The 55,913-nt window shown below is 70.2% G+C and carries 55 protein-coding genes, 3 tRNA genes and 3 pseudogenes (1 of these 61 only partly in view); 36 read left to right on the top strand and 25 right to left on the bottom strand.

Features of this window, described 5'->3' with window-relative positions; all coding sequences use genetic code 11:
• Nucleotides 1–8: 8 nt before the first annotated feature.
• From ABD743_RS09205 to ABD743_RS09190, 4 genes are all read right to left on the bottom strand, one after another.
• Nucleotides 9–81 (bottom strand) — tRNA-Arg (locus ABD743_RS09205).
• 56 nt (nt 82–137) lie between these two features.
• A tRNA-Ser gene (locus ABD743_RS09200) sits at nt 138–227 on the bottom strand.
• Between the two features lie 57 nt (nt 228–284).
• Nucleotides 285–2,252 (bottom strand): acetoacetate--CoA ligase, encoded by a 1,968-nt coding sequence (locus ABD743_RS09195; RefSeq protein WP_344720683.1) that lies wholly within the window; start codon nt 2,250–2,252, stop codon nt 285–287.
• A gap of 168 nt (nt 2,253–2,420) precedes the next feature.
• Nucleotides 2,421–3,122 carry a dienelactone hydrolase family protein gene (locus ABD743_RS09190; protein ID WP_344720681.1) on the bottom strand — a complete coding sequence of 234 codons (702 nt, stop codon included), beginning with the start codon at nt 3,120–3,122 and terminating at the stop codon, nt 2,421–2,423.
• A 79-nt stretch (nt 3,123–3,201) separates the two neighbouring features.
• Between ABD743_RS09190 and hisC the strand changes: the two genes are divergently transcribed.
• Nucleotides 3,202–4,254: a histidinol-phosphate transaminase gene (gene hisC, locus ABD743_RS09185; protein ID WP_344720680.1), complete on the top strand. Its 1,053-nt coding sequence runs from the start codon at nt 3,202–3,204 to the stop codon at nt 4,252–4,254.
• Nucleotides 4,255–4,342: 88 nt separating this feature from the next.
• Here hisC and ABD743_RS09180 read toward each other — a convergent pair whose 3' ends face one another.
• Both ABD743_RS09180 and ABD743_RS09175 read right to left on the bottom strand, forming a co-directional pair.
• A complete protein-coding gene (locus ABD743_RS09180; RefSeq protein ID WP_241042384.1) occupies nt 4,343–4,618 on the bottom strand; it encodes a GlsB/YeaQ/YmgE family stress response membrane protein in 276 nt (91 codons plus the stop codon).
• Nucleotides 4,619–4,761: 143 nt separating this feature from the next.
• Nucleotides 4,762–5,430: a response regulator transcription factor gene (locus tag ABD743_RS09175; protein WP_344720678.1), complete on the bottom strand. Its 669-nt coding sequence runs from the start codon at nt 5,428–5,430 to the stop codon at nt 4,762–4,764.
• A 306-nt stretch (nt 5,431–5,736) separates the two neighbouring features.
• Here ABD743_RS09175 and ABD743_RS09170 point away from each other — a divergent pair, with 306 nt between their 5' ends.
• Entirely contained in the window at nt 5,737–6,855 is a 1,119-nt protein-coding gene (locus ABD743_RS09170) for a family 16 glycosylhydrolase (protein ID WP_344720677.1), read from the top strand.
• 70 nt (nt 6,856–6,925) lie between these two features.
• On the opposite strand, the gene ABD743_RS09165 is transcribed toward ABD743_RS09170, so the two are convergent.
• The 3 genes from ABD743_RS09165 to ABD743_RS09155 form a co-directional block, all read right to left on the bottom strand.
• A complete protein-coding gene (locus ABD743_RS09165; protein ID WP_344720675.1) occupies nt 6,926–7,942 on the bottom strand; it encodes an MsnO8 family LLM class oxidoreductase in 1,017 nt (338 codons plus the stop codon).
• Nucleotides 7,943–7,978: 36 nt separating this feature from the next.
• Nucleotides 7,979–8,206, bottom strand: a complete 228-nt coding sequence (locus tag ABD743_RS09160; RefSeq protein WP_344720673.1) for a hypothetical protein — start codon at nt 8,204–8,206, stop codon at nt 7,979–7,981.
• Between the two features lie 152 nt (nt 8,207–8,358).
• Entirely contained in the window at nt 8,359–10,392 is a 2,034-nt protein-coding gene (locus ABD743_RS09155) for a M3 family metallopeptidase (RefSeq protein WP_344720671.1), read from the bottom strand.
• Between the two features lie 6 nt (nt 10,393–10,398).
• Between ABD743_RS09155 and ABD743_RS09150 the strand changes: the two genes are divergently transcribed.
• Both ABD743_RS09150 and ABD743_RS09145 read left to right on the top strand, forming a co-directional pair.
• Entirely contained in the window at nt 10,399–10,818 is a 420-nt protein-coding gene (locus ABD743_RS09150) for a nucleotide triphosphate diphosphatase NUDT15 (protein WP_344720669.1), read from the top strand.
• A gap of 18 nt (nt 10,819–10,836) precedes the next feature.
• Complete coding sequence (locus tag ABD743_RS09145; protein WP_344720667.1) at nt 10,837–11,619, top strand: arylamine N-acetyltransferase family protein; 783 nt, start codon at nt 10,837–10,839, stop codon at nt 11,617–11,619.
• Between the two features lie 10 nt (nt 11,620–11,629).
• Here ABD743_RS09145 and ABD743_RS09140 read toward each other — a convergent pair whose 3' ends face one another.
• Nucleotides 11,630–13,075, bottom strand: coding sequence for a GMC family oxidoreductase (locus ABD743_RS09140; protein ID WP_344720665.1), 1,446 nt, complete (start codon nt 13,073–13,075; stop codon nt 11,630–11,632).
• A 19-nt stretch (nt 13,076–13,094) separates the two neighbouring features.
• On the opposite strand from ABD743_RS09140, the gene ABD743_RS09135 reads away from it, so the two are divergent.
• Entirely contained in the window at nt 13,095–14,369 is a 1,275-nt protein-coding gene (locus tag ABD743_RS09135; RefSeq protein ID WP_344720663.1) for a M18 family aminopeptidase, read from the top strand.
• On the opposite strand, the gene ABD743_RS09130 is transcribed toward ABD743_RS09135, so the two are convergent.
• Nucleotides 14,353–15,210 (bottom strand): alpha/beta fold hydrolase, encoded by an 858-nt coding sequence (locus ABD743_RS09130; RefSeq protein WP_344720661.1) that lies wholly within the window; start codon nt 15,208–15,210, stop codon nt 14,353–14,355. The two genes, ABD743_RS09135 and ABD743_RS09130, sit on opposite strands and share 17 nt — an antisense overlap.
• 85 nt (nt 15,211–15,295) lie before the next feature.
• Between ABD743_RS09130 and ABD743_RS09125 the strand changes: the two genes are divergently transcribed.
• From ABD743_RS09125 to ABD743_RS09115, 3 genes are all read left to right on the top strand, one after another.
• Nucleotides 15,296–15,718: an ankyrin repeat domain-containing protein gene (locus tag ABD743_RS09125; RefSeq protein WP_379659023.1), complete on the top strand. Its 423-nt coding sequence runs from the start codon at nt 15,296–15,298 to the stop codon at nt 15,716–15,718.
• Complete coding sequence (locus tag ABD743_RS09120) at nt 15,715–16,014, top strand: hypothetical protein (protein WP_344720659.1); 300 nt, start codon at nt 15,715–15,717, stop codon at nt 16,012–16,014. The genes ABD743_RS09125 and ABD743_RS09120 overlap by 4 nt, the downstream gene beginning before the upstream one ends.
• Before the next feature lie 102 nt (nt 16,015–16,116).
• Nucleotides 16,117–16,977 (top strand): oxygenase MpaB family protein, encoded by an 861-nt coding sequence (locus ABD743_RS09115; protein ID WP_344720657.1) that lies wholly within the window; start codon nt 16,117–16,119, stop codon nt 16,975–16,977.
• A gap of 57 nt (nt 16,978–17,034) precedes the next feature.
• Here ABD743_RS09115 and ABD743_RS09110 read toward each other — a convergent pair whose 3' ends face one another.
• Nucleotides 17,035–18,828, bottom strand: coding sequence for an NAD(P)-binding domain-containing protein (locus tag ABD743_RS09110; RefSeq protein ID WP_344720655.1), 1,794 nt, complete (start codon nt 18,826–18,828; stop codon nt 17,035–17,037).
• A gap of 154 nt (nt 18,829–18,982) precedes the next feature.
• Here ABD743_RS09110 and ABD743_RS09105 point away from each other — a divergent pair, with 154 nt between their 5' ends.
• Nucleotides 18,983–20,200, top strand: coding sequence for a helix-turn-helix domain-containing protein (locus tag ABD743_RS09105; protein ID WP_344720653.1), 1,218 nt, complete (start codon nt 18,983–18,985; stop codon nt 20,198–20,200).
• A gap of 18 nt (nt 20,201–20,218) precedes the next feature.
• Here ABD743_RS09105 and ABD743_RS09100 read toward each other — a convergent pair whose 3' ends face one another.
• Together ABD743_RS09100 and ABD743_RS09095 are read right to left on the bottom strand one after the other, a co-directional pair.
• Entirely contained in the window at nt 20,219–21,364 is a 1,146-nt protein-coding gene (locus ABD743_RS09100) for an MFS transporter (RefSeq protein ID WP_344720651.1), read from the bottom strand.
• Between the two features lie 153 nt (nt 21,365–21,517).
• Nucleotides 21,518–22,021, bottom strand: coding sequence for a hypothetical protein (locus ABD743_RS09095; protein WP_344720649.1), 504 nt, complete (start codon nt 22,019–22,021; stop codon nt 21,518–21,520).
• A gap of 163 nt (nt 22,022–22,184) precedes the next feature.
• Between ABD743_RS09095 and ABD743_RS09090 the strand changes: the two genes are divergently transcribed.
• The 7 genes and pseudogenes from ABD743_RS09090 to ABD743_RS44425 all read left to right on the top strand — a co-directional run.
• Entirely contained in the window at nt 22,185–22,739 is a 555-nt protein-coding gene (locus ABD743_RS09090; protein WP_344720647.1) for a dihydrofolate reductase family protein, read from the top strand.
• Nucleotides 22,740–22,877: 138 nt separating this feature from the next.
• Nucleotides 22,878–23,072 carry a hypothetical protein gene (locus ABD743_RS09085; protein WP_344720645.1) on the top strand — a complete coding sequence of 65 codons (195 nt, stop codon included), beginning with the start codon at nt 22,878–22,880 and terminating at the stop codon, nt 23,070–23,072.
• Between the two features lie 12 nt (nt 23,073–23,084).
• Nucleotides 23,085–23,681 (top strand): hypothetical protein, encoded by a 597-nt coding sequence (locus ABD743_RS09080; RefSeq protein ID WP_344720643.1) that lies wholly within the window; start codon nt 23,085–23,087, stop codon nt 23,679–23,681.
• Between the two features lie 158 nt (nt 23,682–23,839).
• Entirely contained in the window at nt 23,840–24,442 is a 603-nt protein-coding gene (locus ABD743_RS09075) for a TetR/AcrR family transcriptional regulator (protein ID WP_344720641.1), read from the top strand.
• The gene (locus ABD743_RS09070) at nt 24,439–25,101 is read left to right on the top strand and encodes a VC0807 family protein (protein ID WP_344720639.1); all 663 of its coding nucleotides are present in this window, start codon (nt 24,439–24,441) and stop codon (nt 25,099–25,101) included. Before ABD743_RS09075 ends, ABD743_RS09070 begins: the two co-directional genes overlap by 4 nt.
• Nucleotides 25,094–25,525, top strand: a pseudogene (locus ABD743_RS44430) (FAD-dependent oxidoreductase); the annotation flags it as partial. The gene ABD743_RS09070 and the pseudogene ABD743_RS44430, both read left to right, overlap by 8 nt.
• A pseudogene (locus tag ABD743_RS44425) lies at nt 25,491–26,009 on the top strand (FAD-dependent monooxygenase); the annotation flags it as partial. The pseudogenes ABD743_RS44430 and ABD743_RS44425, both read left to right, overlap by 35 nt.
• 35 nt (nt 26,010–26,044) lie before the next feature.
• Here ABD743_RS44425 and ABD743_RS44420 read toward each other — a convergent pair.
• Entirely contained in the window at nt 26,045–26,197 is a 153-nt protein-coding gene (locus tag ABD743_RS44420; RefSeq protein WP_379659032.1) for a hypothetical protein, read from the bottom strand.
• A 67-nt stretch (nt 26,198–26,264) separates the two neighbouring features.
• Here ABD743_RS44420 and ABD743_RS44415 point away from each other — a divergent pair.
• Nucleotides 26,265–26,360: pseudogene (locus ABD743_RS44415) on the top strand (hypothetical protein); the annotation flags it as partial.
• An 84-nt stretch (nt 26,361–26,444) separates the two neighbouring features.
• On the opposite strand, the gene ABD743_RS09060 reads toward ABD743_RS44415, so the two are convergent.
• From ABD743_RS09060 to ABD743_RS09050, 3 genes are all read right to left on the bottom strand, one after another.
• The gene (locus ABD743_RS09060; protein WP_344720637.1) at nt 26,445–28,010 is read right to left on the bottom strand and encodes a GMC family oxidoreductase; all 1,566 of its coding nucleotides are present in this window, start codon (nt 28,008–28,010) and stop codon (nt 26,445–26,447) included.
• A 113-nt stretch (nt 28,011–28,123) separates the two neighbouring features.
• A complete protein-coding gene (locus ABD743_RS09055; RefSeq protein WP_344720635.1) occupies nt 28,124–29,764 on the bottom strand; it encodes an alpha/beta hydrolase fold domain-containing protein in 1,641 nt (546 codons plus the stop codon).
• Between the two features lie 57 nt (nt 29,765–29,821).
• Nucleotides 29,822–30,643: a methyltransferase domain-containing protein gene (locus tag ABD743_RS09050; protein ID WP_344720633.1), complete on the bottom strand. Its 822-nt coding sequence runs from the start codon at nt 30,641–30,643 to the stop codon at nt 29,822–29,824.
• 268 nt (nt 30,644–30,911) lie between these two features.
• Between ABD743_RS09050 and ABD743_RS09045 the strand changes: the two genes are divergently transcribed.
• On the top strand, nt 30,912–31,736 hold the full coding sequence (locus ABD743_RS09045; protein ID WP_344720631.1) for an aldo/keto reductase: 825 nt from the start codon (nt 30,912–30,914) through the stop codon (nt 31,734–31,736).
• Nucleotides 31,737–31,769: 33 nt separating this feature from the next.
• On the opposite strand, the gene ABD743_RS09040 is transcribed toward ABD743_RS09045, so the two are convergent.
• The 3 genes from ABD743_RS09040 to ABD743_RS09030 all read right to left on the bottom strand — a co-directional run bounded on the left by ABD743_RS09040 (nt 31,770) and on the right by ABD743_RS09030 (nt 33,265).
• Nucleotides 31,770–32,417 carry a cysteine hydrolase family protein gene (locus ABD743_RS09040; RefSeq protein WP_344720630.1) on the bottom strand — a complete coding sequence of 216 codons (648 nt, stop codon included), beginning with the start codon at nt 32,415–32,417 and terminating at the stop codon, nt 31,770–31,772.
• Between the two features lie 305 nt (nt 32,418–32,722).
• Nucleotides 32,723–33,103, bottom strand: a complete 381-nt coding sequence (locus tag ABD743_RS09035) for a VOC family protein (RefSeq protein ID WP_344720629.1) — start codon at nt 33,101–33,103, stop codon at nt 32,723–32,725.
• A 74-nt stretch (nt 33,104–33,177) separates the two neighbouring features.
• A tRNA-Ser gene (locus ABD743_RS09030) sits at nt 33,178–33,265 on the bottom strand.
• Nucleotides 33,266–33,419: 154 nt separating this feature from the next.
• Between ABD743_RS09030 and ypfJ the strand changes: the two genes are divergently transcribed.
• Together ypfJ and ABD743_RS09020 are read left to right on the top strand one after the other, a co-directional pair.
• A complete protein-coding gene (gene ypfJ / locus ABD743_RS09025) occupies nt 33,420–34,358 on the top strand; it encodes a KPN_02809 family neutral zinc metallopeptidase (protein ID WP_344720627.1) in 939 nt (312 codons plus the stop codon).
• Between the two features lie 180 nt (nt 34,359–34,538).
• Entirely contained in the window at nt 34,539–35,087 is a 549-nt protein-coding gene (locus tag ABD743_RS09020; RefSeq protein ID WP_344720625.1) for a cupin domain-containing protein, read from the top strand.
• On the opposite strand, the gene ABD743_RS09015 is transcribed toward ABD743_RS09020, so the two are convergent.
• Complete coding sequence (locus tag ABD743_RS09015; RefSeq protein ID WP_344720623.1) at nt 35,081–35,716, bottom strand: GNAT family N-acetyltransferase; 636 nt, start codon at nt 35,714–35,716, stop codon at nt 35,081–35,083. The two genes, ABD743_RS09020 and ABD743_RS09015, sit on opposite strands and share 7 nt — an antisense overlap.
• Nucleotides 35,717–35,770: 54 nt before the next feature.
• On the opposite strand from ABD743_RS09015, the gene ABD743_RS09010 reads away from it, so the two are divergent.
• The 9 genes from ABD743_RS09010 to ABD743_RS08970 all read left to right on the top strand — a co-directional run bounded on the left by ABD743_RS09010 (nt 35,771) and on the right by ABD743_RS08970 (nt 45,983).
• On the top strand, nt 35,771–36,766 hold the full coding sequence (locus ABD743_RS09010) for an NAD(P)H-quinone oxidoreductase (RefSeq protein ID WP_241042414.1): 996 nt from the start codon (nt 35,771–35,773) through the stop codon (nt 36,764–36,766).
• Nucleotides 36,767–36,875: 109 nt separating this feature from the next.
• Nucleotides 36,876–37,439 (top strand): bacterial proteasome activator family protein, encoded by a 564-nt coding sequence (locus ABD743_RS09005; RefSeq protein WP_379659021.1) that lies wholly within the window; start codon nt 36,876–36,878, stop codon nt 37,437–37,439.
• A gap of 187 nt (nt 37,440–37,626) precedes the next feature.
• The gene (gene wzm, locus ABD743_RS09000) at nt 37,627–38,451 is read left to right on the top strand and encodes a galactan export ABC transporter permease subunit Wzm/RfbD (protein ID WP_241042440.1); all 825 of its coding nucleotides are present in this window, start codon (nt 37,627–37,629) and stop codon (nt 38,449–38,451) included.
• A gap of 7 nt (nt 38,452–38,458) precedes the next feature.
• A complete protein-coding gene (wzt, locus tag ABD743_RS08995) occupies nt 38,459–39,226 on the top strand; it encodes a galactan export ABC transporter ATP-binding subunit Wzt/RfbE (RefSeq protein WP_344720621.1) in 768 nt (255 codons plus the stop codon).
• Entirely contained in the window at nt 39,223–40,149 is a 927-nt protein-coding gene (glfT1, locus tag ABD743_RS08990) for a galactofuranosyltransferase GlfT1 (RefSeq protein ID WP_344720619.1), read from the top strand. Before wzt ends, glfT1 begins: the two co-directional genes overlap by 4 nt.
• 289 nt (nt 40,150–40,438) lie before the next feature.
• The gene (locus ABD743_RS08985) at nt 40,439–41,677 is read left to right on the top strand and encodes a glycosyltransferase (RefSeq protein ID WP_344720617.1); all 1,239 of its coding nucleotides are present in this window, start codon (nt 40,439–40,441) and stop codon (nt 41,675–41,677) included.
• Nucleotides 41,664–43,586 carry a right-handed parallel beta-helix repeat-containing protein gene (locus ABD743_RS08980; RefSeq protein WP_344720615.1) on the top strand — a complete coding sequence of 641 codons (1,923 nt, stop codon included), beginning with the start codon at nt 41,664–41,666 and terminating at the stop codon, nt 43,584–43,586. Before ABD743_RS08985 ends, ABD743_RS08980 begins: the two co-directional genes overlap by 14 nt.
• Nucleotides 43,583–44,629, top strand: a complete 1,047-nt coding sequence (locus ABD743_RS08975; RefSeq protein WP_344720613.1) for a right-handed parallel beta-helix repeat-containing protein — start codon at nt 43,583–43,585, stop codon at nt 44,627–44,629. The genes ABD743_RS08980 and ABD743_RS08975 overlap by 4 nt, the downstream gene beginning before the upstream one ends.
• Before the next feature lie 49 nt (nt 44,630–44,678).
• The gene (locus ABD743_RS08970; RefSeq protein WP_344720611.1) at nt 44,679–45,983 is read left to right on the top strand and encodes a UDP-glucose dehydrogenase family protein; all 1,305 of its coding nucleotides are present in this window, start codon (nt 44,679–44,681) and stop codon (nt 45,981–45,983) included.
• Nucleotides 45,984–46,031: 48 nt separating this feature from the next.
• Here the strand turns inward: ABD743_RS08970 and ABD743_RS08965 are convergent, their stop codons facing one another.
• Complete coding sequence (locus tag ABD743_RS08965) at nt 46,032–46,445, bottom strand: GtrA family protein (protein WP_344720610.1); 414 nt, start codon at nt 46,443–46,445, stop codon at nt 46,032–46,034.
• A gap of 92 nt (nt 46,446–46,537) precedes the next feature.
• Between ABD743_RS08965 and ABD743_RS08960 the strand changes: the two genes are divergently transcribed.
• Together ABD743_RS08960 and ABD743_RS08955 are read left to right on the top strand one after the other, a co-directional pair.
• Nucleotides 46,538–48,229, top strand: coding sequence for a DUF885 domain-containing protein (locus ABD743_RS08960; protein WP_344720608.1), 1,692 nt, complete (start codon nt 46,538–46,540; stop codon nt 48,227–48,229).
• A 64-nt stretch (nt 48,230–48,293) separates the two neighbouring features.
• Nucleotides 48,294–49,988: a DUF885 domain-containing protein gene (locus ABD743_RS08955; RefSeq protein WP_344720606.1), complete on the top strand. Its 1,695-nt coding sequence runs from the start codon at nt 48,294–48,296 to the stop codon at nt 49,986–49,988.
• A gap of 12 nt (nt 49,989–50,000) precedes the next feature.
• Here ABD743_RS08955 and ABD743_RS08950 read toward each other — a convergent pair whose 3' ends face one another.
• Nucleotides 50,001–50,600 carry a DUF1707 SHOCT-like domain-containing protein gene (locus ABD743_RS08950; protein ID WP_344720604.1) on the bottom strand — a complete coding sequence of 200 codons (600 nt, stop codon included), beginning with the start codon at nt 50,598–50,600 and terminating at the stop codon, nt 50,001–50,003.
• 140 nt (nt 50,601–50,740) lie between these two features.
• Between ABD743_RS08950 and dprE1 the strand changes: the two genes are divergently transcribed.
• The 4 genes from dprE1 to ABD743_RS08930 all read left to right on the top strand — a co-directional run bounded on the left by dprE1 (nt 50,741) and on the right by ABD743_RS08930 (nt 54,573).
• Nucleotides 50,741–52,102 carry a decaprenylphosphoryl-beta-D-ribose oxidase gene (dprE1, locus tag ABD743_RS08945; RefSeq protein ID WP_344720602.1) on the top strand — a complete coding sequence of 454 codons (1,362 nt, stop codon included), beginning with the start codon at nt 50,741–50,743 and terminating at the stop codon, nt 52,100–52,102.
• On the top strand, nt 52,102–52,857 hold the full coding sequence (dprE2, locus tag ABD743_RS08940; protein WP_344720600.1) for a decaprenylphospho-beta-D-erythro-pentofuranosid-2-ulose 2-reductase: 756 nt from the start codon (nt 52,102–52,104) through the stop codon (nt 52,855–52,857). Before dprE1 ends, dprE2 begins: the two co-directional genes overlap by 1 nt.
• Nucleotides 52,858–52,924: 67 nt before the next feature.
• The gene (locus tag ABD743_RS08935; protein ID WP_344720598.1) at nt 52,925–54,025 is read left to right on the top strand and encodes a helix-turn-helix domain-containing protein; all 1,101 of its coding nucleotides are present in this window, start codon (nt 52,925–52,927) and stop codon (nt 54,023–54,025) included.
• 14 nt (nt 54,026–54,039) lie between these two features.
• Nucleotides 54,040–54,573 (top strand): PIN domain-containing protein, encoded by a 534-nt coding sequence (locus tag ABD743_RS08930; RefSeq protein WP_344720596.1) that lies wholly within the window; start codon nt 54,040–54,042, stop codon nt 54,571–54,573.
• Nucleotides 54,574–54,604: 31 nt separating this feature from the next.
• On the opposite strand, the gene ABD743_RS08925 is transcribed toward ABD743_RS08930, so the two are convergent.
• Nucleotides 54,605–55,531 (bottom strand): hypothetical protein, encoded by a 927-nt coding sequence (locus tag ABD743_RS08925; RefSeq protein ID WP_344720594.1) that lies wholly within the window; start codon nt 55,529–55,531, stop codon nt 54,605–54,607.
• A gap of 300 nt (nt 55,532–55,831) precedes the next feature.
• Between ABD743_RS08925 and ABD743_RS08920 the strand changes: the two genes are divergently transcribed.
• Nucleotides 55,832–55,913, top strand: partial view of a YciI family protein gene (locus ABD743_RS08920; RefSeq protein ID WP_344720593.1) — the start only. 284 nt of this gene lie beyond the right edge of the window; 82 of the gene's 366 nt are visible here — the first part of the coding sequence; the start codon lies at nt 55,832–55,834; its stop codon lies beyond the right edge, outside the window.

The following is a 55,913-nucleotide window of genomic DNA, read 5'->3' as shown; positions in this document are numbered from 1 at the left end:
TTTCTGAGTGCGCCCGAAGGGATTCGAACCCCTAACCTTCTGATCCGTAGTCAGATGCTCTATCCGTTGAGCTACGGGCGCGTGCTCTTCAGTTGTCGTACTCCGTCGCGGTCGATCTTACCCGACCGCTCCGGGCGCGGAGGCTCCGGGATTTGAACCCGGGATGGGGGGTGACCCCAAACCGCATTAGCAGTGCGGCGCCATAGACCAGACTAGGCGAAGCCTCCCGGGGCCTCTCGGCCTCCAGCGGGTCCCAGCGTACACAGGCCGATCCGCCCGGATCACTACCCCCCGCTCCCGAGCGCGAGGAACGGGGCGAGGGCGTCGGGGTTCTGGAGGGCACCCCGGCTCACCGCCTTCTCCGGGGCCACTCCGGCGAGGATCTTCTTCACCGGTACCTCGCATTTCTTGCCGTTGAGGGTGCGGGGCACGGCGTCGACGACGATGAAGCGGTCGGGCACGTGTCGAGGCGACAGCTCGGTCCGCAGGGCACGCCGCAGCGCCGGCTCGACGTCCTCCAGCGAGGCTCCCGGCGCCAGCACGACGAAGCAGAGCAGGGCACCTTCGTCGCGGGCGCCGAGTTGAGTGGTGTCGATCACCAATGAATCGACGATCTCGTCGAAACCCTCCACCACCGCATAGAAGTCCGCCGTGCCCATCCGGACGCCGCCGCGGTTGAGCGTGGAGTCGCTGCGGCCGTAGATCACGTACGAGCCGCGCGGCGTGACGCGCAACCAGTCGCCGTGGCGCCAGACACCGGGGAAGTCCTCGAAGTAGGCCTCGCGCAGCCGGGTGCCGTCCGGGTCGTTCCAGAACGACACCGGCATCGACGGCATCGGCCGGGTGATCACCAGCTCGCCCACCTCGTCGATCAGCTCCTTGCCGGACTCGTCGTAGGCGACGACGGCAGCACCGAGGGACGCGCAGGAGATCTCCCCGAGCCACACGGGGACGATCGGTGCCGAGCCGACGAACGCCGCGCACACGTCCGTGCCGCCCGACACCGAGCAGATCTGGATGTGCTCGCCGACGGCGTCGGCGATCCACCGGAAGCCCTCCACCGACAACGGCGCACCGGTGGACCCGATCGCCGTGAGCGAGCCGAGCTCGTACCGGTCCCGGGGCCGGAGCCCGGCCTTGAGACACGACTGGACGAACGGCGCCGACACGCCGAAGTACGTGACGTCGTGCCGCTCCGCCAGCGCCCACAACGCACCGAGGTCGGGGTGGCCCGGACTGCCGTCGAACAAGACGATGGTGGTGCCCACCAGCAGCCCGCCGATGAGCAGGTTCCACATCATCCAGCCGGTGGTGGTGAACCAGAAGAAGCGTCGACCCGGGCCGAGCTCCATCTGCAGCCCGAGCGCCTTCACGTGCTCCAGGACGATCCCGCCGTGGCCGTGCACGATGCCCTTGGGCAGGCCGGTGGTGCCGGAGGAGTACAGCACCCAGAGCGGGTGGTCGAACGGGACGGGCTCGAACTCGAGCGGATCGTGTGTCGCCGTGAATTCGCTCCACGGCACGGTGCCGTCGAGCGTCGCCTCCTCGTCCAGGTACGGGACGAGGACGGTCGCCTTCAGCGTGGGCAGCTGCGCGCGGAGGGCCTCGATCGTCGGACGGATGTCGAACCGCTTCCCGCCGTAGACGTAGCCGTCGACCGCCAGCAGGACCACCGGCTCGATCTGGGCGAACCGATCGTGGACGGCACGCGCTCCGAAGTCCGGCGAGCACGACGACCACACCGCGCCGAGGCTGGCGGCGGCGAGGAACGTCACCAGCGTCTCGACACTGTTGGGGGCGAGAGCCACGACCCGGTCGCCGCGGCCGACTCCGGAGCGCACCAGACCGGCGCGGGCCCGGCCGACGAGCTCCCGCAGCTCGGCGTGGGTGACGATGCGCTCCAGCCCGTCCTCCCGCGCGAAGACGACCGCGACGTCGGCGTCCTGGCGGCCTGGGCCAGGGGTGAGCGCGTGCTCCGCGTAGTTGAGCGTCGCCCCCGGGAACCACTCGGTGCCCGGCATCTCCCGTGAGCCCAGCACGGCGGTCGGCTGCGAGCGGAAGCGAACGCCCGTGAACTCGGCGACGGCGGACCAGAAGCCCTCGAGATCATCGACTGACCAGGCGTGGAGCGCGGCGTAGCCGGACACGTCGACCCCGCGGTGCTCACGCACCCACTCGCAGAACTCGACCATCGGGCCGGTGTGCTCCGGGTCGGGAGTCCACAGCACGGTGGGGATCTCGGACGCAACCATGTCGGCCAGCATGCAAGCCCGCCGCCCGGTCGCGCCAGCGCCGACCCGGGTGATCAGGGACAGGCGCTGCGCGACCGGCTCGGGTATGGGCGCATACCCCATCGGATGGCGCTGCGGGGAGCGGAAGGTGTGGGTGCGCAAACCATGCCGGCGGAGGCCTGACGCGGCTCAGCGAAGGTGGGAGTCGAACCAGTTCAGGGTGCGCTGCCAGGCGTCGGCCGCGACCTCGGGGTCGTCGTCGAAGCGATAGCCCTTGCGCGGATAGACGACGACGTCCGTGGCCACCTCGGACGAGCTCGCCGCGTCGCGGAGCCTGCTGACGTCGGGGTCCGGCTTCCCGTCGGCCGTCTCCCCGTAGATCCCGAGCCAGGGGCAGGTGAGGTCGGGCGCAGCTTCGACGAGAGACGGGAGGCTCGCGGAGGGCGCGACCGCAATGCCCTCGCCCGCCACCGTGACCGCGGCACCGAGCCGCCGCTGTGCCGCCACCACCAGAGCGACCGAGCCGCCGAGGTCGAAGCCGATGACGCCCATCCGGTCGGCGCTGATGTCGTGGTCGGCGAGCCAGCCGAACGCGGTGTCGGTGTCGGCCATGATCTGCTCACCCTCGAGCCGGTCGACCTGTTGCTGAACCTCGTCGTCGGCCGCGCCGTCGAGTTCGTCGGCGTCGTCGCGGTGGTAGAGGTGCGGTGCGACGCTGAGCCACCCGTCTCCCGCCAGTCCCTGTACGAGACCACGCACGGCGTCGGTCACGCCCCGCGCCTCGTGGAGGACCACGATCCCTCCACGGACCGGGCCGTCCGGCTCTGCCACGGTGAGCCGTAGAGCGCTGCCGTCGACCAGCGGGACGGTCTCCGTCCTGATCTCGGTCATGACGACAAGGGTGTCACGGCGCGCGCTGTGGGAGGGTGGCGGCACCACGTTGAGGACGTCACAGACATAGGGTGTCGACATGCCGCTGATTCGCCCCGACCTCGACACGCTCCCGGCCTACGTGCCCGGCCGCGCGATCGCCGGAGCGATCAAGCTCGCAAGCAACGAAGTGTCACTGCCGCCGACGGCACCCGTGCTCGCCGCGATCGCCGAGGCCGCCATGGCAGGCAACCGGTACCCGGATCTCGCCGTCACCGGGCTCACCGCGCGCCTGTCGGAGCATCTCGGTGTGGACACCGAGCGGATCGCCGTCGGGTGCGGGTCGGTCAGCCTCTGCCAGCAACTGGTGCAGGCCACCTGCCTCGAACCGTCGGACGAGGTGGTGTTCGCGTGGCGCTCGTTCGAGTCCTACCCGATCGTCGCGCACATCGGGGGCGCCACGATGCGGAAGGTGCCGCTCGACGCCGACTTCCGCCATGACATCGACGGCATGATCGCGGCGGTCACCCCGAAGACGCGTCTGGTGCTCGTCTGCAGCCCGAACAACCCGACGGGCACGGTCGTCACCCGCGCCGAGATGGAGCGGTTGCTCACCGCTGTCGGGCCGGACGTCCTCGTCGCACTGGACGAGGCCTACTTCGAGTACGTCAACGACCCGGCCGCTGTCGACGGGATGGCCCTGCTCGACGCCTACCCCAACCTCGTCGTGCTGCGGACGTTCTCCAAGGCCTACCGGCTCGCCGCGCTGCGGGTCGGCTACTCGGTCAGCACGCCCCAGGTTGCCGCGGCCCTGCGAAAGGTCTGCTCGCCGTTCAGCGTGAGCTCCGTGGCACAGGCCGGTGCGATCGCGGCACTGGACAACGCCGACGAGCTCCTCGCCGCATGCACGGAGGTGCAGAGCGAGCGGCTCAGGGTGCGCGATGTGCTGCTGCAGGCCGGCTACACCGTGCCACCGACGCAGGCCAACTTCGTGTGGCTCCCGCTGGGCGAGCGCACCCCACCGTTCGACGCGCATTGCCTGGACAACAAGGTCATCGTCCGTCCGTTCGCCTCGGACGGCGTGCGAGTGACGGTCGCCGCGCCGGAGGAGAACGACGCCTTCCTGGCCGCGGCACAATCGTTCGTCGACTGAGGTAGCCCTGGCCGGCGTTTCCGGCAGACACCGCGGCCCGGTTCCGACGGGCTGTCGGGACCGGGCCGCGGTGGTGGTGCGGGTGGAGTCAGCGCGTGACGCCGCGCCTGCTGTAGGCCCCCGCCGCGATGGTGACGCCGATGGCGGCGACGATCACTTGCAGGATGAGTTCGATCCAGTCGATTCCACCGGTGCTGGCCACACCGAACAGCTTGGCGATGGCCGTGCCGATGAAAGCGGCCACGATCCCGACGAGAATGGTCAGCCAGATCGGGATGTTCTGCTTTCCAGGGGCCACGAGCCGGCCGACGAACCCGATGATGGCGCCGATGACGATCGCTGTGATGATCCCGGTGATGGTCACTGCAAACTCCCGAGGTCTAGGCAGGACCGACCCCGCGCGGCCCTGTGCTGCACTGGGTAGCACGGGGTGAGCGAACCTGCACGTCAGGAGACCGGATGACACCCGAAGTGTTATCGGGTCGCCGCTCACCCTTCGCCTGACTCTCAGGGCTCCAGTACGTATCCCTCACCGCGGACCGTGCGGATCCGCTCCGCGCCGATCTTGCGACGCAGGTAGGAGATGTACACCTGTACGAGATTTGCCGAAGCCGTCTCGGACCACACGGCACTTGCGAGGCGATCGGGTGACACGACCTCACCCCGGGTAGCGAGCAGTGCCATAAGCATTGCGAATTCAGTGGGCGACAACGACACCGCCTGACCGTCGACCGTGACCTCGCCGAGCTCGGTGTCGACGGTCAGCTCGCCGTGGCGGATCACCGTGTTCTCGACGGCCGTGCCGAGCCGCAGCCGGAGCCTGATCCGGGCAGCCAGCTCGTCGACGGCGAAGGGCCGGAGCAGGTAGTCGTCGCGGTCACCACGCAGCTGCCCGAGCAGGGCCGCCCGGCGTTCACGTGGGGTGACCGCGATGACCGGCACGTTCGGCGCCTCGCTCTGGACGGCCGCCAGCACGGCCGCCTGGTCCGGCCCGGGCAGTTCGACGTCGAGCACCAGGAGCCCCGGTTCACGGGAACGGACGGCGTCGAGCACCGCGATGCCGTCGCTGACGGGGCTGATCGACACTCCGTCGGACCGCAGGCTGCGCAGCACGGCAGACGACGCGGCCGTCGGTGGTAGCGCCAAGAGGACGTGGTCGTTCGGGGGTACGGACACACGTGGCGGCATCGCTGTCGACACGTACGAGGACGCACCCCCCGGGGGAGCAGCGGGGAGCATCCCCCCAAGCTTGTCGTAGCCGGACGCCGATAACAATCGTCTAACGGAGCGACTGTTGCTCAAGTTGAGTGGAACCTCTCAGACAGCTGAGAGGTCAGGTACTCCGAACGGAGTACGGAAGCGCTCCCATACGTCCGTCTGAGGGCATTCTGGCGCGTCTGACCTACCTGTTGGCGCGCACGCGCAACCGTGGCTCTCAGGATTGCTGATCATCCGGCTCCTCCTTCTTTAAGGTTCCGCCTCATGCGACGGACTACCTTCGCTGCGGAAGATCGCCCGGAGTCCCCGACCGAGCTGATCGCACGGATCACCGCAGAGCACGGCTCCCCCACCGTGACCAACACCGGTCGGCACCGCCGGCCGGGCGGTAGCGTCGACGCCGTCGTCACGACCGACCCGCTCCCCCAGCGCTCACTGACTCGCAGGTTGGCTCCCCTCGCCATCGGCGCCACGGTGATGCTCATCGCGACCACCGTCGCAACCACTCTCCGGCCCGCGGACGAAGCCGCAACTGCCGCCCCTGAGTTGAGCAACGCGATCGTGCGGAACGACCCCGCGACGACGGTCGACCTCCCGACTGTTCCGAACCTCCCCACCCTCGACCCGGTCACGGGCGCGCCGCTCCCGGCCCCGCTGGGCGCTCGTGAGTCCTCGGAGGGCCCCACCTCCACCACCCAGCACTCACAGAAGAAGCAGGCTCCGCCGCCTGCCCCGCTCGTGAAACCGGCGGGCGACGGCAAGCAGGCCGGCCTTCTCAAGGGCTGGACCCAGGTCGGCGGCGACGAATTCAACGGGAACATGAGCTCCAAGTGGACCCTCTACGAAGGCGAGGGCCACGGCGGCAACGGCACCCGCAGCGAGAAGGCGGTCACCGTCGAGAACGGCTCGCTGGTCATCCGCGGCGACTCCGACGGCAACACCGGCGGCATGGCGTGGGGCGACAGCCAGCGCTTCGGCAAGTGGGAGATGCGCGCGAAGTTCCCCGCGGGTGACTCCCAGTACCACCCGGTTCTGATCCTCTGGCCCAGCGACGTCGACTGGCCGCAGGGCGGCGAGATCGACTTCGCCGAGACCAACAGCGCCTCCAAGGACGTGTCGTTCTTCCTGCACTACAGCTCGAGCAACCAGCAGAAGTACGCCAAGAAGAACATCGACATCACCCAGTGGCACAACTACGCCGTTGAGTGGGTCGACGGCCGGGTCACCGGCTACATCGACGGCGAGAAGTGGTTCGAGAGCACCGACGAGAAGACACTGCCGCCCGGCAAGATGCACCCGACGATCCAGCTCGACTACTTCCCCGACGGCGGCTCCCCCAAGGCCAGCGAGATGTACGTCGACTACATGCGGATCTACAAGTAGTCGCTGACGCATCGACGTCCACTCGTCCCGCCCGGCGCTCCCCACCGGGCGGGACGAGTCGTTTCCGGGCTCATGTGCGGACGGCGGTGAACATCCGGGCGAGCCTCGCGTCGGAGTCGCGCAGGGCCGAGCGGTCGAACGTCGAGCTCGACACGAGCAGCTCGTCGGCGCCCGTTCGCGCGAGCAGGCCGGTCAAGGCCTTCGCGACCGTCGCCTCGTCCCCGTGCACGGTGCGGTCGACCGTCTGCTCGACGACACTGCGTTGCCGGGCCGAGAGCGGGCGGGCGGCGTCGGCCGGTTCCAAGGCAGGGAACTGCCCGGTGGTGCGAGCGGCCGCCAGCGCCCAGGCCTCCGGCAGGGCGAGCTCCCGGGCCTCCGCCACCGAGTCCGCCACGAGCACGTCCCGCGACACCACGACGTAGGGCTCGGCTCCGGCGGCACGGACGCGGGCCCGGTAGTCGGCCAGCTTCTCGCCGATCCCCTCGTCGTCGAGCGCGGGCCCTCCCAGCACAACCGGCAGGCCGGCGTCTCCGGCGATCGCCAGACCCCGGCTGGTGGCCAGCACGAACATCGGCACGGGCAGCGCGAGCCGCGGACGCACGGTGACGGGCGCCGAGCCGTCGAGATAGGCCCGTAGCTCCGCGAGGTCGGCGGCGAACGTGTCGGGGGCGTCCGAGTCGCGCCGCAGCGCTCTGCGCACCGGCGGGGTGAAGCCGAGGGAGCGCCCCACCCCCAGGTCGATCCGGCCGGGGTACAAGGCCTCCAGCATCGCGAACTGCTCGGCCACCACGAGTGGCTGGTGGTTGGGGAGCATCACCCCACCCGAGCCGACGCGGATCCGCTCGGTGCGGGCGGCGACGGCCGCGATGAGGACCGGCGGGCTCCCGCTCGCGATCCCGGGGACGGCATGGTGCTCGGCCACCCAGAACCGGTGGTATCGCAGCTCCTCGGCGCGCTGCGCGCGTTCGACGGTGTGACGGAGCGCCGCTGCATCGGGCTCCCCGGCCCGCGTCCGTGAGCGATCCAGGAGCGAGAGCCGGACCTGCGGAAACATCATCCGGCGCAACGCGCGCCGTGCGACACGCATTCCGGGCCGCCCCTCTGCGGGGCGGCCGGCGCGAGATCAGCTGATGCGGCGCTTGGTATGACTCCGCCCGCCACGGCCCGCCGGGGTGAACCCGGGCCGGGGCCCGACGTGGGACGGGTCGGCCTGCTTGGCCTTCGCCCTGCGGGCAGCGCGGTTGAGCGGCTCCGGTTCGGCGGCGGGCTCGGCTTCGCCGGCCTCGGTGGCCTCCGGAGTGGGCTCGTCGACGGGCTCGGGCTGCGCGGGACCGGACGGCTGCTGGGACATGGGGGAACCTCCGAGATCGTGGGGGGTGGGATGAGGGACCGCAGCTCAGAGGATCATCAGGCGAGGGTATCCCGGGCACCCGTTCGGCATCTCCCCGGTTTCGCGCCGACCACCCGGCGCGCCGAGAGCCGGGCGGACGGCGACGTCGGGCGCTAACCCGTCAGGCCACGGCGGGCGAGCAACGGCGCGATCTCGGGATCGCGTCCACGGAAGGCCCGGTAGGCGTCCATCGGGTCGACGGAGCCGCCACGGGAGAGCAGCTCTCTGCGGAAGGTATCGCCGTTCTCCCGGAGCAACCCGCCGTTCTCGGCGAACCACTCGACGGTGTCGGCGTCGAGCACCTCGCTCCAGATGTAGGAGTAGTAGCCCGCGCTGTAGGAACCGCCGAAGATGTGGTTGAAGTAGGTGGTCCGGTAGCGAGGCGGAGCGGTCGGCACGGCCACCCCCGCCGCCGCGAGCGCGTCGGCCTCGAACCGCTCGACGTCGGTCACCTGCGCGTCCGGCCCGAGACGGTGCCATGCCTGGTCGAGCAGAGCGGCAGCCAGGTACTCCGTGGTCGCGAAGCCCTCGCCGAAGAGCTGCGCCTCGTCAAACCGCTCCACCATCTCGGCTGGGAGCGCCTCGCCCGTCTCGTGGTGGCGGGCGTAGTGGGCGAGAACCTCCGGGTCGCGCAGCCACATCTCGTTGACCTGCGACGGGTACTCGACGAAGTCGCGCGGCACCGCGGTGCCGGCGAACATCGGGTACTGGACGTCGGAGAACAGCCCGTGCAGCGCGTGCCCGAACTCGTGGAACAGGGTGCGGACGTTGTCGATCGTGAGCAGCGTCGGTTCCCCGTCGGCGGGGCGCGCCAGGTTGAGCGTGTTGAGCACCACCGGCAACGTGTCGAGCAGCCGCGACTGCGTGACGAACGAGTTCATCCACGCCCCACCACGCTTCGACTCACGCGCGTAGAGGTCGGCCACGAAGAGCCCGAGCTGCCCGTTCTCGTCGAAGACGTCGAAAATCCGGACCTCGGGGTGGTAGCGGGGCAGGTCGTGGCGCTCCTTGAACCGCAGCCCGTAGAGGCGGCTCGCGGCGTAGAAGACACCGTCGTGCAGCACGCGCTCCAGCTCGAGGTAGGGCCGCATCGCGCCGGCGTCGAGGTCGAAGCGTTCGCGGCGCACCCGCTCGGCATAGAACGCCCGGTCCCACGCCTCGACGGGGTACCCGGCCGTGGCCGACAGCTCGTCCGCCTCGGTCTGGGCGTTGGCCGCCGCAACCGGAGCGAGCTTCCCGAGCATCGCGTCGATCGCGTCGACGGTGCCGGCCGTGCCGATCTCGACCACCCAGGACGCATGGTGCGGGTGCCCGAGCAGCTGGGCGCGCTCAGCGCGCAGCGCGGCCATGCGGAGCACGATTTCCCGGGTGTCGTGCTCCCCGCCGAGCCCACGCGTGACCGACGCGCGGTGCACCCGCTCGCGCAGTCCGCGATCGCTGATCGAGGCGAGCGCGGGCTGTCCGGTCGGCAGCACGAGCGTGATCAGGTGGGCACCGTCGTGGCCACGTGCGGTGGCCGCGCGGGCGGCAGCGGAACGGGCGTCCGCGGGGAGCCCGGCGAGTTCCGCCGGTTCCTCGACGAGCACCGCCCCGTCGTTCGCCCCGGCCAGGAGTTTCGCACCGAACTCGGTGGAGAGAGCCGACAGTTGCGTGTTGAGCGCCCGCAGTCGCTCCTGCTCGGGGGCCCCTAGTCGCGCCCCGGCGCGGACGGCATCGCGATGGCGGCGCTCCAGCAGCCGGAGCGACTCGGCGTCCAGGCCGAGATCGTCGCGCGCCGCGAAAAGGGCCTCGATGCGGCTGAACAGCGCCGGGTCGAGCATGATCGCGTCCGAGTGCGCGGCGAGCTGTGGAGCGACCTCGGCCTCGATGGCGCGGATCCCCGGGGTGCTGCAGGAGCCGACGAGCGTGAAGAACACCGCCGAGACCCGCCGCAACACCGCGCCCGATCGCTCCAGCGCGACGATCGTGTTGTCGAAGGTCGCCGGACCGGGATCGGCGGTGATCTCGTCCACCTCGGCGCGCTGCTCCTCCATTCCCGCCGTGAACGCGGGCAGGAAATGCTCCTCACGGATGGCGTCGAAGTCGGGGAACTGGAAGGGCAGCGGGCTCGGGGCGAGGAACGGGTTGGTGCTCACGCGCGCGAGCATAGGTCCGTGACGGAGGTACGGGTCGGTGTCGGCGCAGTGGTGGTGGACGACGGGCGGGTGCTCGTGATGCGGCGGGCGGGAGCGCACGGCGCGGGCCTGTGGGGGCTGCCGGGCGGCCACCAGGAGTTCGGCGAGTCCCCGGAGCGGACGGCGGTGCGCGAGGTGGCCGAGGAGACCGGCCTCGTCGTCGCTGTCACCGCCCGGCTGGGATTCACCGACGACCCGATGCCCGACATCGGCCGCCACTACGTCACCTTGTTCCTCGCGTGCTCCCGGATCACGGGCGAGCCCCGGCTCATGGAGCCGGAGAAGGCCACCGCACTGGACTGGCTCACGATCGGCGAGCTGCAAGCGCGCCGGAATGAGCTGTTCGTGCCGCTCCGGCACTGCCTCGACGACGGATTGCTGGACCTCGAGCGGGTGTGAGGGCGCACACTCGGATGCATGGATGTGGACGCCCTCCTCGACCGGATCGGGGCCAAGCCCCCGGCCGCGCCCACGGGCGCGGCGCTCTCCGCTCTGCACCGCGCCTACGCCCGGACGATGCCGTCCGAGGACTACGACATCCACCTCGGCGTGCCGATCTCCCTACACCTTGACGACATCGCCGACAAGATGATCCGCCGCCGGCGCGGGGGCTACTGCTACGAGCTCAACGGATTGTTGGCAGGGTTCCTGCGTGAGCTGGGCTTCGACGTCACGCTGTTCTCGGCGTTCACCCTCGACGAGGACGGCAACCGCGGCCCCGACTTCGACCACCTGCGGCTGCTCGTCGACACGTTCGACGGTCTGTTCCTCGCCGACTGCGGCAACGGTGCGAGCTGGATCGAGCCCGTGCCGCTGCGTCCCGGCGTCCACGGCCACGTCCGGCTGCAGCGCGACGGTGACCTGTGGTGGTCTTCCGAGCGCCGCCACGACGGCCGCTGGGAGCCGAGCTGGGCCTGGTACCCGCGGCCGCGGGAGCTGGCGGAGTTCGCGGAGCGCTCCCGCTACCACGAGCACGACCCGAACTCGTACTTCGTGGCCCGTCGCTTCGCTGTGCTGCCCACCCGCGACGGCCGGATCTCGCTGCTCAACGGGGTGTTCTCCGAGATCGAGCACGGCGTCCGCATCGACCGGAGGGTGGACGCCGTGCAGGAGCGGTCACTGTTGGCCGAGCGGTTCGAGATCGTGCTCGACCGGCCCTGGCGCCCCCTTGCGGTCGAGAAGAGCTCGGCGGCTTCCTGACCCCGGCCCCTCAGCCGCGCCGGACGAGCTCCGCCGCCTTCTCCCCGATGGCGACGGCGGTGGCGGCCGTCCCGCGGCGCGGCACCACCGGGAGCACCGAGGTGTCCGCCACCCGCAGATCCGCGACACCGTGCACGCGCAGCTCGGCGTCCACGACGGGGCCGATCGCGGCGCTTCCGCTGAGGTGCTGGGTGGTGCTGAGGTGAGCGGCGATCCAGCTGTCCAAGGCACGGTCGGAGCCGAGGACGTCGCCGGTCGGGCCCGTGCGTGTGCCGAGCCCGGCCCGGAGCATGTCGGCCCCCACGCGGATCGCGTGCCGCAGGCGGCGCCGGTCGTGCTCGGTGCGCAGATAGGCGTAGGAGACCCGGGGGCGGGCCCGTGGGTCAGGCGAGGTGAGGGTGATCGTCCCGCGGCTGTCGGGGCGCTGAAGCGCGCACATCAGGTGTAGGTCGCTCCCGTTCTCGAACGGCCGTACGAACAGCATGACCTCCACGTCACCGGCCGGATCGGCCCCGGCGTCCAGGTCGAGCGAGGCCTGGATGCACGTCGCGTGCGGGTGGGCGGGCGGGTCGCCGGTGCCGAACGGGAGGTACACGGCGGGGTGATCGGACCAGTCCCGGCCCACCCCGGGCAGGTCGCGCGCCACGGCCACGCCCACCGCGCGCAGGCCATCGGGTGGTCCGATCCCGGAGAGCAGCAGCAGGTGCGGCGTCGCGATAGCGCCGGCGGCGAGCACGACCTCCCCCGCTTCGACCACCGTGCCGTCGTGCAGCTCGACTCCGCGGGCCCGGTCGCCGTCGAGCAGCACGCGCGCCACAGGGGCATCGGTGCGCACCACCAGGTTGGCGCGGGGCTCGCGAAGGTAGGCACGCGCGATGCTCACCCGTACCCCGTCGATGCCGTTGCTGGGCAGGAGCCCGGCGCCGGGTGGCCCACCCGCGTTCTTGTCGGGTTCCGTGGGGAAGCCGAGGCGTCCTGCCGCGTCGAGGAAGCGGATGGTGGCCGGGTGCAGGAGCTGCGCTGTCGGCCGCTGCACACGTACCGGTCCGCGGTCACCGTGCCAGGGTGGGCCGGGACGATCGAGGTCGTGTTCGCTGCGGACGTAGTGCGGGAGCAAGTCGGCCCACGTCCACCCGGGAACGCCCCAGCCGTCGGCGTCCGCGGGGGTGGCTCGCACCCAGATCGCCCCGTTGATCGCGCTCGACCCTCCGAGCCCGCGGCCGCGCGGCACCGTGGTGACGCAGTCGGGTCGCAGCTGCGCGGGGTAGGCCCAGTTGCTGGGATGCCCGGGCCGGGTAGCGGCCAACGACCCGACGTCGAGCACGTCCGGTGCGACCTCGGCCGGACCGGCCTCCAGCAGCAACACCCGGGCCGGGTCCTCCGTCAAGCGGGACGCCAGAGCGCAGCCGGCTGATCCGGCACCGACGACCACCACGTCGAACTCCTGCCGGGGCACGTGGGAGAGGATGCACCCGATGACGGATCTCGCGCAGGACCTCGCCCACTTCATCACCGCGGCGCCCACCCCGTACCACGCCGTGGCCGAGGGTGTCAGACGCCTCTCCGCCGCCGGGTTCACCGAGCAGCCCGAGGCGGGCCCGTGGGACGACCGCCCCGGCGGCCGCTACCTCGTGCGGGACGGCACGCTGCTCGCCTGGTTCGTGCCGGAGTCCGTGCGGCCCGGCACTCCGATGCGGATCTTCGCGGCGCACACCGACTCGCCGACGCTGAAGGTCAAGCCGCGCCCCGACCTGGGAGCGGGCGGCTGGCGGCAGGTTGCCGTGGAGGTGTACGGCGGGGCGCTGTGGAACTCGTGGCTCGACCGGGACCTCGGCCTGGCCGGCAGGCTCGCGCTCTACGACGGCACCAGCGTGCTCGTGGACGTCCACCGGCCGCTGCTGCGGGTGCCGCAGCTGGCCATTCACCTCGACCGCCAGGTGAACCAGGGCCTCACCCTCGACGCACAGCAGCACCTGCAGCCCGTCTGGGGCCTCGGCTCGCCCGCCGACGGTGACCTGATCGAGTTCCTGGCGGGCGAGGTCGGCGTCGACCCTGACGAGGTGGCCGCGCACGACCTCGTCGTGCACGACGTCAATCCGCCCGCGCTGCTCGGTGAGGAGGAGGACCTGCTGGCCGCACCCCGGCTGGACAACCTCGCCTCGGTGCACGCGGGCCTCGGCGCGCTCCTTGCGGCAGCGGACGACGTCGCCGCCGCGGACCGTGCGGCCGTCATCCCGGTGTTCGTCGGCTTCGACCACGAGGAGATCGGCAGCGGCTCGGCCAGCGGTGCGTCCGGCCCTCTGCTGGAGACGGTGCTGACGCGACTCGCCGGTGGCTTCGACGCCCGCGGCTCCGCGTTCGCGGTGTCGCGCTGTCTCTCCGTGGACGTGACGCACGCGGCGCACCCGAACTACCTCGGTCACTACGACCCCACCCACCGGTCGCTGCCGAACCGCGGGCCGGCGCTGAAGGTCAACGCCAACCAGCGCTACGCCACCGACGCACCGGGCGCGGCCGCCTGGCACCGCGCCTGCCGGGACGCTGACGTCCCCACCCAGTTCTTCGTCGGGAAGAACACAGTGCCGTGCGGCACCACCGTCGGGCCGCTCCTCGCCACCCGTCTCGGGATCCGGACCATCGACGTCGGAATCCCGGTGCTGTCGATGCACTCGGCCCGCGAGCTGTGCGGGGTGCGCGACCCCGGCCACCTCGCCGCTGCGGCCACGGCGTTCCTCACCGACCCGGTGTGACGCTTCCTTCCTGCGTCAGCACCGTGGCGAGCCGGGACGCGAACTCCGAGGGGTGCGTCGCGTATCCCACATGCCCGCCGGGGAAGTCGACGACCCCGAGTCCCAGCCGCTCGGCGAGCACGAGGTTCGGGCGGTAGGGCATGTGCTCTCGGGATTCGGCTCCCCCTGCGAGGACGATCCGGTCGGCGACCGCGGCGAGCGCATCCGGATCGGGGACGTAGCGCGGGTAGGAGCGCAGCTCGTGCTCCAGCCAGAACGTCGCGTTCGCCTCCGCCCGCGCCATCATCTCGACGACGGGCTGGGGCAGCTCCACGCCGGGCGGCGGCCCGCTGCTCCCACCCACCCCGACCGCCACGCCGAACCGCTGCATCGCCGGCCACACACCCTCGGCGCGGTAGGCCGCGTACACGTCGTCGAAGAAGGCAGGCCAATCCGCTCCGTCCGGCAGCAGCCCCGTGATCGGCGGTTCGTGCGCAACCGCGGTGGCGACGAGGTCGGGGTGCCGTGAGATGAGCTCCAGCACGACGATCGCCCCGGAACTACTTCCGAACACGTGAGCAGGAGCGCCACCGAGGTGGTCGATCAGGCGGCACGCGTCGTCGACGTCGGCGGCAAGGCGGGTGTCGTCGTCCACCGGGCCGGACACGGGACTGCGGACGAAGCCGCGCCGGTCGTAGGTGGCCACCGTGAAGCGGTCGGCGAGCGCGGCGGCGACACCACCGTAGATCGTCGAATCCCCGTTCCCGCCGACGACGAACAGCAGCAGCGGGCCGGTCCCTCGGGTCTCGAGGTGCAGCCGGGCGCCCGGCACGTCGAATGCGTGGATCCGGGGTTCGGTCACGTTGCGACCTTGGCACGCCGCGATGCGCACGAGAAGACCGACGATCAGTTGGGCGCTTGTACCGCCGCGCCCGTACCGTGTTCGGATGCAACCGGAGCAACCCAATACCGCGGGTGGCCTGGACGCCGAAACGCTGGCGTTCGCGCACCGGATGTTCGATCTTGCGCGTGAAGGTCACACCGCCGAGCTGATCGCCCATGTCGACGCGGGGCTGCAGGCCAATCTCACGAACGACAAGGGCGACACCCTGTTGATACTCGCGGCCTACCACGGCCACTCGGACACGGTGACAGCGTTGCTGGAACGCGGCGCCGACCCCGCCCGCCTCAACGACCGCGGTCAGACAGCGCTCGCCGCCGCCACCTTCCACCGCTGCGCCGAGTGCGTCACCGCCCTCCTCGGCGCGGGAGCCGATCCCGAGCAGGGCGCCCAGTCGGCTCTTGCCACTGCCACCTTCTTCGATCTCCCCGACATGCTGGAGCTCCTGCAGCGGAGACAGCAGTCGTGACGGCCGAGGAAGCGTCCCTGGCGGGCGGGCGCGACGTCTACTGGTTCGTCGGCGGTCCGCTGGACGGGCGCGTGCACACCCGCGAGCCATCCGAACCGGCGCCCTGCACCGTCCGCTACACGCACCTGCACGACGGACCCAAGATCGTGCACCACTACGACCTGCACGAAGTGGCCGGGCACGGCGGCGAATACCGGCTGCGACCGCCCCACGCCCCCGGCGTCGTCGACGATGACGTCGACGACGGTGAGGACTACGACGGCGATCCGCGCGACCCGGCGGGCGACACCGGCTGAGGCCCCCTCAGGTGATCGGGTCGCGACAACGCGCCGATCATGTTGTGCTGGGGAGGTCGCGACGCGGGGCTGCCGCCCGTACCCGACGGCGAAGGAGGCGAAGTGGCCGAGGAGCAGCAGGACTACGGGTTGTTCGGGCCCGACTCCGTGACGTGGCGCGTGCACCTCGAACCGGTGCTCTGGGTCGGCGGGTTCCGCGCGCTGCTGCTGCAGTCGCTCCATCCCCGCGTGATGCGCGGGACGTACCAGAACTCGGCGCTGTTCGACCCGCGCAAGGCGTGGTCGAGGTTCCAGCGCACGGTGGAGTTCGTCGGCGTCCGGACGTTCGGCACGACAGCCGCCGTCGAGGCCGCGGCCGCTCGCGTGCGCAGGCTGCACGCCTCACTGCGCGGCCACGATCCCGTCACCGGGGCGACGTTCCGGATCGACGAGCCGTCAGGGCTGCTCTGGGTGCATTCCACGGAGATCGACTCGTACGCCGACATCGCGCGGCGGGCCGGGATCATCGACGACCAGCAGGTCGACCAGTACCTCGCCGAGAGCGTCCGCGCCGCCCGCGTCGTGGGGCTGCCGGCCGCCCCGGCGTCACGCATCGAGATGCGGACCTACCTCGAGAGCATGCGTCCCGAGCTCGGGCTCACCGACGAGGCCCGCCACGCCGTGGGCAACATGTTCGCCCCGAAGGGCGGCGCGGCCCCGACCGTCGTGACGAAGCTGGCCGTCCCGGCCATCGCATCGCTCGCCCTCGCGACCCTGCCCCGATGGGCACGGCGCATGTACGGCCTCCCTGGTGTGCCGACCACCGACCTCGGCGCCACCCTCACCCTGCGGACCCTGCGCACGGCCACCCATCTGCTGCCCGACATGCCGGCACCGCCGGAGATCCAGCGGGCCCGCCGGCTCGTCCACGGCCGGGACGATGTATCTGAACAGCCGCGTTCGTCTCTTGCCACTGGTGGGTAGCGGCACCGGGGGCGTCGCTACCCACCCCTGTGGGCCTCAGGACAGGTGGTGCACCTCCTAGAGCCCGTAGACGGGCGTCGGGATGCCTTCGTGGCGGGCCTTCAGCTGCAGTGCCAGATAGAGCGAGTAATGGCGGGACTGGTGCAGGTTGCCGCCGTGGAACCACAGCCCCTGCTGCTGGGTGGGCTTCCACATGTTGCGCTGCTCGCCCTCCCACGGCCCGGGGTCCTTGGTGGTGGCGGAGCCCAGACCCCAGACCTTGCCGACCTTGTCGGCCACCTCCTGGCTGATCAGGTCGGCGGCCCAGCCGTTCATCGAGCCGTAGCCGGTGGCGTAGACCACCAGGTCAGCGGGCAGCTCGGTGCCGTCGTCGAGCACAACGGCGTCCTCTGTCAGCTCACGGACGGCGCCACGCACGAGTTTGATGTCCCCGTTCGCGACGAGGTCACCCGCGCCGACGTCGATGTAGTAGCCCGAGCCGCGCCGCAGGTACTTCATGAACAGGCCCGACTCGTCGTCACCGAAGTCGAGCCAGAACCCGGCCTTCTCCAGCCGCTCGTAGAAGTCGGCGTCGCGCTCGCGGATGGCGTCGTAGATCGGCTTCTGGAACTCGTGCATGATCCGGTACGGCAGCGACGCGAAGATCATGTCCGCCTTCTGCGTCGTGATCCCGTTGGCCACCGCCTGCTCGGAGTACAGGTCGGCCAGCCCCAGCTCCATCAGCGAGTCGGACTTCACGATGTGCGTCGACGAGCGCTGCACCATCGTCACGTCGGTGCCGTGCTCCCACAGCGCCGCGCAGATGTCGTGCGCCGAGTTGTTCGAGCCGATCACCACCACACGCTTGCCCGCGTAGGCGTCCGGCCCGGGGTGCTGGGAGCTGTGGTGCTGCTCGCCGCGGAATCGGTCCTGGCCGGGGATCGTGGGCACGTTCGCCTTGCCGGACATGCCGGTGGCCAGCACGAGCTGCTTGGGGTGCAGCACCACCTGCTCGCCTGCCCGGTCGAGCACCACGGTCCACTCGCCGGCGGCCTCGTCGTAGGACGCGCTGGTGGCGGTCGTGGAGGACCAGTAGTTGATCTCCATGACCTTCGTGTACATCTCCAGCCAGTCGCCGATCTTGTCCTTCGGCGAGAAGACCGGCCAGTTCTTCGGGAAGTCGATGTAGGGCAGGTGGTCGTACCAGACCGGGTCGTGGAGGCAGAGCGACTTGTAGCGGCTTCGCCACTGGTCGCCGGGACGTGGGTGGCGGTCCACCACCACGTGCGGGATCCCCAGCTGGCGCAACCGCGCACCCAGCGCGATCCCGCCCTGACCGCCCCCGACGACCACGACGTAGGGCTCGCTGGTGCGGCCCATCTCGGCCTGCTCCGCCTCGCGGGCCTCCTTCCAGGAGATCCGGTCGCGGCGGGCCCCGTGCTCCACGCCCATGGGCCGCTGCTCGCCCTGCGGCTCCTCGTGGCCCTTCAGCTCGTAGAGCGTGGTGAGGAAGGTCCACGCCCCCTCCTCGACCAGGCGCAGGTGCCCCCGGCCACGCCCGACGGCCGTCTCGAACTCCAGCCACGCCTCGACGACGCCACCGGCCTCCGTCGGCTCCTCGGTGGTGCGGAAGCCCCGGGGGTCGGTGCGCTCGAGCGTGGTCCGCAGCAGCTCCGCCACACCCTCGCGGCCCTCGACCGTGGTGATGTTCCAGGTGAACGCGATGAGGTCGCGCCAGAACGAGGTGGTCGCGAACAACCCGGCGGCGCGCTCGGCATCCCGCGCGGCCAGCGCCGCCTCGAAGTCCGCCAGCCACGTATCGACACGTTCACGCGCCGTCGTGCCGGACGCCGGCTCGAGCGTCTGCGTCATTCTCGCTCCCCGTGGTCGTGCGCCCTCCTCATCGACGGCGCCCTGGTTCGCAGGAAACACGGCGACGGAGCAACACAGCAGGGTTGCAAGGGGTTGCAACCGGTCCCTTGTGCCCCGTATCGCGCGGGTTGCAGGATGGCGGCCGGAGGAACCCATGCCCCGTCCGGAGAGCGCAGTACGGCCCGGTGAGGACCCACGAGAGCGGGCCAGGGTGCTCGGCCGGGTACGGGATGCCGCCCTGAGCGGGAACGCTCCCCCGGTCTCCCCACGGCCGGTGATCAGCGCATCGTGGCGGCGGGTGCGCGACGCCGGGCTCGACCCACGCGGGTCGGCCGAGCAACCGCTGCTCGACCAGGCCGACCTGGAGCAGCGCCGCGCGGCCAGCGGGCTCGCGCCCCTCCTGCCGCTGTTGCGGGCCCGGCTGCTCCCTGTGGCCGAGGCAGCCGCCCAGATCATGGTCGTGGTGGACGCCGAGGGCCACGTGCTGTGGCGCGAAGGCGGAGCCGCCGTCCGGCGCCGGGCCGACGACCTCCGGTTCGTCGAGGGCTCGGTGTGGGACGAGAACACGGTCGGCACCAACGCGATCGGCACGAGCCTGGTGGTCGAGGAACCCCTGCACGTCTACGCCGGGGAGCACTGGTCGGAGGGACACCAGCCGTGGACCTGCGCGGCGGCGCCCCTGCACGACCCGATCACCGACCGCCTGTTGGGCGCGGTCGACCTGAGCGGGCCCGCCCACACCGTCCACGCCAGCACGGTGGCGCTCGTCGACGCCGTCGCCCGGCTCGTCGAGCTGGAGCTACGGCTCACGCACGAGCGGGCTGTCGAGCGGCTGCGCGTCGTCGCGGCGCCGGTGCTCGCGCGGCTGTCCGGCCCTGCGCTGGTGGTGAGCCAGGACGGTGTCCCCGCCGCGGCGGTCGATCTCCCCGTTCCGGCCAGGGTGGCGATGCCCGACGCGCTGGCGGCGGGCGAGGTGTGGCTGCCGGGGCTCGGGCTCTGCAGCGCCGAACCGCTGCCGGGAGGATGGCTGCTTCGTCCCCGGACGGCGGGCGCGGACGGTCCCACCCATCTGCTGGTCGATCTCACGAGCGCGCCGCCCCGGATCCACGTGACCACCGCCAGCGGTTCCTGGCAGCAGACGCTGACCCCGCGCCACGCCGAGGTGCTCCGGGCGCTGGCCCGCAGTCCGGAGGGCCGCTCGGCCGCACAGCTCGCCGGGGACCTCTTCGGCGAGGGCGGCAGCCGCGTCACGGTGCGCGCCGAGATGTCACGGCTGCGCCGGACGCTCGGCCCGCTGCTGCAGCACCGGCCGTACCGCATCGCCGCGGGGGTGCGCGTCGAACTGCGGGAGCCGGCGGTGCCCCGGCCGTGACGAGGGCCCTCGGCGGCCTCATCCACTCCTCGTGACGTCCGGCGCGACCGGAGCGCGCAGCAGTCGGGGCAAGGCCACGGCGATCAGCACGCCGAGCGCCGCCACCAGCGGAATCGAGCCGACGGCCCACGCCGCGTACACGCCGAAGGTGGCGATGTCCGTGCCGACGCCGGCCACCGACGTGACCGTGGCACGCGATCGGCTCTCGATCCGCTCCTGCAGGCGTGCATCCACCACCACGAGGACGCACCGGTACGCGCCGTAGAACACGGCCACCGCCGCGATCCCCGCCGGATGGTCGGCGAGCCCGGCCGCTCCGAACAGGAACATCGCGGCTGCGAGCACCACGGCGAGCGACACAGAGCCCAGCCGGCCCGCCCGCCCCGCGAGGGCGGCGCCCACCACCCCGGCGAGCACGATCGGCAGGTCGGCCACCGGGACGAAGGCCGTGGGCACCCCCCATCCGGCGACGATGAGCGGGAAGTACTCCTCCACTGCGTCGAAGGCTGCCAGTAGGGCCGTCGCCACCACGACGGCACGGACACCGGGCCGGTTCGCGGCGACGACGAGACCGGCGCGCAGCGTCGCGAGGTAGCCGAGCTCGTCCTCGGGATCCTCGTCTGTGCCGCTCCCTCGCGGTGGCTCCGGCAGCCGGGAAGCCATCGCGGCCGCGGCCAGGCAGACTCCGACGCTCACCCACCCGACCAGCGGAAACCCGCCCACGGCGTACAGCACGGTGGCGGCGAGCGCGGCCGGGAGCTGTGCGATCAGCTCCGCGGCGGTGACCCAGCCGTTGACGCGGGCGTACTGCTCCTCGGCGCCTGCGGCGACCAGCCCGTCGTACAGCAGCGCCTCCTGCGCGCCGGACACGAGCACACCGCCGAGGCCCCAGAGGACGAACCCGAGCGCGAACCCGGCGAAGCTCGGCAGCAGGACCCAGGCGCCGTAGCCGAAGGCCTGCAGAACCCCCGCAGCAACCAGGCAGGCGCGCCGCGAGAAACGGTCGGCGAGCGCGCCGGAAGGCACCTCGGCGACGACCCCGACGGCGGACCAGATCGCGAACAGCGCGGAGATCTCGGCGCCGGACAGGCCGCTGTCGGCGAACAGCAGCGCGTACAGGGGGTAGAGCGGGATGACATCGGCCAGCAACGCCCACCCGAGCATGCGTCGGGCGAGGGGGCGGGCCGGGGGCGGTAAGGTGCGTCAACCAGGCATAACGCCCAAGTTAACGGACCTCCGTCCCCCCGGCCCAACGCTTTTCGGCGGGCGGTCGCGACTTGGACACCTATCGCTGTTCCGCGCGCGCCGCATTCCCCGTCATGTGTCCATGAGACTGCCCGCGTGGCGAGCGGGGTGGGCCAGCTCCCGTCCCAGGTGCGCCGGCACCAGTCGGCCCCGGCGGATCAGCCTGCGGAGGTCGGCGGCGTTCTGGTAGCTGAGCTGGAGATGGAAGTAGTTGACGTATTCGGCCACGGCGAAGAGCCAGACCGCTGCGGCGAACCACTGCGCGAAACCACCACCGGTCACGATGTCGGCGACGACCACGACCAGCGTGACACCGAGCACGACGATCAGCCCCACGCGAGCACTGGCGAATGCACGCAGGTTCGGGGTGCGCGCGAGGCCCCGGCTCGCCTTGGCAGCGCGGGCGAACCAGTAGCAGGCCCCGACGACGAGCGCAGCATCGACCGCGACCCAGGCCGCGACGGCACCCGCGGCCGGGCCGGTCACCCGAAGGAACACCACGGGCAGCAGCACGGCGCACAAGAGCTCCACCGCACCCTGGACCCGCAACCGTCGTGCCATCGCTTCGCCTGCCACCGGCCAAGCATCCACGGCGCCACCGGACATTTCGCTACGCCACCCTGTAACTACCCAAGTCGACCAGATGGGATCATTCGGCAACGATCATCAACCACCACGAGGCCTCGATGAGTCCGACGGGGCGGGCGAAGCGCCAGGCCGACCGCTGAAGGAGCGCATGATGGGCACGATCAAGGTGCACGAGTTCTCCACCCTCGACGGAGTGATCGACACACCGACCTGGACCTTCGGCTACGAGTTCACCGCCGGGATGAGCGATGCCCTCGGGGCCATGACGGGTTCGTGCTCGGCCATCCTGCTCGGTCGCACCACCTACGAGATGTTCGCCCCGGCCTGGTCCTCCCGCACCGTGGAGGACGACCCCGGCGCCCCGTTCTTCAACGACACCCCCAAGTACGTCGTCTCCTCCACCTTGGAGCAGGCCGACTGGAACAACTCGAGCGTGCTCGGCGGCTACGACGTCGAAACCATCCGCAAGTTCAAGGACAGCGTGGACGGAGGGATCTACATCAGTGGTAGCGCCACCCTCGTCCGGGCCCTGATCGCCGATGGCCTGGTCGACGAACTGCACCTGTTCGTCTACCCGGTCGCACTCGGCACGGGCCTGCGGCTGTTCCCCGAGGGCACTCCGAAGACGACGATGACCCTTGTCGGGAGCCAGGCCTTCGACAACGGCGTGGTGCAGTTGATCTACGGGCCGGGCGCCTCGGACTGACCCGATCGACCCGCGTCACGGGCATGCCGACGCCCCCGGAACCTCTGCGTCAGGTTCCGGGGGCGTTGGCGCTCGTCGAATTGTTCGTACCGACCAGCGCAACAGTTTGATTCCCCGTGGCGGAATCTCTTGTGATGAGTGGCGGAGGCGCGCCGGACCGGCGCAACCGGACCGGCGTTGCTGCACGAGGCCATCGCAGCGAATGTGCGCCTGGTGGTCGCCGCGCTGCCCGCTATGACTCCGGGGCTTGCGCAAGCGGTGCAGACCGGCAAGCTGACCATCCGTGGCGGTGTACTCACTCTTTCCTCCGGAAAGATCGACCTGCTCGACTGAAGAACTGCCGACGTGACGACGGAAGCGACAGAGCGCTCGTACGCACCACTGACCGATGCTCACCTTGCACATCTGTCGGTGATCGCCGACGAGGACCACCGTCACTTCACCCGCAGGCAGGGTCGTCCGGAGTACTCAGCACGCCGGCTCTGCGTGGCGCTTGCACAGGGAGCTGCGCTCCACCGTCTCGATGGCACAACCGGCGTCAAGGACATCGACGTGTGGACGTTCTACGCGGCGATCCCGGGCCAACCGTTCGCGTTCGGTCAGCGCAAGCGACACGTCGACTTCGGGGTGTCGGAGCACGGCCGGAACTCCTACCCCGACCACTTCGAGCACCGCCAGTTGCCGCGGTGGTCGCGGTTCACGGGGCGACGAGTCGATCTCATGATTCGGAGCCTTGCCGTCCCTCCCGGGGCATCCTCCGACGCGATCCTCGATGCGCTTCGCCGGTGGCTAAGCGCCGGCGCGCAGCGGCGCCGGACCGACCAGGGCGACAAGATGCCGTCGAACTGGTGGCTCGCGCAGAAGGCCGTCGTGCTGATCGATCCCATCGCGGATCGAGGGCGAGTGGTCTGGCCGGCCACGATGCCAAGGGTGCCGGTCTGACCTGCGGACGAGCCGTTCGCCGCCGCGTGGACATCGCGGCTGCGGGTCAGCACCGTCCCGGCCGATCGGCCCCCTTCCTCGTCGTCCTGGCGGCCTCACGGATCCACGTCCTCGGATCTTGCTTGCACAGTCTTGCTCGACTGAGCTAATTTCTGCCCATGCAAGCAAGGACGTTCACCGGGTCGGGCAGGCGCGCCCAGATCGTGACGGCGGCGATCGAGGTGATCGCCGAGGTCGGCTACGCCAAGGCGTCGTTCAGCCGGATCGCGAAGCACGCGGGACTGTCGAGCACCGGCATGATCAGCTACCACTTCGCCGGCAAGGACGACCTGCTCACGGCGTGCGTCGCCGAGATCGAGCAGGTCACCGGCGCGTTCATGCAGCCGCGCATCGACGCCGCCGACGGCCACGTCGCGCAGCTGCGCGCCTACGTCGAGTCGAACATCGCGCTCGTCGGCGAGCACCCCGCGGCCGTCCGGGCGCTGATCGACATCGTGAAGAACGCCGTCTCGCAGAGCCCCGCCGTCAACGGACGACTCGCCGTGTTCGAGGAGCACTTCCGCGCCGGGCAGGCGGCGGGCGCCTTCCGACCCTTCGACGTGCGGACCGTGGCTCTCGCGCTCGTCTCCGGCCTCGACGCGGTTGTCGTCACCGCGGCCGACGCCGCACCCGAACCCACCGAGCTCGCCCGCCTCGGCCGCGAGCTCGCCGATCTGTACGTGCGGGCGACCGCACCCGATCCCGAGGGGGGATCCGCATGATGATCAGCGAGAAGACCGTGCCCGACGTGGGCCTACGCAGGGTGATCCGCGCCAACGTGATGACCGTCGTGTTCGAGGTGGTCGTGCCGATGGCGCTGTTCTACGGTCTGCGCGCTGCGGGCGTGAGCCAGTGGTGGGCGCTGATGGCCGGCGTCCTCGTGGCCGCGCCGTATGTGGTCTGGACCGTCGTACGCAACCGCCGGGTCGATCTCCCCGCCCTGGTCACGTTGAGCGTCCTGGTGCTCTCCGTCGTGCTCGGCCTGCTGTCGGACGACCCGCGCACCCTCGCGATCCGGGAGGGGTGGACCGCCGCGCTGGGCGGCCTGTTCGGCGCGTGGATGCTGGTCACGGTCGTCGTCGGCAGGCCCGCCCAGCTGACGTTGGGCCGCACGATCGCCGAGGTCAAGCGGGGCGCCGAGGGGGCCGCCGCCTGGGCTTCCCGCTGGGACACCGACGCCCGGTTCCGGCGCGGGCTGCGCATCAACACGGCCGTCTGGGGTGCCGTGTTGCTGGCCAATGCGGTGGTGCACATCGTGCTCGTCTACACGCTGCCGATCGACCTCATCTCCCTGGTCACCACCGTGGTGTGGTTCGCCGCGCTGGCGTGCCTGATCGCCTGGCACGTCTGGTACCTCCGCAAGGAACACCTCGATGCCTGACGTCCTGGTGGCGGGCGGCGGCCCGACCGGCCTGATGGCCGCGTTCGAGCTGGAGCGCGCCGGGCTCGACGTGCTGGTCCTGGAGCGCGACGCCCGGCCGACCACGCAGTCGAAGGCACTCGGTCTGCAGCCCCGGTCGGTCGAGGTGCTGGCGGACCGCGGCCTGCTCACGGCGGTCGAGCCGCACGCCGAGGCGCGGCTGCCCGCCGGGCACTTCTCGGGCATCCCGATCGACTACGCCGACCTGCCGACGCGCTTCCCGTACCAGCTCGGCGTCGAGCAGACGCACGTGGCTGCGGCGATCGAGGCGCGGCTGCGCACACCGGTACGGCGCGGCGCGGCCGTCACCGCCGTGGAGCAGGACGGCGAGGGCGTCACCGTCACGGCGGGTGGGCGCCGCCACCGGGCAGGGTGGCTCGTCGCGGCCGACGGCGGGCACAGCACGGTCCGGACGCTGCTGGGGCCGCCTTCCCCGGCACCTCGGCGCGGGTCTCGCTGGTCGTCGCCGACCTCACGCTCGCCAGGAAACCCGCCGGGCTCGCCGACCGCTGGGGGCTGCCGTCGCTCGCGTCGGGGTTCCTGCTGCCTCTCTCGGGTGGGCGCCATCGCGTGGTCGTCGTCGGCGAGGAACAGCAGCGGCTCGGCCGCGACGCGCCCGTCACGGCGACGAGCTGCAGCGGGCGCTGACCGCCGTGCACGGGCCGGGGATCGAGGTGGGAGAGGTGCTCTGGGCCTCGCGGTTCGGCGACGCCGCACGGCAGCTGGAGCGTTACCGCCACGGCCGCGTGCTGTTCGCGGGCGACGCGGCGCACATCCACCTCCCGGTCGGCGGGCAAGGGCTCAACCTGGGTCTGCAGGACGCGGTGAACCTCGGCTGGAAGCTGGCCGCGCAGGTCCGCGGGCACGCCCCCGACGGGCTGCTCGACAGCTACCACGACGAACGTCACCCGATCGCAGCCCGTGTGCTGGTCAGTACCCGTGCGCAGGCGGTACTCGGCGTGCCCGACCCCGACGCGTCGGCCGTCCGAGAGATCGTCGCCTGGCTGATCGCCGTCCCCGACGCCCGCCGCGCCATCGCGTCGGAGCTGTCGGGCATCGGGATCACCTACCCCGACACGACTGGTCGCGCCACCGACATCCCGGTCGCACCCGACGGCCGTGGCGTGCTCGTCGGCGCGGCACTGCCCGCGGGCTGGGCCGACCGCGTCGAGACCCGTGAGGGCCCGGGGCCGCAGCTCGTTCGCCCCGACGGCTATGTGGCGTGGGCAGGCGGACCGGGCCTGGACGCAGCGCTCCGCCGGTGGTTCGGCCCGCGGCTCCGCCGTGTCGCCCGGTGGTTGCCGTCAGCGGGTGGAACGATCGTAGGCGTCGAGACACCCGGACCGGCCGAGCTCGTCGACCGCCGCGCCCGGAACCCCTGTCGGCCCTCGACCGGAGATCAGGTCGGCAGCGCGCTCGGCGATGGCGTAGACCGTGGCGTTGGTGTTGGCGGAGACGATCGAGGGCATCACCGAGGCGTCGGCGACGCGGAGCCCGTCGATGCCGTGCACCTTGAGGTCCGGGGCGACGACCGCACCGTCGTCGGTGCCGATCCTGCACGTCCCCACACCGTGGAAGTACGGGAGCAGGTTCGTGCGGAGGTAACCACGCATGCCGCGCTCGTCGCGGACCGCAGGACCGGGTAGCACCTCCTCGCCGCGCCACGGATCCAGCGCGGGGGCCCGGCCGATGTCACGGGCGAGCTGCAGCCCCGCGATCATGACGTCCAGGTCCCGCTCGTCCGTGAGGTAAGCGGGGTCCACGAGGGGGATACCGGTGGGATCGGCGCAGTTCAGCCGGACCGTTCCCCTGCTGTGTGGACGCATGGCCGAGAACGCGATCGAGTAACCGTTGTTCGGGCCGACGAGCACCGGGGCGTAGTGCGGGATCGATACGAAGAGGAGCTGCAGGTCGGGCACGTCGGCGGCCGGGCCGCTCCGCACCAGGCCGATCGCCTCCGCGTGGTTGGACCGCCCCGGGACCATCGGCTGCGCGGCGCGGTAGACGACCGTCGATATCGGGTGGTCGTGCAGATTCGAACCGACACCCGGAAGGTCCAGCGTCACGGCGATGCCGGCCTCGCGGAGATGGGTCAACGGGCCGATCCCGGAGAGCAACAGCAGCTGCGGCGACCCGACGACGCCCGCCGTGAGCACGACCTCCTGTGTGCAGACAGCTCGGAAGACCTCGCTGCCGATCGTGTACTCGACACCGGTGCAGCGACCCCGCTCGACGAGCAGCCGACGCGCCGTCGCGCGGGTCACCACGTCGAGGTTCGTCCGGTGCAGAACCGGCGCCAAGTATGCGTCCGCAGCACTTTGCCGGACCCCGTTGACGATGTTCAGATCCGCATGCCCCACCCCCTCGCTCACACCGTTGTTGACGTCCTCCACTTTCGGAAGGCCATGTTGAACCGCCCCGTCCAGGAGCGCCTGTGTCACCGGATGTGGCTCGTTCGCCGGAGCGACCGTCAACGGACCACCTCGCCCCCGCAGCCCAGAGTCGCGACCCGGGGTGTTCTCGGTTCGCATGAAGTAAGGGAGCAGGTCGAGAAAGCCCCACCCCTTCGCTCCGCTCTCGACCCAGGCGTCGTAGCTGGAGGAGTGTCCACGGGTGAAGACCATGCCGTTGACGGCGGAGGACCCTCCGAGACCGCGCCCGCGCGGCCACGGCATCGGAGCCCCGGTCGCCTCGAGTTCGACGGTGGGGGTGCACCAGTCCATCGACGAGCCCAACAGGCTGAGCCATTCAGGTGGTGCGGCGGCACGGTCCAACGGGCCTGGGTCGCCCGCCTCCAGTAGGAGAACACGAACATTCTTGTCCTCCGACAACCGGGCCGCGATGACGCACCCGGCACTGCCTGCACCCACGACGACGAATTCGTGAACCGATGTCCGAGCAGCCGTCATTGTGAACCTTTCGCGTCACCAAAGTACGAAATTCGCGGGAAGCACAGCATTTCGCCGCCGGTTTTCGGCGGTAGTCACAGGGCGCAGAGGCGACGCACCCGAGCGGCGATTGCTCGTTGCGAGACATCCGCTTTGCGCGCCAGCACATCGAACGCGTGCATGCATCCCGGGTACAGGTGAAGCTCCGTCGGAACGCCGGCATCCGACAGCCGCCTGGCGTATTCCACGTCCTCATCGCGAAAGATGTCGAGATCACCGACGTCGATGTAGGTGTCGGGGAGGCCGGTGAGATCGGTGGCGCGTGCCGGCGCGGCGTACTGCGAGACCTCGTCGGTGCCTGCGAGGTTGCCGAGCAAAGCGCCCCAGCCGGTGATGTTGTCGTCGTAGGTCCAGGTGACGAACGGCAACAGCAGCGGATCCGGCGTGGTCGTCCGGTCGTCGAGCATCGGATGGATCAGAAGCTGCTGCGCCACGCGGGGTCCGCCCCGGTCGCGCGCCAGTAAGCAGACGGCGGCGGCCAGGTTGCCGCCTGCGCTGTCGCCCATCACCCCGATCCGGTTCGGGTCCACCCCGAGCGCCTGGGCATGCTCGGCGAGCCAGTTCAGCGCCGCATAGCAGTCCTCGACAGGCGTGGGGAACGGGTGCTCGGGCGCGATCCTGTAGTCGACGACCAGCATCGGCACGCCCGACGTCGCGACGTAGTTCCGCACCATGAGATCGAACAGATCACCGACGTGCTCGAGGCCCAAGATCATTCCGCCGCCGTGCAGGTAGAGGGCGGCGCTGCCGGGGTGCTCCGCGGCGAGCGGGTGATACCAGTCGAGCGCGAGTGTCGCGCCGTCATCGGTCACGAGCTCGTGCCGTTCGACGCCGACCCCCTCCGATGGAGTCCAGCGCTCGGTGACGTGGTCGAACACCCGGCGGGCGTAGAGCCGGCTGTTCTCGACGTCGCCGGCGGCCGGGGGCTCGGATTCGCCGATCGTCTCGAGCAGCGGGGCGAGCTCGGCGAGCACCTGGGGGTCGGGCGAGACACGGGTGAAGCTTCCGTAGATGAAGAATTCCTGGGTTTCTCGCACCCAGCCGCGCCAGCCGAGCGCGGCAAGTTCGGCCTCGAGATCGTGCGGCACGAAGAAGTTCTTGACGACCGTATAATGGCGCCCGTCGTTCATTATGCGCGTCTCACGCTCGTCGTCACCGCTCTGCCAGCGATCGCCCGTACTGATTCCACCACGGGGATGCCGGCGATCGTCGATGAAGAAGATCGAGCCGCCGGGCGCCAACGCATCGGCCAGCATTTTCCAGAAACCGGGCCATTGCGAGCGCGGAACGTGTGAGATCCAGAATCCGAAGAAGATGAAGTCATAACGTTCGCTCGGCCGCCACGAAAAGATGTCGGCCTCGAGATAGGTCACGTTGGGCGCGTCCACCCGCGCCCGCGCGATGGCCATCGACTCCTCGGCGGCATCGAGGGCCAGTAGCCGTTCGACCCTGGGCGCCAGATGCCGCGTCCACAGGCCCGTGCCGCACGCGATCTCCAATGCGTTGCCCCGTGGGCCTGCCGCAGCCAGCACCTCTTCCGCTTCGGCCACCTCGCGAAACCACGCCGCATTGCGTTCGACGCCCTGGTCGTAGCGGTTCATGCGGAACCACCATTCGTCGTACTCGCCGGCACGCGCGCGGTAATAGCCGATCTGGTCGGCGACGATATCGTCCATGGCACTCAGGTCCTCTGCAGCGAAGGTTCGAAGTCGGGGTAACTCGCTGAGATCACCTCACCGGTAGGCCGCCGCGGCGAACATCGTGACCGAGGCGTGGAACTCGCCCCGGCTCTGAGCGTCCGCCAGCCCGGCGAGGAACTGTTTCCGTTGCTCTGCCGTGATTTCGCCGCGAGTCACGGCCATGTCGATCAACGCCAGCAGCCCGGCGTTCAGGAACATCTCGTACGGCAGAAACAGCGTTCGCGCCTCGTGATCGGTGACCGTCAAGCTCGCTCCTGACAGCCAGCTCCGCAGCTTGCGGCCCGCCAGCGGCTCTCGGCCATGGAGCCGGCTCGCCAACATCGACTCCACGGTCCGCAGCACCTCGAGGTCGCCCGGATACAAGGTCGCGCTTGACCAGTCGCTGTCGATCAAGACCACCCTTCCGCCCGGCCGCAGCACTCGCGCGATCTCGGCGACGGCGCGCTCAGGGCGATCCAAGAACTGGAACACGCGTTCACACAGCACCGCGTCGACCGATCCGTCCGCGAACGGGGCCGCATAGACGTCTCCGTGCACGAACCGGGCCGCCGAACCGGCGCTCCGCGCTCTGCCCTCCGCCACGGCCAACAATCCCGTGTTCACGTCCAGACCGATCGCCTCTCCATCCGGGCCGACGGCAGCCGCCAGCCGCTGGACCGAGGAGCCGGTGCCGCTGCCGACCTCCAGCGCACGTTGCCCCGGACCTACCGCCAAAGCCTCGTGCGCCCAGTCCCGCAATTCGCTCACGGCCGACATTGCCGCCTGCTGATCGAGAAACTCAACGAGGTAGCTGATCGCCGTATCGTCGATCCGATCCGACTGGAATGATTGAACTCTCAGCTCGCCATCCGGCACAGCACAGAATTTACTTCACAGGATGACGCCCGACAGCTGACGACGTGAGCATTGTCACCGCGGATCCGCCTCCTTTTCATCCTTCCGCAAAAGAGACAAACCAACCCGATTGTGAAGTTCTTGCGAGACCCTGATGCGGCCGCGCCACGAGCCTCGGGTCGTCCCTCCGCGGCCAGCAATAACCCTCGGGAGTTATCTTATTCAGCTCCTCGGCCACCCTGATTACGATTTGTGGTGCGGGGCATTGCGACATGGGTAGCCTCGGCCCATGTCTCAAGCGCAAATACCGATCATCCGTCTGAACAGCGGCGTCGAGATCCCGCAGCTCGGGTTCGGCTCCTGGCCGGTCGAGTCGGCTGTCGTTGTGCGCGACGCGATCGAGGCCGGATACAGGCACATCGACACGGCCGCGGCCTACGGCAACGAGGAACTCGTGGGTCAGGCCATCCGCGCGTGCGGGCTGCCGCGCGCGGAGCTGTTCGTCACCACGAAGCTGGCCAACGACCGCCACGGCTATGACAAGGCGATCGCCGCACTCGACGAGAGCCTGCAGAGGCTAGGCCTCGACCAGGTCGACCTCTTCCTGATCCACTGGCCGCGCCCGCGGGCCGAACGCATTGTGGAGACCTGGAGGGCCTTCGAGAAGATCGTCTCCGACGGTAAGGCACGCGCGATCGGCGTCTCCAACTTCCGGATCTCCGACCTCGAACGCCTCGCGGCGGAGACCGACACGCTGCCCGCGCTGAACCAGATCGAGCTGCACCCGTGGCTCCCACAGAGCGAACTGCGCGCCTACCTCCGGGAGCACGCGATCGCGACCGAGGCCTGGAGCCCGCTCGCCAAGGGCGGTGAGCTGCTCGCGGACCCGACGATCGCCGGGCTCGCGGAGAAGCACGGCAAGTCGCCCGCGCAGATCGTGCTGGCCTGGCATCTCCGGCTCGGCAACATCGTGATCCCCAAGTCGGTGACGCCGTCGCGGATCAGGGAGAACATCGACATCCTCGACATCGAGCTGTCCGACGAGGACATGGCCGCGATCGCGAAACTCGACAACGGTCGCCGTATCGGCCTCGACCCCGACGTCTTCCCTTGATCGCTCATGCGCTCGGCGTCACCTCACCGCCCCTTACACCGAAGGTTCACCGGCCGCCAACACCCGGAACTCGGCAGCCGTCATAACGTGCGCCGTGGTGCGCGCAAGTATCGCAAGTGTCGTGCGGTGAATATCGTCGGCCGACAGGCCGCCCTGGCCGACCTCGAGGTAGTCGACAGTTCCCGTCACGCCAGAGAGGAATGCCACACGATAGTTGTGGAACATCGCATCGCGTGCCGTCGCGTGACAGCAGCACTCGGTGGTCCTCCCCGAAATCACGACGGTGTCGACACCCCACTCGCGCAGCATCAGGTCGAGATCGGTGGCGAAAAATGCACTGTATCGATGCTTCTTGATCACATGCTCACCCTCGGCCGGGGACAGGCCAGGGAAAATCTGGGCACCCGGGCTTCCGTCCACCAGTGCGGCGCGCTCGGCGATCTGCGGGACGATCTCGTCGTACAGGCCCATGTCTGAACCGTCCCTGCGATGGACATGAGCCGTGTAGACGACCTTGATGCCCGTGGTGCGGCAGAAACCCAGGGTGTCGGACAGCGTCCCTACCATCGCCGAGGCCTGCTTGACTTGCATGGGTGCCCCTTCGGCGATGAAATCGTTCTGCATGTCCAGAACAATCATTGCAGTGCGGAACGGGTCGATGCTGTCGATCGTGTACGGCACGGCGTCTCCAGATCTCACGGGACTGCAAGGTCGCTTTCAGAACGCGGGTAAATCGCGCTACCCCGGCGGCGTGGACGGCCTACGAACCATGGCCCGCGTCGAATCTGCCAGTGCAGGTTCGACGTCGAAAGATGACGAAGGTCATAATTGGATCAGTCCATGGCGAGCACGGCGGCAGGTGATTGCGCATGCACCCTGACCCGGTTGTGGCGCACCAATTCCTTATTGCTGCCACTCAGCTCGATCGTCAACCTGCGCGCTGTTGCGCAGTGGGGTGCCCGGTGTCGAGGCGTGACCGTTTAGGGTCAGAGTGGGTTGAGGCGGGCCTTGAGCAGGCAGAACTCATTGCCTTCGGGGTCGGTCAGGACATGCCACTGCTCCTGCCCTGTCTGGCCGATGTCGGCCGGGCGCGCACCGAGGCTCAGAAGGCGTTCGAGCTCGGCGTCCTGATCGCGGTCGGTGGCGTTGACGTCGATGTGCAGCCGGGACTTCCCCTGCTCCGGCTCATCCCTGCGACTGAGGATGATCGTCGGCTGCGAACCGCCGAACCCTTCGCGCGGCCCGATCTCCACCGAGCCGTCGTCCTCGCGGTCGAGCACGACGAAGTCCAGGACCTCGCACCAGAACCGCGCCAGCACCTCAGGGTCACGGCAACCGAGGACGAGCTCACTGATACGACATGCCATCAACGAAACCTAGCCTCAGCCCGGCAGCCGGGCTGGAACACCGCTGCTCAAGATCGCCGGGCAACCCCGTGACCTGGCGGAAGCGGAGGGATTTGAACCCCCGGACCCTTGCGGGTCTCTCGCTTTCAAGGCGAGTGCATTCGGCCGCTCTGCCACGCTTCCGGAGAGAGCGTAGCCCGCTGCCGGCACCGCATTGCAGCTCCACCCGAGTCGCGCAACGCCCTGGATCGTGAACGGACGGTGACAGGCGCCCGACCGACCAGGCGCACCCCCTGTCAGGTGTGGTGGGATCGGCGCCCGAGCACGGGAGGCTGCGATGCGGTTCGACGAGAACGCTGATCTCGACACCTCGAACATCGACGACCTGAGGGGCGGCGGTGGCGGGGGCGTCGGCGGGCGGGTCGCGGTCGGGGGCGGCGGCCTCGGCATCATCGGGCTGATCCTCTACTTCCTGCTGTCCTCGCTCGGCGGGGGCGGTAGCGGGGGCGGGGGCGGGCTGGGGCTCCCGTCGGGGCTGGGCAGCCTCCCCCAGGGGCAGACGGCCGACACGTCCCAGGCCGCGTCGAGCTGCCGGTCGGGTGCCCAGGCCAACACGGAGCTGGACTGCGAGGTGGTGGCCGTCGTCAACTCGCTCGACGGCTACTGGAGCGACGAGTTCGCCCGGTCCAACATCAGCTTCCAGCCACCGCGCACCAACTTCTTCAGCGGTTCGGTCAGAACCGGGTGCGGTGGCGCCACCGCCGACGTCGGCCCGTTCTACTGCCCCTCCGACAACGAGATCTACATCGACCTCTCGTTCTTCCGCGAGCTGGAGACGCGCTTCGGTGCCGAAGGCGGCCCGTTCGCGCGGGCCTACGTGATCGCCCACGAGTACGGCCACCACGTCCAGGCCCTCCTGGGGACGAACCAGCGTGTGCGGGCGGGGGACACCGGTCCGACCTCGGGCTCGGTACGCCTCGAGCTGCAGGCCGACTGCTACGCGGGTGTATGGGCCAACCACGCGACGTCGGTGCCGACGGCATCCGGTCGCCCGCTCATCACCGACGTCACGCAGGCGGACGTCTCCGCCGCGCTCGACACGGCCGCCCGGATCGGCGACGACTACATCCAGAGCCAGCTGGGCGGCGGCCGCGTGGACCGGAGCCAGTTCACCCACGGCACCTCCGCCCAGCGCGAGCGCTGGTACGCGACCGGCTACCAGACCGGAGACCCGACCCGGTGCGACACCTTCGCCCGAGGCGTCAACCTCGGCTGAATGTCGCAGTGATCGGTTCGAGATCTGTCTGTTCGCCCCTCCGAGGACGAAAAGCCGGATCTCTCGACGATCATGGTGAGGTGGGGTTTCCGTCCAGTAGAACTGGCGTGGCCTCGTCGGCCCGCTGATCCGTAGCGTTCGATTCGACCTGCGACGGCGCAGCGGACGAGAGGACCACCCATGACCTCGACGACGGACCGCTCCCAGGAGCTCCAGGACCCGGACGGCTCGACGTCCGGCCTCCCGGCCTCCGACGAGTTCTCGATCTTCACCGGCGAGGCGGTGCACTCGCTCCGTGACATGCTCACGGAGGTCACCTTCACCCCGGGCCCCGGCGAGGAGTTCGCCGCGACGTCCATGTTCAACGGCCTGCGGTCGCTGGTCCCGTTCTGCCACGCGGGATCCGAGGGATTCAGCATCGTGCGCGTCTATCTGGCGCCGAACTACATCCTCCCGGCGCACACGCACGACAGCGACTGCCTCTACTACGTGCTCCAGGGCCGGGCCATCCTGGGCAAGCGCGTGATCGAGCCGGGCGGCGGCTTCTTCGTCCCTGCCGGCAAGGCGTACGGCTACACGGCGGGTGCCGAGGGCGCGGAGGTGCTCGAGTTTCGGCACGCCACCACCACGGACTTCCACGAGACCGAGCGCAGCCCCGCACGCTGGCAGAAGATCCTCGAGAACGCAGAGCGCAACGACGGCTGGAAGGACGCCGACCTGCCCTACTGAGCGGGCACTCCCAGGAGCGGACGGCAGGCGTCGACGCCCTCGACCTGCAGGGTCCAGGGCGGCCGCACGAACCACTCAGGGGTCACGAGCAGCCGCACGTTCTCGCCGGCCTGCCCGCGGCGCACGTGCGCCTGCGTGCCGTCCGGGCGGTATCCGAGCCGTTCCGACACACGCATCGACGCCGTGTTCTCCCGGAACGCCGACGACCGCGCGCGCACGGCACCGAGGTGGTCGAACGCGAACGCCAGCACGGCGGCGCGCATCTCGGTGCCGACGCCGTGGCGCTGGTGGCGCAGGCCCACCCAGGACCCGGTGGCCACCTCGCGCAGGATCCCGAAGTTCGTTGCCGCAAAGCCCTGCATGCCGATCACACGCCCGTCGAGGCGGACGAGGAAGTTGATCGTCCACTTCTCCGGGGCGAGCTGCGCCCGCTCGGACCAGTAGTACTGCAGCGTCTGGTGGCCGACGTCGTCGGTCCACGGGACGACGAACGGCATCTCCTCGGGGGGGTGGACCCCGCGTTCAGCCTCCGAGACGAGCTCGAGCAGACCCTCGTCGTCGTCGGGGCGCAGCACCAGGCGCGGGGTACGCAGGGTCAGGTGGCGTAGCGGCCAGGGCTCCGGCGTCATGGCGGCACCCTGCCGGATCTGCACCGGCGGACTCGACCGAATACTTTCGAGGCCATGCATGCGATCACGGTCAGTGCCCCGGGCGGCCCCGACGTTCTCCAGTGGACCGAGGTCCCCGACCCCGTAGCGGGCCCGGGGGAGGTCGTCATCGACGTCGTGGCCAGCGCGGTCAACCGCGCCGACCTGCTGCAGCGTCAGGGTCACTACCCGCCGCCCCCCGGTGCGTCGGACATCATCGGGCTGGAGTGCTCGGGGCGGATCGCACAGATCGGCGACGGCGTCGAGGGATGGCAGGTCGGCGACGAGGTGTGCGCGCTGCTCGCCGGCGGCGGGTACGCGGAGAAGGTGGCGGTGCCGGCCGCTCAGCTGCTGCCGGTGCCCTCCGGCGTCGACATCGTGACGGCCGCCGGTCTCCCTGAGGTGGCGTGCACCGTCTGGTCGAACATCGTGGGCGCGGGCCGGCTCAGCGCAGGCGAGACGTTCCTCGTGCAGGGCGGCAGCAGCGGGATCGGGACGCACGCGATCCAGGTGGCGAAGGCCCTCGGTGCGCGGGTCGCGGCCACGGCAGGGGCCCCCGACCGGCTGGAACGCTGCCGTGAGCTCGGCGCCGACATCGTCATCGACTACCACGACGACATCCCCGCCGAGCTGAAGAAGGCCACCGACGGTTACGGCGCCGACGTCATCCTCGACAACATGGGTGCCAAGGGCCTGGCCGCCAACATCGACGCCCTCGCCCCCGACGGGCGACTGCTGATCATCGGCCTCCAGGGCGGCGCGAAGGGCGAGCTCAACCTCAGCAAGCTGCTGGTCAAGCGGGCCAGCGTCACGGCGATGGGGCTGCGCGGCCGCCCGGTGGACGGCCCCAACGGCAAGGGCGCGGTCGTCGCGGGCGTGCGGGAGCAGGTGTGGCCGATGATCGAGCAGGGGAAGGTGCGGCCGATCACGCACGGCAGCGTCCCGATGCCCGACGCCGGAAAGGCTCACGCGCAGCTGGAGGCCGGAGGTGTGGTCGGGAAGTTGCTGCTCGTGACGCCGGGCAACGACTGACGTCGAGCACGCGCCTGCCCGTCGCAGTGCGGATACGGTATCGGGAAAACAGGACGTCGACAGTGATGCGGCGGGCATGGCATCTGCTCGCCGGGGAACACGGGGACCAATGAGCCAGCCATCGGAACAGAACGCGAACGACAGCGGCGAGCAGCAGGTCGTGGTCATCGGGCCGGACGGCCGTCCCGTGGGCATGGCGACGCTACCGCGGTCGGGCGAGGACGGTGGCGACCAGCAGGGCGGTATGGAAACCATGGTCGAGCAGCCCGGCAAGGTCATGCGGATCGGCACGATGATCAAGCAGCTCCTCGAGGAAGTGCGGGCGGCGCCGCTCGACGAGGCGTCCCGCAACCGGCTCCGCGAGATCCACGAGAACTCCATCAAGGAGCTGGAGGACGGCCTCGCGCCGGAGCTGCGCGAGGAGCTGCACCGCCTCAGCCTGCCCTTCACCAACGACAGCACCCCGTCCGACGCCGAGCTGCGCATCGCACAGGCACAGCTCGTCGGCTGGCTCGAGGGGCTGTTCCACGGCATCCAGACGGCGCTGTTCGCCCAGCAGATGGCTGCCCGCCAGCAGTTGGAGCAGATGCGCAGAGGACTACCGCCCGGAGCCACTCCGCAGCAACAGGGCCCAGAGGGTCACCTCGGACGGGGGACGGGCCAGTACCTGTAGACCGGACGGCCACAACCGGTCACCGGAGAGGCGCGATCATGCCTCAAACCGGCGACGACCTCGCGTTGCTGCAATCGGGGCAGGCCCGCACGAGCCACCCACAACCCGTCGGTACCCTCGTCCGGTGGCTCAGACGATGACCACCGGTGACGACCGGGCCGAGGATGCACCGTCCCTGCCGACGGTCATGCCCGACGCGCCTGCGTCCCGCAGTTGGCGCCGGGCGTTCGATGACCTCGGGCAGGGATGGCGGCAGCGTCCGCTGTGGGGATATCTGGGCTGGCAGGACATCAAGCAGCGATACCGCCGCTCGGTGCTCGGGCCGCTCTGGATCAGCATCACCATGGCCGTTGTCGCCACGGCGATGGGCATCCTCTACGGCGCCCTCTTCGGCGAGGACATCCGCACGTTCCTGCCCTACGTCGCCACCGGCCTGCTGATCTGGTACTTCATCAACGGCTGCATCCTCGAGGGCAGCGAGGTCTTCATCGCCAACGAGGGGCTGATCCGGTTCCTGCCTGCGCCGCTGAGTCTCCACGTCTATCGGCTCGTCTGGCGCCAGACACTGTTCTTCCTGCACAACCTCGTGGTGTGGGGCATCCTCGTCGCGATCTTCCGGCCGCCGCTGGGCTGGACGCTCCTGCTCGCGATTCCCGCCTTCGCGCTGCTCATCGTCAACGGCGCGTGGATCTCGGTGGTCACGGGCATCATCGCCACGCGGTTCCGGGACATCCCGCCGATCATCGCCAGCCTGGCGAACCTGCTGTTCTTCGTGACGCCGATCGTGTGGCAGTACAACACGCTGCTCGAGAACCCGGCTGTCGCCGAGCGCGCCAGAATCGCCGAGCTGAACCCCGTCCTGCACTACGTCGAGATCCTCCGCGAGCCGCTGCTGGGCGAGCCGATCGTCTGGCACCACTGGGCCGTGGTCGGCGTCATCACCGTGGCGGGCTGCATCGCGGCGCTCGTCTGTCTCCGCAACTACCGCTCCCGCGTCGCGTACTGGGTCTGAGGACGGCATGGTCAGCATCGATCTCGACGGGGCCGCCGTCGACTTCCCGATCTTCGACGCGAAGACGCGCTCGTTGAAGAAGGCCGTGCTCGGCCGCGCAGGCGGCCGGATCGGCACCGACTCGAAGGTGCCCATCATCGAGGCGCTGCGCGACATCACGGTGTCCCTGCGCAAGGGCGACCGCGTCGCGCTCGTCGGGCACAACGGAGCAGGCAAGTCCACGCTGCTGCGGCTCATGTCGGGCATCTACGAACCCACCCGCGGACGCTCCTCCGTGATCGGCAAGGTAGCGCCCGTGTTCGACCTGGCCGTCGGGATGGACCCGGAGATCTCCGGGCTGGAGAACATCCTCATCCGCGGCCTGTTCCTCGGTATGACGCGCAAGCAGATGGAGGCGCGGGTCGACGACATCGCGGCCTTCACCGAGCTCGGCGACTACCTCAAAATGCCGCTGCGCACCTATTCCACGGGTATGCGCGTGCGGCTCGCGCTCGGCGTCGTCACGAGCATCGATCCCGAGATCCTGCTGCTCGACGAGGGCATCGGCGCGGTCGACGCCGAGTTCCTCGCCAAGGCACGCAACCGGCTCAACGAGCTGGTGGAACGTTCCGGGATCCTGGTGTTCGCGTCGCACTCCGACGAGTTCCTCGCCGACCTGTGCGACACGGCCATCTGGATGGACAAGGGCACGATCCGCGAGCACGGCCCCCTCCGCGAGGTGCTGCGCAACTACAAGGGCCGCGACGTGCTGGCTGAGATCGAAGCGAGCCGGTGAACAACGAGCCGCTCGCGGCCGGCTCGGTCGTCGCGGTGGTGGTCACCCGCCATCGGACCGACATGCTGGTCGACTCGCTCGCAGCGCTCGCCAAACAGACCCACCCGATCGCTCACCTGATCGTCGTGGACAACGGGCCCGACCAGCCTGCCCGTGAGATCGTCGAGGCCTGTGGCCTGCCGGCCACCTGGCTGCCGTCCTGGAACAACCTCGGAGGTGCCGGCGGCTTCGCCCTCGGCATGCTTCATGCGCTCGCCATGGGCGCGGAGTGGATCTGGCTGGGCGACGACGACGGCCGGGCGGCCAACGAGACCGTGCTGGCCACCCTCGTCGACCTCGCGGAGCGCCGCGGCCTGGCCGCCGTGTCGCCCACCGTGGCCGACATGGACCATCCCGACCGCCTCGCGTTCGCGGTGCGCCGCGGCCTCACCTGGCACCGCTCGCGTGCTGCCCTCGCCGCCGACTCCGGGCACGGAGCCGACGACGAGCTGCTCCCCGGCGTCGCCGCGCTGTTCAACGGGGCGCTGTTCCGGGCTCGCACCCTCGACGTCATCGGCGTTCCCGACCTACGGCTGTTCGTCCGGGGCGACGAGGTGGAGATGCACCGCAGGCTGGTGCGCTCCTGCCTGCCGTTCGGCACGTCGCTCCGCGCCGCCTACCTCCACCCAGCGGGCTCCGAGGACGACAAGCCGATGCTCGGCGGACGGCTGCACGCCCGCGACCCCGACGACCCCGTCAAGCGCTACTACACCTACCGCAACCGCGGGTACCTCGTGTCCCAGCCGGGGATGCGCAAGGTCGGGTTGCTCGAGGTGCCACGGTTCGCCTGGTACTTCCTGGTCACCAAACGCAGCCCGCGCCAGTTCGTGCAGTGGGTGCGCCTGGTGCGCCAGGGCCGCGCGGAGCGTTTCCACCGCGCCTGACCCTCAGTTGGGCAGTCACTGCTCGCCACAACGCGTTACACGATCGTGTGTGATTAGGGTCACGTCAAATTTGGCGTATCTTTTTCTGTTGTTAGTCGTGCAGACGGTTGAGTGTTAACGGAATGCGTCTAGCATCTCCAATGCAGGTCTCCGACCTGCAGAGAAGCCCCGACTCGACCGATCAAGGTTAAACCCCCGTTAACACCTCTCACCACCACTCCAGGTGATCGCTGTCCGTACCCCGCTGCTAATTTCGTCCCTCGATAGTGGTCAGAATCGGGGGAAAACGATGTGGGATTGGCTCCGCTTTCTGGAGCACTGGCAGCTCTTCTTGCCGGTCGGCATCATCGGCGGGATCTCGTGGTCGGTATGGCTGATCCGCAAGGTCATGTCAGCCGGATATCGCCCCCTCGTCAACGACTTCCGGACCACCACCTCGGTGGTCGTCCCGTCGTTCCGTGAGGACCCCGACGTCCTGATGCGCTGCCTCGACACCTGGCTCGCTCAAGGGCCCACCGAGGTGATCATCGTGCTCGACCTGGAGGATCTCGAGGCCCGCGACCGGCTCATGGCGCGCCACGACCGGCGCATCCACGTCATGATGTTCGCCCACGAGGGCAAGCGCTCCGCGCTCGGCGTCGGCATCCGCGCCGCCCGTCACGAGGTCCTCGTCCTCACCGACTCCGACACCGCATGGGAGCCGGGTCTGCTCGCCGCCGTGCAGATGCCCTTCGCCAACCCCAAGGTCGGTGCCGTCGGCACCCGGCAGAACGTCCACGAACCGCGCAGCAGCGTCTGGCGCCGGGTGGCCGACTGGATCATCGACCTGCGATACATGGACTACGTGCCCGCCACGGCCCGCCGCGGCGGCGTCGTCTGCGTCTCCGGACGCACCGCGGCCTACCGGCGCTCGGCAGTGATGCCGGTGCTCGCGAACCTCGAGCACGAGTACTTCCTCGGCAGGCGTTGTGTCGCGGGCGACGACGGCCGTCTGACCTGGCTGGTGCTCGCCCAGGGCTACCGCACCGAGCACCAGGACTCCGCACGGGCGCTGTCGATGTTCCCCTCGACGTTCCGGGCGTTCTGCAAACAGCGCGTGCGCTGGAGCCGCAACTCCTACCGCTGCTATCTCACCGCTCTCTACAAGGGCTGGCTCTGGCGGGTTCCGGTGATCTCCCAGCTCACCGTGTTCCAGATCCTCTTCACGCCGGTCACCATGTTCGCGACGGTGTACTACCTCGTCGCTGCCTGGTTCAGCCCCCAGCGCGAGCTCGCCGTGATCCTCGGGCTTGCCTGGCTGTTCCTCGGGCGCGCCATCCGCAGCTTCTCGCACCTGCGCCGCACCCCGTCCGACATCGTCATCCTGCCCCTGGTCACGCTCGTGATCATGTTCGTCGCCCTGCCCATCAAGACCTGGGCGTTCCTGACCATGAACAAGCAGGGATGGCTCACCCGCCGCGCCGACCTCGTCGGCGGCGAGGGCCAGGACGAGGCCAGCCTGACGGAGGACAGCCGTGGCGCAGCCTGATCCAGCCGGTCCACGCACCGGCCGCAAGTGGCTCGTGCGGCTGGCAGCACTCGCCGTCGTCGGTGGCATCGCCGTGGCCGCCGTCCAGACGGGGATGGTGGAGCGGGTACTCGGCCCCGACCTGTCCGACACCGGCAGCATGCTCGACGACGCCGAGGAGGCCGGAGTCGTCGAGGCGCCCACCGACGGCGAGGACACCAGCGCCCCCACCACCGAGGCACAGCACCACCAGGCCACCCTCGTGGAGGCCGAGGACGACCGGCTCTTCGCGATCGTCAGCGACCGGCCGCCGTCCGACGTCCCCTACGAGGTGCCGGCCGCCGGTCAGGCCGTCTCGACCATGGTCCTCACCCCGCGCCCCCAGCCCTACGACATGCCGTCGCTGGAGCGCCTCGGCGCAGCGTCCCGGCTCCCCGACGGATCGTGGCTGCTGAGCCGCTCCGTGGTGGTCGGGCGCGGCGCGGAGCTGCGGATCCAGGAGCCCGGTGCCACGCTGCGGATGGCCAGCGGCCCGAACGGGTTCGCTGCGCTGGTCGCGTTCAAGGGGACCTTGACGCTCTCCGGCGGCCCGGATGCACCGCTCACCGTCACGAGCTGGGACCCCGCGGCGAACGCGGCCGACACCGAGCGCAACGACGGCCGGGCCTACCTGCGTGCGGTCGGGGCCCGGATGGACCTCACCGAGGTCAACGCGGCCGACCTGGGGTTCTGGAGCGGTCGCACCGGCGGAGTGGCCTGGACGGGGAGCGCGGGCGCCCCGGCCACCGGTTCGGCCAACCACATGCGCGTCGAACGCGGCCACTACGGGGTCTTCACCAGCCGGGTCACTGACGTCGTCCTCAACGACGTGACGCTGCGCGACAACGAGCTCGACGGACTGCTGCTGCACCGGGAGACGAGCGGCGTCGTCGCCACCGACGTCACGAGCACCGGGAACGGGCGCGACGGCGTGACCGCCACCCGCGGGGCCGAGCGCATCACCCTCACCGAGGTGACCGCTGCCGACAACAAGGGCAACGGGTTCCGGATCGACGGCTCCCCGCTCGCCGCCGAAGCAACCGCCGGCGGGGCGAGCACCGCGCAGGGCGCGGGCTACACGATCGAACGCTCGACCGCCACGGGCAACACCGAGGTCGGGATCCTCGCCGTCGAGGCGGGCGGGCTCGTCGTGCGCGACAACACCGTCTCGGGCAACCGCGACGGCATCGTCGCACGGGGTGCCACAGAGCGCCCTGCGATCACGGGCAACACCGTCGACGCCACGGAGTTCGGCATCGCGGTGCGCGGCGGCATCCGAAACGCGCAGGTCACCGCCAACCGGGTCGGCTCCGCGGTCATCGCGGTGCAGGTCACCGACGCATCGGCGGCCGTCGAGCAGAACGAGGTCCGCGCCGCGTCCAGGTACGCCGTCTCGCTGGTGGGTGACGTCACCGGGTCGTCGGTCACCACCAACAAGCTCGGCGGCCGCGGGCTGGCCGCACTCGACATCAACCGTGTCGGCGTCACGGCCACCGTCGGCATCAACGCCAACGACGAGACCCGATGGACGGTCGACCGGGACGAGCTGAGCTATTGGCGCGACTACGCCGCCGACCACCCGCTGCTGCTGTTGTGGCTGCTCATCCTCCTGCTGCCGATCGCCGCCCGGGTGTGGCACAAGCGCCGTCGGCGGCTGCGCGACGACCACGTGCACCCCTACGTCAACGTGCCGCCGGGCCCTCCGGTCCCGGGCAACAACAACGTGATCACCTCGATCGGCCGGCCCGCCCCGGTCGCACCACGGCCGATGCCGCGCCCCGGCCCACGGCCCCCCGCCCCGCCCCGCCCGGGGACGGAGGAGGCGCCCGCCACCGTGGCACTGCCGGTCACCCGCGTCACGGTCGTCTCCGGAAAGGGGGCTCGCAAGTGACGCCGGCGAACCCCAGCGGACGGCGGCTGGCGAGGCTGGCCGGCGCTCTGGCGGCCGCAGCGGTGCTGGCAGGGGTCGCCGCGTGCGGCGGCAACCCGGGCCCGGCACCACCCTCGCCGCCCGTGGCCCCCGCTCCTGCGCCCACGGCCGGATCCGCCTGCACCCAGAAGCCCACCACCGAGATCCGCACCTCGGACGAGCTCGTCGAAGCACTCGCGGGAGCCCACCCGGGCTCCGTGATCGCCATGGCTCCCGGCACCTACCCCGGCACGTTCGTGGCCGGCGCCCAGGGCACCCCCGACAAACCGATCGCCCTCTGCGGTTCGCGCGAGGCGATCCTCGACGGCGGGGCCATCGACGGGGACTACACCTTCCATCTCGATGGCGGGGCGTACTGGCAGCTGAGCGGTTTCACCGTCCGGGGCGGCCAGAAGGGCGTCATGGCCGACCGAGCGCAGGGCAACCTCATCGAGGGCCTTCTCGTGGAGGGCACCGGCGACGAGGCCATCCACCTGAGGCAGAACAGCACCGACAACGTGGTACGCGACAACACCGTGCGACGCACCGGGCTGCGCAACGGGAAGTACGGCGAGGGCATCTACATCGGCAGCGCCGAAAGCAACTGGTGCGACCAGACCAACTGTGAGCCGGACCGCAGTGATCGCAACGTGATCGAGGGAAACACCATCTCCGAGACCACCGCGGAGTCGGTGGACATCAAGGAAGGCACCACGGGCGGGACGCTGCGCGGCAACACGTTCTCGGGCGCCGGAATGACCGACGCCGACTCCTGGGTGGACGTCAAGGGGAACGGCTGGCAGATCACCGGCAACGTCGGCACCGACAGCCCGGAGGACGGATTCCAGGTGCACGAGATTCTCGACGGCTGGGGCCTGGACAACACCTTCGAGAACAACAGCGCCACGGTCAACGCCGGTGGCTACGCGATCAACGTCACGAAGAACAAGGAGCGCAACCGAGTCGGCTGCGACAACCGCAGCGTCGACGCCGGCCAGGGGCTGAGCCCCGAAGACTGCGGCTGAGCCGCCACGACCTCTCCAGACCATCCGAATCGAATCGAGAGGAGCCGATGTGTTCGCTCGACGGATCGCCGTCATCGGCACCGGCTACGTAGGACTGACCACCGGCGCTTGTCTGGCCTCGCTGGGCCACCACGTGGTGTGCGCCGACATCGACCCCGACAAGATCGACCGTCTCAGACAGGGCGAGATCGACATCCTCGAGCCCGGGCTTCCCGAGCTCGTCTCCGAGGGGGTCGCCGCGGGCCGCCTCCAGTTCGTCCTCGGCGCCCGCAACGCCATCGTGCGGCCGGACGAGCCCGCGGTCGAGGTGGTGTTCCTCTGCGTCCCGACCCCGATGGGCGAGGGAGGCGCCGCCGACCTCCGTGCCGTGGAGGCGGTGGCCAACGAGGTGCGCCACCTGCTGCCGAAGGGCTGCGTGGTGGTCAACAAGTCGACGGTGCCGGTCGGCACCGCCGAGGCCACCCGGAAGATGCTGGGCCGCCGCGACGTGTCCGTCGTCAGCAACCCGGAGTTCCTCCGGGAGGGCAGCGCCGTGCACGACTTCCTGCACCCCGACCGGATCGTGGTCGGCAGCGACGCCCAGGACGCCGCGGAGCGCGTGGCCGCCCTGTACTCCAAGCTCGGCGCCCCCACCCAGCTCACCGACGCGGCCAGCGCCGAGATGGTGAAGTACGCGGCGAACTGCTTCCTGGCGATGAAGTTGTCGTACGTCAATGCGCTCGCCGACCTGTGCGAGCGGCTCGGTGCCGACGTCATCGAGGTCACCGAGGGCATGGGGTACGACCGGCGCATCGGGCAGACCTTCCTCTCGCCCGGGCCGGGCTGGGGAGGCTCCTGCTTCCCGAAGGACACCCACGCCCTCCTGCAGATCGCCGCGGCCGCGGGGATGGACTTCGAGCTGGTCGGGGCGAGCCTGCGGACCAACGAGACCACCCAGAGGCGCGTGGTCGACAAGGTCCGTGCCGCCGTGGGGGGCCAGCTCGCCGGGAAGCGGATCGGGCTGCTCGGCCTCACGTTCAAGGCAGGCACCGACGACCTGCGCGACTCACCGTCGCTCGCCGTTGCGAAGCTCCTGCGCGACGAGGGCGCCGAGCTCACCGGTTACGACCCGGCCTGCCCGCACGACGTGCCGGGCGTGACCAGCGGGATCACGGTCGTCGACGACCCGCTGGACGCCTCGAAGGACGCGGCGGCGCTGGTGGTTCTCACCGAGTGGCCGCAGTTCCGGTCGCTGGACTGGAACGCGCTGGGCGGCGTGATCGGGTCTCCCGTGGTGATCGACACCCGCAACCTGCTGGACCCCGACGTGCTCCGCCGGGCCGGTTTCGCGTGGATCGGGCTGGGCCGCAGCTGACGCACCACCGGTCCGGCGGCCGTGAGCCGCCGGACCGGAAACCGCGGTCTAGCGGCGGAAGACGACGGTGCGGAGCATCACGAAGTTGATGGCCGTGGCCGTGCCCTGGGCGATCACCCAGGCGATGCTCACCCGCAGCGGGATGGCGGGCAGCACGGCGAGCATGAGTGCGTTCATCCCGATGTTCAGGGCGAACGTGGTGCCGTAGAGCAGAACGAAGCCCGCGAACCTGGCGCGGCCCGCCCCGTCGACCGTGAACGTGAAGCGCCGGTTGAGCAGGTACGCGGTGGTGGTGCCGAGGATGAAGCTGATGGCCTTGGCGACGTGCACGTAGGTGCCCAGCGCGAGTAGCCCCTGATAGCTGCCGAAGTCGACCATCGCCGACAGCACGCCGATGGCGACGAACCGGCTCAGCTGCGCGACCAGGCCGAGCTCGGCCGGTGCGGGGCGGGTCGCGGTCACGACACGAGGGTATCCGCCGCGCGTGCCCGGCCGGCGCCTCCCCCGGATGGGTAGCCGGTGCACGAGCCGAGCCCGCCCGGCACGATCACGGGGTGACCACCGAGAACGCCGGCGCTCCCACCGGGGTGCGCGCGCTCGCCGACGACTATGTGCGGCGCCTGTCCGACCTCGACCCCAGGGTCGCCACGATGCTGGGCACCCACCCCGGCGACGACCGGGTGCCCGACCTCTCGCCCGGCGGCCAGGAGGCGATCGACGAGCTCCACCGCTCCGTGCTCGCCGCGCTCCCCACCGCCGAGGTCGCCGGTGACGAGGACCGCCGCTGCGCCCGTCTGCTGCGCGAGCGCCTCGAGGCCCAGCTGGCGGTGAGCGACGCAGGCGAGCATCTGCGGGCGGTGAGCAACATCATCGGTCCGCACATCGAGGTCCGGCAGCTGTTCGAGCTGATGCCGACCACCACCTCCGACGACTGGGCTGTGGTCGCGGGCCGGATGGCGGCGGTGCCGCAGGCCTACGCGGGATACGTCGCGTCGCTCGACGAGGGCTCGCGCCGGGGTCTGCACGCGGCGCCACGACAGGTCGAGACGGCCGTCGGTCAGCTCGACGAGTGGCTCGACGGCCCGCAGGGCTCCTGGTTCCACACGTTCGTGAGGCAGGCCCCGGAGGACACCGACCCGTCGGTGCGGGCCGCGCTCGAGAAGGCTGCCGGAGCTGCGGCTGCCGCCGCTGAAAATCTGCGGGACCACCTCACGCGCGTCTATCTCCCCGCCGCGCAGGGCACGCCCGACGCCGTCGGTGCCGAGCGCTACCGGCTCGGCGCCAGGCTGAGCACCGGCTCGGATCTGGATCTCGCCGAGGCCTACGAGTGGGGCTGGGACGAGTTCCGGCGCCTCGACGCCGAGATGCGCCACGAGGCCGAGAAGGTGCTGCCCGGGGCCACGCCGATCGCCGCAATGCGTCATCTCGACGAGAACGGCGCTGCGGTCGACGGTGTCGAGGAGATCCGTATCTGGCTGCAGAAGATGATGGACACGGCGATGGACGAGCTCGCCGGCACGCACTTCGACATCCCCGCTCCGGTCCGCACCGTCGAGGCCATGATCGCCCCTGTGGGCAGCGCGGCAGCGCCGTACTACACGTTCCCGTCGCTCGACTTCTCACGGCCCGGCCGCACCTGGCTGCCGACGCTCGGAGCGTCCCGCTTCCCGCTGTGGAACCTGGTCAGCACCTGGTACCACGAGGGCGTTCCCGGCCACCACCTGCAGCTCGCCCAGTGGACGTACCTCGCCGACCAGCTCTCGACGTTCCAGACCACGGTCGGGGCCGTGTCGGCCAACATGGAGGGCTGGGCGCTCTACGCAGAGCGGCTCATGGACGAGCTGGGTTACCTGACGCTGCCCGGCACGCGGCTCGGATACCTGGACTGCCAGCAGATGCGTGCGATCCGGGTGGTGATCGACATCGGGATGCACCTGCAGCTGGAGGTCCCCGCGAACTCGCCGCTGCACGCGGGCAAGACCTGGACGCCCGAGGTCGCGCGTGAGTTCTTCGGCGCCAACTGTGGCCGTCCCAGCGCGTTTCTCGACAGCGAGATCGTGCGCTATCTGAGCTGGCCCGGCCAGGCGATCAGCTACAAGCTCGGCGAACGCGCCTGGCTCGCCGGCCGCGACGCAGCCAGAGCCGCCCGCGGAGCGGACTTCGACCTCAAGTCATGGCACGCCGCCGCGCTGTCGCTGGGCAGCCTCGGCCTGGACGACCTGACGGACGAGCTCGCCCGGCTCTGACTGTCCCGATCGCTACCCGGACGGGCCGGATGCGGAGATCGCTCCGGCCCGGCACGATCGTCGGGTGACCACAGTGACCGATGACGGCACCCCCACCGGGGTGCGTGCTCTCGCCGACGACTACGTCCGACGCCTCGCCGACCTCGACACGAGGGTTGCGACCTCGCTGGGCACCCACCCCGGCGACGACCGGGTGCCCGACCTCTCCCCCGACGGCCAGCAGGCCATCGACGATCTCGCGAACACGGTGCTGGCGGAGCTGCCGACGGCCGCGGTGGCCGGTGAGGACGACCGGCGTTGCGCCCGGCTGCTCCGCGAGCGCCTCGAGGCGCAGCTCGCCGTGAGCGACGCGGGTGAGCACCTGCGGCAGGTGCGCAACATCTTCGGGCCGCACCAGCAGGTCCGGCAGCTCTTCGAACTGATGCCCACGGTCACGCCGGACGACTGGGCGGTGGTGGCGCGCCGGATGGCGAAGGTGCCACAGGCGTATGCGGGGTTCATCGCGTCACTCACCGAGGGGTCGCGTCAGGGCCTGCACGCCGCGCCGCGACAGGTCGAGACGGCCGTCGGTCAGCTCGACGCGTGGCTCGCCGATCCACGGGGTTCCTGGTTCCACGCCTTCGTGGCGGATGCACCCGACGGCATCGCGCCTGCGGTGCGCACCGCGCTGGACGAGGCGGCCGGTGCCGCCGCCACCGCGGCCACCGAGCTGCGCGACCACCTCGCCCGCGTGTACCTCCCGGCGGCGCAGGGCACGCCGGACGCCGTCGGCGCCGAGCGCTACCGGCTCGGCGCCAGGCTGAGCACCGGCTCGGACCTGGATCTCGCCGAGGCCTACGAGTGGGGCTGGGACGAGTTCCGCCGTCTCGACGAGGAGATGCGCCGCGAGGCGGACACGATCCTGCCGGGCGCCGGGCCGATCGCCGTGATGCGGCACCTCGACGAGACCGGTGAGGCCGTCGACGGCGTGGAGGAGATCCGCGTCTGGCTGCAGAAGATGATGGACACGGCGATGGACGAGCTCGCCGGCACGCACTTCGACATCCCCGCTCCGGTCCGCACCGTCGAGGCCATGATCGCCCCGGCCGGCAGCGCCGCCGCGCCGTACTACACGCGTCCGTCGCTCGACTTCTCCCGGCCCGGCCGCACCTGGCTGCCGACACTCGGCGCAACCCGGTTCCCGCTCTGGGGCCTGGTCAGCACCTGGTACCACGAAGGCGTTCCCGGCCACCACCTGCAGCTCGCCCAGTGGGCGCATCTCGCCGACCAGCTCTCGACGTTCCAGACCACCATCGGGTCGGTATCGGGCAACACCGAGGGCTGGGCGCTCTATGCCGAGCGGCTGGCCGACGAGCTCGGCTACCTGACCCTGCCCGGCACGCGGCTCGGGTACCTCGACGCGCAGCAGATGCGCGCGATCCGGGTGGTGATCGACATCGGCATGCACCTGCAGCTGGAGGTCCCCGCGAACTCGCCCGTCCACGCGGGCAAGACCTGGACGCCCAAGGTCGCGCGCGAGTTCTTCGGCGCCTTCTGCGGACGGCCCAGTGCGTTCCTGGACAGCGAGATCGTGCGCTACCTCGGCTGGCCGGGCCAGGCGATCAGCTACAAGCTCGGCGAACGCGCCTGGCTCGCCGGGCGGGACGCGGCCAGAGCCGCCCGCGGAGCGGACTTCGACCTCAAGTCCTGGCACGCCGCCGCGCTGTCACTGGGCAGCCTCGGCCTGGACGACCTGACCGACGAGCTCGCCCGGCTCTGACCACTCGGCGGGTCAGAAGTAGTGGCCCGCCAGCCGGTAGCGCCTGCGCACCGTCACCGAGCCCATCCCGGCCCGGCCGTGCACCACGAAGTGGGGCACGCCGGGCCGCCGGATGGACGGGACGCTGCTCTTGACCGTGCCCATCGTGGCCACGACGCGATCGATGTCGGCGGTGGCCTCGTCGGGCACGAGGAGCCGCGCAGAGCCCGCGCCGAGATCCACCTCGATGTCGATCACCGGGTGGCGCAGCGTGGTGTCGCAGAAGTCGAGGACGACCGAGCCCATCGCGCTCTGCAGGCGTAACCGGGCCGGCACGTCCCAGGCGCCACGGCGCTTGATGGTGGACGCTCCGGTGCGCAGCACCACAGCAGGCGCATCAGGCGCCTCGAGGGGCCGGGACGCGGCGAGCGCGGCCTGGTGCGCCCCCGGTAGGTCGGCCAGTGGCGGGCGGAGATCCGCCTCGTATCTGGCCGCGTACACCACCGTGAGTCGCTCCTCCAGCTCCGAGACGGTGATCCGCCCCTCGGCGAGTGCCTGGTGGAGCTGGGCGGCCGCGCGCTCCCGGTCGGCGTCGGAGATCCTGAGTCCCGGCGGGTCCGGCGGCGTGCTCACCACAGCAGGATAGTGCTGACACCACGCCGGGTACTGATTACTCCCGGTGCGCGGATGCTGCTCCGCCGCACGAGGGGAGGCCAGGCGCTCCACGGGGTGGAGCGGCGGTCGCGATCTCTACGGGGAGTAGCCTGACGCGGATGTCCGGAACGGCGAGTCTCCGCGGCTGGGGACGCACCGCGCCCACGATGGCGCAGGTGCTGACACCCAGGTCCATCGACGACGTGAGCGCTGCTGTCACGGCAGCGGGTCCGCGGGGGATCATCGCCCGCGGCCTCGGGCGCTCCTACGGTGATCCCGCCCAGAACGCCGGCGGTGTCGTGCTCGACATGACCGGTCTCGCCACCATCCACTCGATCGACGCCGGCAGCGGAATCGTCGACCTCGACGCCGGGGTCAGCCTCGACACCCTGATGCGCGCCGCGCTCCCGCACGGGCTGTGGGTCCCGGTGCTCCCCGGCACCCGGCAGGTCACGATCGGCGGCGCGATCGGGGCCGACGTCCACGGCAAGAACCACCACACCAAGGGCAGCTTCGGCAACCACGTCCTGTCGCTCGACCTGATCACCGGCGACGGGTCACTCCGCACGCTCACGCCGGACGGCCCGGACGCCGAGCTGTTCTGGGCCACCGTCGGCGGCATGGGTCTCACCGGCGTGGTCGTGCGCGCCAAGGTGCAGCTGCACCGCACCGAGTCGGCGTACTTCGTGGTCGACACCGACCGCACCGCCGACCTCGACGAGCTGATGGCGCTGCTCACCGACGGCTCCGACGACACGTACGGCTACTCCGCAGCCTGGTTCGACACCACCACCACAGGCGCCCAGCTCGGTCGTGCGGTGCTCACCCGCGGCTCGCTCGCCACCGTCGACCAGCTGCCTGCGAAGCTGCGCCACGACCCCCTGAAGTTCGACGCGCCACAGCTGCTGTCGTTCCCCGACGTCTTCCCGAACGGCCTCGCCAACCGCTTCACACTGCGGGCGTTCAGCGAGCTCTGGTACCGCAAGGCCCCCAAGCGCCAGCGCGGCTCGATCCAGAACATCACGAGCTTCTACCAGGTACTCGACCTCTTCGGGGACTGGAACCGGGTGTTCGGCTCGCGCGGCTTCCTGCAGTACCAGTTCCTGGTGCCGTTCGGCGAGGAGCCGACGTTCCGCCGGATCATCGAGCGGATCGCCACTTCACCGCACGCCTCCGGGCTCAACGTGCTCAAACGCTTCGGCGAGGGCAACGGCGCGCCGCTGTCGTTCCCGCAGCCGGGCTGGACGATCACCGTGGACTTCCCGATCGCCCGCGGCCTGCACCACTTCTGCGACGGGCTCGACGAGCTGGTGCTCGGTGCGGGCGGCCGGCTCTACCTCGCCAAGGAGTCCCGGGCGAGCGCGGAGACGATCCGCCGCTGCTACCCGCGCTTCGACGAGTGGCGCAAGGTGCGCGACAACGCCGACCCCTCCGGGGTCTTCACATCCGACATGGCCAGGCGGCTGGAGCTGACGAACTGATGATCGACGCCGTGGGTAACCCTCAGAGCGTGCTGCTGATGGGCGGAACCTCGGAGATCGGGCTGGCCGTCGTGGAGGCCTTCGCCTCCGACCGGCCGCTGCGCGTGGTGCTCGCCGCCCGGCCGTCCGAGCGGCTGGACGCCGCGCGCGCTCGGCTGGAGAAGCTCGGCTGTGCCGTCGAGACGCTCCCGTTCGACGCCCTCGCCCTCGACACCCACGCGGACGTGGTGCGCAAGGCCTTCACCGGCGGCGACATCGACGTCGCACTCGTCGCGTTCGGGCTGCTCGGCGACAACGAGCAGGCGTGGACCGACGTCGACACCGCCGTCGAGCTGGCGCAGGTCAACTACACGGCCGCGGTCTCGGTGGGCGTCGCGCTCGCCGAGCGGCTGCGCGCGCAGGGCCACGGTTCGCTGGTGGCGTTCTCGTCGGTCGCGGGTGAGCGGGCCCGCCGCTCGAACTTCGTCTACGGCTCCACTAAGGCCGGAATGGACGCCTTCTACTCCGGCCTCACCGAGGCCCTGCGCCCGTCCGGTGTGGTCGTCACGGTCGTGCGGCCGGGCTTCGTGCACACCAAGATGACCGAGGGCCGCAAGCCCGCCCCGCTGTCCACCAGCCCCGGGGCCGTCGCCGCCGTGGTGGTCGACGCGGTGCGCAACCGTCGCGAGCTCGTCTGGGCTCCCGCCCCACTACGCGTGCTGATGAGCGTGCTGCGGCACCTGCCGCGCGCGGTGTTCCGCCGCATCCCGGGCTGACGCGCTCACCCGCTCCGGTGGGTTGAACGGTTAACGCTCGCCCGCCGCATGTGCGACTATCGCACATATGCAGGCAGTCCAGGGGTGGCCAGAGGTCGGGGAACGCGTACGCGACATGCGGCTTGCCCGCGGGCTCAGTCAGGCCGCGCTTGCGGAGGAGCTCGGCATCGACCGAACCGCCGTCGTCCGCATCGAAGCCGGTGAACGCCAGGTCTCAGCCCTGGAACTCGGGCATCTCTCGGACATTCTGCGCGTCCCGATCGCTCACTTCGTGACCCAACCACCGGCTGCCGTCACCACGTATCGCACTCTGCTCGCCGACGACCCTGACCAGGGAGCGAGAGACCGGGTTCTGTTGGATGTGGATCTCGAAGCGCATGCGCGAGACGCTGAATGGCTCAAGGACCAAGGTCTGCTCGAAAGGGCCCCGCACCTCATCACACCTGGCCTGGTCGGCGATGCGGAAGCTGCCGTTGAACTGGCTCGTGACGTTCGGAGACAGATCGGCATCCCGTCAGGCTCCCTGGGCCCGTTGGCGGAGGTCGGCGAGCTCTTCGGGCTGTACATCGTCGTGGTCGACCGCGACGTGTCCGGAGCCTCACTTCAGCTGGAGCCAGGATTCGGTGTTGCTGTCATAGGTGGCCACGCACAGCCGGGTCGGAGACGCTGGACCGCCGCACACGAGATCGGCCACCACCTCACGGGCGATGCGTACCACTCCGACGTAGGTGTGGCCGCGAGCGACGCCGAGAAGGAGAAGGTCATCGACGCCTTCGTCGGCGAGTTCCTGCTGCCGACCGACGACGTCCGAGCGGCATGGTCGGGTGCAGCACAGGCCGAGCCGTACTCGCAGCTCGTCCGTATCGCTGCGGAGTACAGACTCTCCTGGTCGTCGACCATAGCTTCGGCCAGTAGGGCCGACGTGATCGATCGCCGGGACGTACAGGGTCTTCGAGCGCGAACCCCCACCCGTGGCGATTTTCTGGAGATCGTCGGGTACGAACCGCCGGCCGACCTCACTCCCGGAACAACGGGTCCTGGGTGGAAGAGGGCGGTTTTCGCTGCATGGCGGAACGGCCGCATTTCGGCCGAGCGCGCTGTCCAGCTCGTTCACAACACGCTGACCGTCGGAGATCTGCCGCAGCTAGAGGTCTTCGTCAAGCAATGACGTCATTTCGAGAGGTGGGCCCCAAGGCGCTGACCTGCGTGTGGGACACGTCCGCACTCCTGCATGCGGCCAGAGCGAGTCGACTGGACGTCCTGGGCGACTTCGTGAAAGGAACATCCGAGCACCCGTGGAATCATTACATCCCGGCGACTGTCGCTGAAGAACTGGCCCAGTTGGGGGCCGCGCCTCCTGACTGGGCGAGCGTGGTCCATGTCGACGGGCTGAGTGAGATCGTTGCTTTTGGCGAGTGGAGCCAGCGATTGGTTGCCGGGCCGCATCATCGAGGCGAGGCTGCTGTTGCAGCATGGGCGCAGAGCCACGCGGCAACGGCGGTGATCGACGACAACGACGCTCGCTTGGTCGCGCAACAGCACGGACTGGATGCGCACGGAAGCATCTGGGTCCTGTGCCAAGCGATCAGCTGTGCTGTCATCTGCGTGTATACCGCCACCAGCTATTGCGATGCGGTGATCAGCCATGGTGCCCGCATGCCGTTCGAGGTCGGAGGATTCGAGGCATGGGTCCGCCGGCAAGGCCTGATCCGCTGACGAGGGCATCTGTCACGAAACCGCCTGACAGCTAGTGTCCGGTCGGCCGAATCCGCTCGGCCGGCCATGACGGCGGTACCGGCTCGCGGGCGTCGCCGTTCACCGGCTTCGCGTGGGGCACGACACCGTCCCAGAAGTACTCGACCCTGACGACCTTCCCGGCCTCGGCGCTCGGATCGTCCACGGGGTCGTAGAAGAGCGACTCGGTGTAGGCGGGCAGGCGCGTCTTCGGGTCGAGGTAGTAGACGGCCTCCACCTGGTTGGAGGCGACACCTGCCATGCCGGGCGTGAGTATGTGCGACTTCCACCTCGCCCCGATCGCCCGGAACGACCAGATCAGCCGCATCATCCCGTCCTGGTTCCCGTCGCGGTCGAGGGCCCGCAGGACGAACGGCATCCGGACGTACTGCCGGCCGTCGCGCTCGACCAGCGAGAGCGTCCCGACACCCGTGTAGTCCGGGTAGTCCTTGTGGATCGCGCCCACGAACGCCGTCGCCTCGTCCGGCGTGAGGCCTGCGGTCAGCACCCCGTCGCTCACGGTGCCGATGATCTCGAGGGTGCTGCTCGCGCTGCCGAACTCGCCCCCGGTGCTGATCGCGCAGCTGCGATCCACCTCGGACCACGTCTTGTCGAACGAATCCAGCAGGTAGTCCTTGCCGCCCTCGCAGACGGTGTTGAAGCCGTCCAGCTCGTGATACGCGAAGTCGTTGGTGCGGAAGTCGATGCCACCGTCGCTGACCGCGGCACGGTAGTCGCCGCCGGTCATGTACAACGGCAGGTCGGCCGCGGTCTCCATTCGGACGTGCAGCACGGGTTGGGTGAGCAGGGCGACCATGCTCTCGTCGAGAAGCTGCCCCGCACTCACCTTGGCGAGATCGGCGTCGGTCAGTGGCTCGGCCCTGTCCAGCGGGCCCGCCGGAGGGTGCACCATGTCGACCGGCGCGGCCTGCCCTGGCACTTCCCTCTCCCACACGGAACAGGCACTGGTGCTGCCGGCAACGAGGAAAGCCGCGACCAGCAGGACGAGCGTCCGAGCCCGTCCGCGACGGTTTCGGAGTGGGCGACCTATATCGCCCATCCACCTGCTGTCGTCCCGCACCCGCGCAAACCCCACAAATGGATCTTGCGCCCAGGGTAGGGCGGTTATCGCACGGGGGTCGGTAGTTCAGGGATGGACGGATGTCGAGAACATGGCGCCGCCTACGACCTGTTCGCGACGGTGCCCGCCCGGGCGTCCGCGATCCGGAGGAGTCGAACCGTGAAATACATGCTGATCATGCAGCTGAACCCCGCGGCGTTGGATGCGCTGACCGAGAAGCAGCGTGAGCAGGTGATGACCG

The organism is Pseudonocardia yunnanensis (assembly GCF_039534065.1).
In the GTDB taxonomy this organism is placed as follows: Bacteria; Actinomycetota; Actinomycetes; order Mycobacteriales; family Pseudonocardiaceae; genus Pseudonocardia; species Pseudonocardia yunnanensis.
This window is presented reverse-complemented; position numbering and strand designations above follow the sequence as displayed.

What these genes read in the sequence shown, in the direction of transcription:
- ABD743_RS09195 (WP_344720683.1), bottom strand. Translation starts at nt 2,252, where the DNA reads ATGGTTGCGTCCGAGATCCCCACCGTGCTGTGGACTCCCGACCCGGAG.
- ABD743_RS09190 (WP_344720681.1), bottom strand. Translation starts at nt 3,122, where the DNA reads ATGACCGAGATCAGGACGGAGACCGTCCCGCTGGTCGACGGCAGCGCT.
- hisC (WP_344720680.1), top strand. Translation starts at nt 3,202, where the DNA reads ATGCCGCTGATTCGCCCCGACCTCGACACGCTCCCGGCCTACGTGCCC.
- ABD743_RS09170 (WP_344720677.1), top strand. Translation starts at nt 5,737, where the DNA reads ATGCGACGGACTACCTTCGCTGCGGAAGATCGCCCGGAGTCCCCGACC.
- ABD743_RS09165 (WP_344720675.1), bottom strand. Translation starts at nt 7,942, where the DNA reads ATGCGTGTCGCACGGCGCGCGTTGCGCCGGATGATGTTTCCGCAGGTC.
- ABD743_RS09160 (WP_344720673.1), bottom strand. Translation starts at nt 8,206, where the DNA reads ATGTCCCAGCAGCCGTCCGGTCCCGCGCAGCCCGAGCCCGTCGACGAG.
- ABD743_RS09155 (WP_344720671.1), bottom strand. Translation starts at nt 10,392, where the DNA reads ATGCTCGCGCGCGTGAGCACCAACCCGTTCCTCGCCCCGAGCCCGCTG.
- ABD743_RS09145 (WP_344720667.1), top strand. Translation starts at nt 10,837, where the DNA reads ATGGATGTGGACGCCCTCCTCGACCGGATCGGGGCCAAGCCCCCGGCC.
- ABD743_RS09135 (WP_344720663.1), top strand. Translation starts at nt 13,095, where the DNA reads ATGACGGATCTCGCGCAGGACCTCGCCCACTTCATCACCGCGGCGCCC.
- ABD743_RS09125 (WP_379659023.1), top strand. Translation starts at nt 15,296, where the DNA reads ATGCAACCGGAGCAACCCAATACCGCGGGTGGCCTGGACGCCGAAACG.
- ABD743_RS09110 (WP_344720655.1), bottom strand. Translation starts at nt 18,828, where the DNA reads ATGACGCAGACGCTCGAGCCGGCGTCCGGCACGACGGCGCGTGAACGT.
- ABD743_RS09105 (WP_344720653.1), top strand. Translation starts at nt 18,983, where the DNA reads ATGCCCCGTCCGGAGAGCGCAGTACGGCCCGGTGAGGACCCACGAGAG.
- ABD743_RS09100 (WP_344720651.1), bottom strand. Translation starts at nt 21,364, where the DNA reads ATGCTCGGGTGGGCGTTGCTGGCCGATGTCATCCCGCTCTACCCCCTG.
- ABD743_RS09090 (WP_344720647.1), top strand. Translation starts at nt 22,185, where the DNA reads ATGGGCACGATCAAGGTGCACGAGTTCTCCACCCTCGACGGAGTGATC.
- ABD743_RS09075 (WP_344720641.1), top strand. Translation starts at nt 23,840, where the DNA reads ATGCAAGCAAGGACGTTCACCGGGTCGGGCAGGCGCGCCCAGATCGTG.
- ABD743_RS09070 (WP_344720639.1), top strand. Translation starts at nt 24,439, where the DNA reads ATGATGATCAGCGAGAAGACCGTGCCCGACGTGGGCCTACGCAGGGTG.
- ABD743_RS44420 (WP_379659032.1), bottom strand. Translation starts at nt 26,197, where the DNA reads ATGCCCGACAGCTCCGACGCGATGGCGCGGCGGGCGTCGGGGACGGCG.
- ABD743_RS09055 (WP_344720635.1), bottom strand. Translation starts at nt 29,764, where the DNA reads ATGGACGATATCGTCGCCGACCAGATCGGCTATTACCGCGCGCGTGCC.
- ABD743_RS09045 (WP_344720631.1), top strand. Translation starts at nt 30,912, where the DNA reads ATGTCTCAAGCGCAAATACCGATCATCCGTCTGAACAGCGGCGTCGAG.
- ABD743_RS09035 (WP_344720629.1), bottom strand. Translation starts at nt 33,103, where the DNA reads ATGGCATGTCGTATCAGTGAGCTCGTCCTCGGTTGCCGTGACCCTGAG.
- ypfJ (WP_344720627.1), top strand. Translation starts at nt 33,420, where the DNA reads ATGCGGTTCGACGAGAACGCTGATCTCGACACCTCGAACATCGACGAC.
- ABD743_RS09020 (WP_344720625.1), top strand. Translation starts at nt 34,539, where the DNA reads ATGACCTCGACGACGGACCGCTCCCAGGAGCTCCAGGACCCGGACGGC.
- ABD743_RS09015 (WP_344720623.1), bottom strand. Translation starts at nt 35,716, where the DNA reads ATGACGCCGGAGCCCTGGCCGCTACGCCACCTGACCCTGCGTACCCCG.
- ABD743_RS09010 (WP_241042414.1), top strand. Translation starts at nt 35,771, where the DNA reads ATGCATGCGATCACGGTCAGTGCCCCGGGCGGCCCCGACGTTCTCCAG.
- ABD743_RS09005 (WP_379659021.1), top strand. Translation starts at nt 36,876, where the DNA reads ATGAGCCAGCCATCGGAACAGAACGCGAACGACAGCGGCGAGCAGCAG.
- wzm (WP_241042440.1), top strand. Translation starts at nt 37,627, where the DNA reads ATGCCCGACGCGCCTGCGTCCCGCAGTTGGCGCCGGGCGTTCGATGAC.
- wzt (WP_344720621.1), top strand. Translation starts at nt 38,459, where the DNA reads ATGGTCAGCATCGATCTCGACGGGGCCGCCGTCGACTTCCCGATCTTC.
- ABD743_RS08985 (WP_344720617.1), top strand. Translation starts at nt 40,439, where the DNA reads ATGTGGGATTGGCTCCGCTTTCTGGAGCACTGGCAGCTCTTCTTGCCG.
- dprE1 (WP_344720602.1), top strand. Translation starts at nt 50,741, where the DNA reads ATGTCCGGAACGGCGAGTCTCCGCGGCTGGGGACGCACCGCGCCCACG.
- dprE2 (WP_344720600.1), top strand. Translation starts at nt 52,102, where the DNA reads ATGATCGACGCCGTGGGTAACCCTCAGAGCGTGCTGCTGATGGGCGGA.
- ABD743_RS08935 (WP_344720598.1), top strand. Translation starts at nt 52,925, where the DNA reads ATGCAGGCAGTCCAGGGGTGGCCAGAGGTCGGGGAACGCGTACGCGAC.